The sequence below is a fragment of the Bradyrhizobium sp. genome, from assembly GCF_016219575.1.
GTDB lineage: Bacteria > Pseudomonadota > Alphaproteobacteria > Rhizobiales > Xanthobacteraceae > Bradyrhizobium.
In genome coordinates, this window is record NZ_JACRMG010000035.1 from 115,343 (window position 1) to 169,543 (window position 54,201).

61 protein-coding genes (2 of these 61 only partly in view) are annotated in these 54,201 nt (G+C 65.2%); 37 read left to right on the forward strand and 24 right to left on the reverse strand.

Annotated features, from left to right (window positions below):
- On the forward strand, positions 1-294 hold the end of the coding sequence (locus tag HZB49_RS26510) for a DUF2336 domain-containing protein (RefSeq protein WP_291616792.1). Its footprint begins 834 nt before the window's first position; the window shows 294 of its 1,128 coding nt (coding positions 835-1,128); the start codon falls outside the window, past its left edge; the stop codon is at positions 292-294.
- Here the strand turns inward: HZB49_RS26510 and mtaB are convergent.
- Positions 280-1,542 (reverse strand): tRNA (N(6)-L-threonylcarbamoyladenosine(37)-C(2))-methylthiotransferase MtaB, encoded by a 1,263-nt coding sequence (mtaB, locus tag HZB49_RS26515; RefSeq protein ID WP_291616794.1) that lies wholly within the window; start codon positions 1,540-1,542, stop codon positions 280-282. The genes HZB49_RS26510 and mtaB overlap by 15 nt on opposite strands.
- Before the next feature lie 4 nt (positions 1,543-1,546).
- A complete protein-coding gene (gene dapF / locus HZB49_RS26520) occupies positions 1,547-2,419 on the reverse strand; it encodes a diaminopimelate epimerase (protein ID WP_291616796.1) in 873 nt (290 codons plus the stop codon).
- Positions 2,420-2,603: 184 nt separating this feature from the next.
- Here dapF and HZB49_RS26525 point away from each other — a divergent pair, with 184 nt between their 5' ends.
- On the forward strand, positions 2,604-3,380 hold the full coding sequence (locus tag HZB49_RS26525) for a GyrI-like domain-containing protein (protein WP_291616798.1): 777 nt from the start codon (positions 2,604-2,606) through the stop codon (positions 3,378-3,380).
- Positions 3,377-4,090, forward strand: coding sequence for an SIMPL domain-containing protein (locus HZB49_RS26530; RefSeq protein WP_291616800.1), 714 nt, complete (start codon positions 3,377-3,379; stop codon positions 4,088-4,090). Before HZB49_RS26525 ends, HZB49_RS26530 begins: the two co-directional genes overlap by 4 nt.
- A 143-nt stretch (positions 4,091-4,233) precedes the next feature.
- Here HZB49_RS26530 and HZB49_RS26535 read toward each other — a convergent pair whose 3' ends face one another.
- A complete protein-coding gene (locus tag HZB49_RS26535; protein WP_291616802.1) occupies positions 4,234-5,301 on the reverse strand; it encodes an MBL fold metallo-hydrolase in 1,068 nt (355 codons plus the stop codon).
- Positions 5,302-5,769: 468 nt separating this feature from the next.
- Here HZB49_RS26535 and ffh point away from each other — a divergent pair, with 468 nt between their 5' ends.
- From ffh to HZB49_RS26575, 8 genes are all read left to right on the forward strand, one after another.
- The gene (gene ffh / locus HZB49_RS26540) at positions 5,770-7,314 is read left to right on the forward strand and encodes a signal recognition particle protein (protein ID WP_291616804.1); all 1,545 of its coding nucleotides are present in this window, start codon (positions 5,770-5,772) and stop codon (positions 7,312-7,314) included.
- A 40-nt stretch (positions 7,315-7,354) separates the two neighbouring features.
- Positions 7,355-7,690: a 30S ribosomal protein S16 gene (gene rpsP, locus HZB49_RS26545; RefSeq protein ID WP_291616806.1), complete on the forward strand. Its 336-nt coding sequence runs from the start codon at positions 7,355-7,357 to the stop codon at positions 7,688-7,690.
- 19 nt (positions 7,691-7,709) lie between these two features.
- The gene (rimM, locus tag HZB49_RS26550) at positions 7,710-8,231 is read left to right on the forward strand and encodes a ribosome maturation factor RimM (RefSeq protein ID WP_291616808.1); all 522 of its coding nucleotides are present in this window, start codon (positions 7,710-7,712) and stop codon (positions 8,229-8,231) included.
- A 10-nt stretch (positions 8,232-8,241) separates the two neighbouring features.
- A complete protein-coding gene (trmD, locus tag HZB49_RS26555; RefSeq protein WP_291616810.1) occupies positions 8,242-8,961 on the forward strand; it encodes a tRNA (guanosine(37)-N1)-methyltransferase TrmD in 720 nt (239 codons plus the stop codon).
- 108 nt (positions 8,962-9,069) lie between these two features.
- Positions 9,070-9,450 (forward strand): 50S ribosomal protein L19, encoded by a 381-nt coding sequence (gene rplS, locus HZB49_RS26560; protein WP_291616812.1) that lies wholly within the window; start codon positions 9,070-9,072, stop codon positions 9,448-9,450.
- Positions 9,451-9,677: 227 nt separating this feature from the next.
- A complete protein-coding gene (locus HZB49_RS26565) occupies positions 9,678-9,809 on the forward strand; it encodes a hypothetical protein (RefSeq protein WP_291616814.1) in 132 nt (43 codons plus the stop codon).
- 85 nt (positions 9,810-9,894) lie between these two features.
- Positions 9,895-11,301: a 3-isopropylmalate dehydratase large subunit gene (leuC, locus tag HZB49_RS26570; RefSeq protein WP_291616816.1), complete on the forward strand. Its 1,407-nt coding sequence runs from the start codon at positions 9,895-9,897 to the stop codon at positions 11,299-11,301.
- A gap of 172 nt (positions 11,302-11,473) precedes the next feature.
- Positions 11,474-11,695 (forward strand): hypothetical protein, encoded by a 222-nt coding sequence (locus tag HZB49_RS26575; protein ID WP_291616818.1) that lies wholly within the window; start codon positions 11,474-11,476, stop codon positions 11,693-11,695.
- A 61-nt stretch (positions 11,696-11,756) separates the two neighbouring features.
- On the opposite strand, the gene HZB49_RS26580 is transcribed toward HZB49_RS26575, so the two are convergent.
- From HZB49_RS26580 to HZB49_RS26590, 3 genes are all read right to left on the reverse strand, one after another.
- Positions 11,757-12,305, reverse strand: a complete 549-nt coding sequence (locus tag HZB49_RS26580) for a hypothetical protein (protein WP_291616820.1) — start codon at positions 12,303-12,305, stop codon at positions 11,757-11,759.
- A 158-nt stretch (positions 12,306-12,463) separates the two neighbouring features.
- Positions 12,464-12,766, reverse strand: a complete 303-nt coding sequence (locus tag HZB49_RS26585) for a hypothetical protein (RefSeq protein WP_291616822.1) — start codon at positions 12,764-12,766, stop codon at positions 12,464-12,466.
- An 80-nt stretch (positions 12,767-12,846) separates the two neighbouring features.
- Complete coding sequence (locus HZB49_RS26590) at positions 12,847-13,158, reverse strand: hypothetical protein (RefSeq protein WP_291616823.1); 312 nt, start codon at positions 13,156-13,158, stop codon at positions 12,847-12,849.
- Between the two features lie 173 nt (positions 13,159-13,331).
- On the opposite strand from HZB49_RS26590, the gene HZB49_RS26595 reads away from it, so the two are divergent.
- The 3 genes from HZB49_RS26595 to HZB49_RS26605 all read left to right on the forward strand — a co-directional run bounded on the left by HZB49_RS26595 (position 13,332) and on the right by HZB49_RS26605 (position 15,298).
- Entirely contained in the window at positions 13,332-13,730 is a 399-nt protein-coding gene (locus HZB49_RS26595; protein WP_291616825.1) for a metallopeptidase family protein, read from the forward strand.
- 97 nt (positions 13,731-13,827) lie between these two features.
- Positions 13,828-14,433: a 3-isopropylmalate dehydratase small subunit gene (gene leuD / locus HZB49_RS26600; RefSeq protein ID WP_291616827.1), complete on the forward strand. Its 606-nt coding sequence runs from the start codon at positions 13,828-13,830 to the stop codon at positions 14,431-14,433.
- Between the two features lie 79 nt (positions 14,434-14,512).
- On the forward strand, positions 14,513-15,298 hold the full coding sequence (locus HZB49_RS26605; RefSeq protein ID WP_291616829.1) for a hypothetical protein: 786 nt from the start codon (positions 14,513-14,515) through the stop codon (positions 15,296-15,298).
- Here HZB49_RS26605 and HZB49_RS26610 read toward each other — a convergent pair.
- Positions 15,295-15,882 (reverse strand): NYN domain-containing protein, encoded by a 588-nt coding sequence (locus tag HZB49_RS26610; RefSeq protein ID WP_291616831.1) that lies wholly within the window; start codon positions 15,880-15,882, stop codon positions 15,295-15,297. The genes HZB49_RS26605 and HZB49_RS26610 overlap by 4 nt on opposite strands.
- Before the next feature lie 189 nt (positions 15,883-16,071).
- Between HZB49_RS26610 and HZB49_RS26615 the strand changes: the two genes are divergently transcribed.
- The 3 genes from HZB49_RS26615 (at position 16,072) to HZB49_RS26625 (ending at position 18,049) form a co-directional block, all read left to right on the forward strand.
- On the forward strand, positions 16,072-17,160 hold the full coding sequence (locus HZB49_RS26615; protein ID WP_291616833.1) for an AraC family transcriptional regulator: 1,089 nt from the start codon (positions 16,072-16,074) through the stop codon (positions 17,158-17,160).
- A 106-nt stretch (positions 17,161-17,266) separates the two neighbouring features.
- Positions 17,267-17,680, forward strand: coding sequence for a DUF6455 family protein (locus HZB49_RS26620; protein ID WP_291616835.1), 414 nt, complete (start codon positions 17,267-17,269; stop codon positions 17,678-17,680).
- A gap of 18 nt (positions 17,681-17,698) precedes the next feature.
- Complete coding sequence (locus HZB49_RS26625) at positions 17,699-18,049, forward strand: cytochrome c (RefSeq protein WP_291616837.1); 351 nt, start codon at positions 17,699-17,701, stop codon at positions 18,047-18,049.
- A 3-nt stretch (positions 18,050-18,052) separates the two neighbouring features.
- On the opposite strand, the gene HZB49_RS26630 is transcribed toward HZB49_RS26625, so the two are convergent.
- On the reverse strand, positions 18,053-18,928 hold the full coding sequence (locus HZB49_RS26630; protein ID WP_291616839.1) for a CoA ester lyase: 876 nt from the start codon (positions 18,926-18,928) through the stop codon (positions 18,053-18,055).
- A gap of 100 nt (positions 18,929-19,028) precedes the next feature.
- Here HZB49_RS26630 and HZB49_RS26635 point away from each other — a divergent pair, with 100 nt between their 5' ends.
- A complete protein-coding gene (locus HZB49_RS26635; RefSeq protein ID WP_291616841.1) occupies positions 19,029-19,667 on the forward strand; it encodes a carbonic anhydrase in 639 nt (212 codons plus the stop codon).
- 118 nt (positions 19,668-19,785) lie between these two features.
- On the opposite strand, the gene HZB49_RS26640 is transcribed toward HZB49_RS26635, so the two are convergent.
- Both HZB49_RS26640 and HZB49_RS26645 read right to left on the reverse strand, forming a co-directional pair.
- Complete coding sequence (locus HZB49_RS26640; protein ID WP_291616843.1) at positions 19,786-20,346, reverse strand: TIGR00645 family protein; 561 nt, start codon at positions 20,344-20,346, stop codon at positions 19,786-19,788.
- A 22-nt stretch (positions 20,347-20,368) separates the two neighbouring features.
- Positions 20,369-21,403, reverse strand: a complete 1,035-nt coding sequence (locus tag HZB49_RS26645; protein ID WP_291616845.1) for an aspartate-semialdehyde dehydrogenase — start codon at positions 21,401-21,403, stop codon at positions 20,369-20,371.
- A gap of 117 nt (positions 21,404-21,520) precedes the next feature.
- Here HZB49_RS26645 and HZB49_RS26650 point away from each other — a divergent pair, with 117 nt between their 5' ends.
- Positions 21,521-22,252, forward strand: coding sequence for a hypothetical protein (locus HZB49_RS26650; RefSeq protein WP_291616847.1), 732 nt, complete (start codon positions 21,521-21,523; stop codon positions 22,250-22,252).
- A gap of 187 nt (positions 22,253-22,439) precedes the next feature.
- Positions 22,440-22,805 (forward strand): hypothetical protein, encoded by a 366-nt coding sequence (locus HZB49_RS26655; protein ID WP_291616849.1) that lies wholly within the window; start codon positions 22,440-22,442, stop codon positions 22,803-22,805.
- Positions 22,806-22,858: 53 nt separating this feature from the next.
- Here the strand turns inward: HZB49_RS26655 and leuB are convergent, their stop codons facing one another.
- Positions 22,859-23,968 (reverse strand): 3-isopropylmalate dehydrogenase, encoded by a 1,110-nt coding sequence (gene leuB / locus HZB49_RS26660; protein ID WP_291616851.1) that lies wholly within the window; start codon positions 23,966-23,968, stop codon positions 22,859-22,861.
- Positions 23,969-24,093: 125 nt separating this feature from the next.
- Here leuB and HZB49_RS26665 point away from each other — a divergent pair, with 125 nt between their 5' ends.
- Positions 24,094-24,957 (forward strand): DMT family transporter, encoded by an 864-nt coding sequence (locus HZB49_RS26665; RefSeq protein WP_291616853.1) that lies wholly within the window; start codon positions 24,094-24,096, stop codon positions 24,955-24,957.
- Between the two features lie 93 nt (positions 24,958-25,050).
- On the forward strand, positions 25,051-26,238 hold the full coding sequence (locus HZB49_RS26670; protein WP_291616855.1) for a YbfB/YjiJ family MFS transporter: 1,188 nt from the start codon (positions 25,051-25,053) through the stop codon (positions 26,236-26,238).
- Between the two features lie 98 nt (positions 26,239-26,336).
- Here HZB49_RS26670 and HZB49_RS26675 read toward each other — a convergent pair whose 3' ends face one another.
- The 4 genes from HZB49_RS26675 to HZB49_RS26690 form a co-directional block, all read right to left on the reverse strand.
- Positions 26,337-27,122: a molybdopterin-binding protein gene (locus tag HZB49_RS26675; RefSeq protein WP_291616857.1), complete on the reverse strand. Its 786-nt coding sequence runs from the start codon at positions 27,120-27,122 to the stop codon at positions 26,337-26,339.
- Between the two features lie 17 nt (positions 27,123-27,139).
- Positions 27,140-27,778 carry a cytochrome b/b6 domain-containing protein gene (locus HZB49_RS26680; protein WP_291616859.1) on the reverse strand — a complete coding sequence of 213 codons (639 nt, stop codon included), beginning with the start codon at positions 27,776-27,778 and terminating at the stop codon, positions 27,140-27,142.
- Positions 27,779-27,972: 194 nt separating this feature from the next.
- Positions 27,973-28,527 carry a fasciclin domain-containing protein gene (locus HZB49_RS26685; protein WP_291616861.1) on the reverse strand — a complete coding sequence of 185 codons (555 nt, stop codon included), beginning with the start codon at positions 28,525-28,527 and terminating at the stop codon, positions 27,973-27,975.
- Between the two features lie 306 nt (positions 28,528-28,833).
- On the reverse strand, positions 28,834-29,595 hold the full coding sequence (locus HZB49_RS26690; protein WP_291616863.1) for an SDR family oxidoreductase: 762 nt from the start codon (positions 29,593-29,595) through the stop codon (positions 28,834-28,836).
- Between the two features lie 85 nt (positions 29,596-29,680).
- Between HZB49_RS26690 and HZB49_RS26695 the strand changes: the two genes are divergently transcribed.
- Positions 29,681-31,207 carry a malonyl-CoA synthase gene (locus HZB49_RS26695; RefSeq protein ID WP_291616865.1) on the forward strand — a complete coding sequence of 509 codons (1,527 nt, stop codon included), beginning with the start codon at positions 29,681-29,683 and terminating at the stop codon, positions 31,205-31,207.
- Positions 31,208-31,334: 127 nt separating this feature from the next.
- Positions 31,335-31,823: a DUF3658 domain-containing protein gene (locus tag HZB49_RS26700; RefSeq protein WP_291616867.1), complete on the forward strand. Its 489-nt coding sequence runs from the start codon at positions 31,335-31,337 to the stop codon at positions 31,821-31,823.
- A gap of 155 nt (positions 31,824-31,978) precedes the next feature.
- On the opposite strand, the gene HZB49_RS26705 is transcribed toward HZB49_RS26700, so the two are convergent.
- Positions 31,979-32,842 carry a sulfite exporter TauE/SafE family protein gene (locus tag HZB49_RS26705; RefSeq protein WP_291616868.1) on the reverse strand — a complete coding sequence of 288 codons (864 nt, stop codon included), beginning with the start codon at positions 32,840-32,842 and terminating at the stop codon, positions 31,979-31,981.
- Between the two features lie 248 nt (positions 32,843-33,090).
- Here HZB49_RS26705 and sdhC point away from each other — a divergent pair, with 248 nt between their 5' ends.
- The 8 genes from sdhC to HZB49_RS26745 all read left to right on the forward strand — a co-directional run bounded on the left by sdhC (position 33,091) and on the right by HZB49_RS26745 (position 40,977).
- The gene (sdhC, locus tag HZB49_RS26710; RefSeq protein WP_291616870.1) at positions 33,091-33,489 is read left to right on the forward strand and encodes a succinate dehydrogenase, cytochrome b556 subunit; all 399 of its coding nucleotides are present in this window, start codon (positions 33,091-33,093) and stop codon (positions 33,487-33,489) included.
- On the forward strand, positions 33,486-33,875 hold the full coding sequence (gene sdhD, locus HZB49_RS26715; protein ID WP_291616872.1) for a succinate dehydrogenase, hydrophobic membrane anchor protein: 390 nt from the start codon (positions 33,486-33,488) through the stop codon (positions 33,873-33,875). The genes sdhC and sdhD overlap by 4 nt, the downstream gene beginning before the upstream one ends.
- A 4-nt stretch (positions 33,876-33,879) precedes the next feature.
- Positions 33,880-35,718, forward strand: coding sequence for a succinate dehydrogenase flavoprotein subunit (sdhA, locus tag HZB49_RS26720; RefSeq protein WP_291616874.1), 1,839 nt, complete (start codon positions 33,880-33,882; stop codon positions 35,716-35,718).
- A gap of 103 nt (positions 35,719-35,821) precedes the next feature.
- A complete protein-coding gene (locus tag HZB49_RS26725) occupies positions 35,822-36,607 on the forward strand; it encodes a succinate dehydrogenase iron-sulfur subunit (RefSeq protein ID WP_291616877.1) in 786 nt (261 codons plus the stop codon).
- A 264-nt stretch (positions 36,608-36,871) separates the two neighbouring features.
- On the forward strand, positions 36,872-37,153 hold the full coding sequence (locus HZB49_RS26730) for a PepSY domain-containing protein (RefSeq protein ID WP_291616879.1): 282 nt from the start codon (positions 36,872-36,874) through the stop codon (positions 37,151-37,153).
- A 93-nt stretch (positions 37,154-37,246) separates the two neighbouring features.
- Positions 37,247-37,780, forward strand: coding sequence for a cytochrome b/b6 domain-containing protein (locus tag HZB49_RS26735; protein ID WP_291616938.1), 534 nt, complete (start codon positions 37,247-37,249; stop codon positions 37,778-37,780).
- A 68-nt stretch (positions 37,781-37,848) separates the two neighbouring features.
- Complete coding sequence (locus HZB49_RS26740; RefSeq protein ID WP_291616881.1) at positions 37,849-38,679, forward strand: FkbM family methyltransferase; 831 nt, start codon at positions 37,849-37,851, stop codon at positions 38,677-38,679.
- Positions 38,680-38,904: 225 nt separating this feature from the next.
- On the forward strand, positions 38,905-40,977 hold the full coding sequence (locus tag HZB49_RS26745; protein WP_291616883.1) for an OmpA family protein: 2,073 nt from the start codon (positions 38,905-38,907) through the stop codon (positions 40,975-40,977).
- 85 nt (positions 40,978-41,062) lie between these two features.
- On the opposite strand, the gene argG is transcribed toward HZB49_RS26745, so the two are convergent.
- The 6 genes from argG to HZB49_RS26775 all read right to left on the reverse strand — a co-directional run bounded on the left by argG (position 41,063) and on the right by HZB49_RS26775 (position 47,044).
- Positions 41,063-42,400: an argininosuccinate synthase gene (argG, locus tag HZB49_RS26750; protein ID WP_291616885.1), complete on the reverse strand. Its 1,338-nt coding sequence runs from the start codon at positions 42,398-42,400 to the stop codon at positions 41,063-41,065.
- 103 nt (positions 42,401-42,503) lie between these two features.
- Entirely contained in the window at positions 42,504-43,280 is a 777-nt protein-coding gene (locus HZB49_RS26755; protein WP_291616887.1) for a phosphatase PAP2 family protein, read from the reverse strand.
- Positions 43,281-43,378: 98 nt separating this feature from the next.
- On the reverse strand, positions 43,379-43,870 hold the full coding sequence (locus HZB49_RS26760) for a hypothetical protein (RefSeq protein ID WP_291616889.1): 492 nt from the start codon (positions 43,868-43,870) through the stop codon (positions 43,379-43,381).
- Between the two features lie 169 nt (positions 43,871-44,039).
- Complete coding sequence (gene rlmN / locus HZB49_RS26765) at positions 44,040-45,248, reverse strand: 23S rRNA (adenine(2503)-C(2))-methyltransferase RlmN (RefSeq protein ID WP_291616891.1); 1,209 nt, start codon at positions 45,246-45,248, stop codon at positions 44,040-44,042.
- Positions 45,249-45,426: 178 nt separating this feature from the next.
- Positions 45,427-46,056, reverse strand: a complete 630-nt coding sequence (locus tag HZB49_RS26770; protein WP_291616940.1) for an invasion associated locus B family protein — start codon at positions 46,054-46,056, stop codon at positions 45,427-45,429.
- A gap of 148 nt (positions 46,057-46,204) precedes the next feature.
- On the reverse strand, positions 46,205-47,044 hold the full coding sequence (locus tag HZB49_RS26775) for an SDR family oxidoreductase (protein WP_291616893.1): 840 nt from the start codon (positions 47,042-47,044) through the stop codon (positions 46,205-46,207).
- A 209-nt stretch (positions 47,045-47,253) separates the two neighbouring features.
- Here HZB49_RS26775 and HZB49_RS26780 point away from each other — a divergent pair, with 209 nt between their 5' ends.
- The 3 genes from HZB49_RS26780 (at position 47,254) to HZB49_RS26790 (ending at position 50,919) form a co-directional block, all read left to right on the forward strand.
- Entirely contained in the window at positions 47,254-48,228 is a 975-nt protein-coding gene (locus tag HZB49_RS26780) for an NADPH:quinone oxidoreductase family protein (RefSeq protein WP_291616895.1), read from the forward strand.
- Positions 48,229-48,635: 407 nt separating this feature from the next.
- A complete protein-coding gene (locus HZB49_RS26785; RefSeq protein WP_291616897.1) occupies positions 48,636-49,595 on the forward strand; it encodes a hypothetical protein in 960 nt (319 codons plus the stop codon).
- Positions 49,596-49,728: 133 nt separating this feature from the next.
- On the forward strand, positions 49,729-50,919 hold the full coding sequence (locus tag HZB49_RS26790; RefSeq protein WP_291616899.1) for a TAXI family TRAP transporter solute-binding subunit: 1,191 nt from the start codon (positions 49,729-49,731) through the stop codon (positions 50,917-50,919).
- A gap of 122 nt (positions 50,920-51,041) precedes the next feature.
- Here HZB49_RS26790 and HZB49_RS26795 read toward each other — a convergent pair whose 3' ends face one another.
- Together HZB49_RS26795 and HZB49_RS26800 are read right to left on the reverse strand one after the other, a co-directional pair.
- Positions 51,042-51,428 carry a YkvA family protein gene (locus HZB49_RS26795; RefSeq protein WP_291616901.1) on the reverse strand — a complete coding sequence of 129 codons (387 nt, stop codon included), beginning with the start codon at positions 51,426-51,428 and terminating at the stop codon, positions 51,042-51,044.
- Positions 51,429-51,516: 88 nt separating this feature from the next.
- The gene (locus HZB49_RS26800; RefSeq protein WP_291616902.1) at positions 51,517-51,822 is read right to left on the reverse strand and encodes a 4a-hydroxytetrahydrobiopterin dehydratase; all 306 of its coding nucleotides are present in this window, start codon (positions 51,820-51,822) and stop codon (positions 51,517-51,519) included.
- A 167-nt stretch (positions 51,823-51,989) separates the two neighbouring features.
- Between HZB49_RS26800 and HZB49_RS26805 the strand changes: the two genes are divergently transcribed.
- Complete coding sequence (locus tag HZB49_RS26805) at positions 51,990-53,441, forward strand: TAXI family TRAP transporter solute-binding subunit (protein WP_291616903.1); 1,452 nt, start codon at positions 51,990-51,992, stop codon at positions 53,439-53,441.
- Between the two features lie 166 nt (positions 53,442-53,607).
- A protein-coding gene (locus HZB49_RS26810; protein WP_291616904.1) for an alkaline phosphatase D family protein crosses the window boundary here: on the forward strand, positions 53,608-54,201 show its 5' end (the start). The gene runs 957 nt beyond the window's last position; the window shows 594 of its 1,551 coding nt (coding positions 1-594); it begins with the start codon at positions 53,608-53,610; its stop codon lies beyond the right edge, outside the window.

Here is a 54,201-nt window from a genome sequence, read left to right on the forward strand (position 1 = left end):
AAATACGAGGAGACCGTGGTCGCGCTTGCGGAGCTCGCGCAGTCAAACATCGAGGTGGTCCGCCCGCTGATGCAGAGTCTGCGCGACGACGGGTTGCTGGTTGCGTGCAGGGCCGCCAGGCTCAGCTGGGAGACGACCGCGGCCGTGCTGGACTGCCGCTATTCGACGGGCTCGCTGGGCGCCGCCGAGCTGGCAAGGGCCAAGGGCCACTTTGCCGGCATGACGGTGGAAAATGCGCGACGCATGCTGACGTTCTGGCAGGTGCGCTCGGTCGCGCCGTCACGGACAAACTAACAACCGCGCGCCATCGTGGCCGGTGATCGCGAACCGCTTCACTGCACCCGGAACGTCTCCGCTAACCGCCACCGGAATGAAATGCTCGGTGCGACCGGCCGTCGCGCTCTCAATCAGCACGTCGCGCGTGGCGCCAATCTCGGACTCAAGCCGCCGGTGCAGCGCCGCCTCGCCGGTCGCACGCAGGCGCTTCGCGCGCTCCCTGATCTCGCTGCCTTCGACCTGCGGCATCCGCGCTGCTGGCGTGCCCGGGCGCTTCGAATACGGAAATACATGCAGGAAGGTGAGCCCGCATTCCCCGACCAGGTCCTGCGAACGCGCAAACATCTCTTCCGTCTCGGTCGGGAAGCCCGCGATGATGTCGGCGCCGAACGCGATGTCCGGCCGCAGCCGGCGCACCTGGGCGCAGAAATTGATCGCGTCCCGCCGTGAATGTCGCCGCTTCATCCGCTTCAGGATCATGTCGTCGCCGGACTGCAGAGACAGATGCAGGTGCGGCATCAGCCTGGCGTCATCGGCGATGACGTCGAGCAGGTCGCGGTCGGCCTCGATGGAATCGATCGAGGAGATGCGCAGGCGCTTCAGCTCGGGCACGTGCCGCAGGATCTGCCTTGTGAGCATGCCGAGCTTTGGCGTGCCCGGCAGATCGGCGCCGTAGCTCGTCAGGTCCACGCCGGTCAGCACGATCTCGGCGTGTCCCCGCTCGACCAGCTTGCGCACCTGATCGACCACGGCGCCCATCGGCACCGAGCGCGATTTGCCGCGGCCGTAGGGAATGATGCAGAAGGTGCAGCGATGGTCGCAGCCGTTCTGCACCTGCACGAACACCCGCGGCAGGCCGCGCTGGAAACCGTCGACGAGATGCGGCGCCATTTCCTTCACCGCCATGATGTCGGTGACGGCGATCTTGTCGCTGGCGATGCCGGCGTCGAAGGCGGCGCGCGCGTCGTGCCAGGCATCGCGCCGCATCTTGTCGTCATTGCCGACCACGCGGTCGACCTCGGCCATGTCGGCAAACATCTGCGCCTGCGTCTGCGCCGCGCAGCCGGTGACGACGATGCGCGCATCGGGGCGCTCGCGCCTGAGGCGGCGGATCGATTGCCGCGCCTGCGCCACCGCCTCGTTGGTGACGGCGCAGCTGTTGATGACGATGGTGTCGGAAAGGCCCGCGCCGTCTGCCTCGCGCCGGATCACTTCGGATTCGAATGCGTTCAGCCGGCAGCCGAAGGTGACGATCTCGACCGCCATGGTCTTAAGCGACGCTGGCGAACAGCGCCGGATCGAACTTGCCTTCGTATTCGAAATCCGCCGTGCCGGTCATCAGCACATGATCGTCGCGCTCGCGCCACTCGATCAGGAGATCGCCGCCCGGCAGCGTGATGGTGACGGTGCGGTTGGTGCGCTTCAGCCGCGCTGCGGCAACCGCGGTCGCACACGCGGCCGAGCCGCAGGCCCTGGTCAGCCCGGCGCCGCGCTCCCAGGTGCGGATCGTGATGTGGTCGCGATCGACGACATGGGCGAGCGTGATGTTGGCGCGCTCCGGAAAGATCGGATGGTTTTCCAGCAACGGCCCGAAGCGCTCGAGGTCGTAGGCGTTGACGTCCTCGACCCAGAAGATCGCATGCGGGTTGCCCATGCTCACCACCGAGGGCGAATGCAGGATCGGATTGTCGATCGGCCCGATCTGCAATTCGATGTAGCGGGTATCGCGGAATTCCTCGGCCAGCGGAATGTCCTGCCAGGAAAACTTCGGCGCGCCCATGTCGACGGTATAGAGATCGGGCCGCGGGCCCTGCCAGCAATTGAGCAGCCCCGCCGTGGTCTCGAACGTCGCCGTGGTCTGGCCGGTCTTCTCGAACAGGCGGCGCACCACGCAGCGCATGCCGTTGCCGCAGGCACCGGCCTCGGAGCCGTCATTGTTGTAGATGCGGATGAAGGCTTCGGTGCCGTCGAGCCGGGGCCGCTGCAGCACCATCATCTGGTCGTAATGCACGCCGGCGGGCGAAGCCACCGCGCGCGCCTCCGCGGCCGAGACCGTCGCCCTGGAATCGCGCAGATCCACGACAACGATTTCGTTGCCGACGCCGTTCATCTTGGCAAATGCGTGGTTGGCCAGCGCGCTCATGGAATGACCTGAATTCTGCCTGCCTTATATGGCGAAAGATCAGCGATTGGCCAGTGGGGGCGCGGGGCAGTCATGACGCATCTGTCATGGGACGAAGATGAGCCTTGCGTGTTAGGAATGCTGCACCTTATCGCCGGGCGTGTATCGGGACGCGCCTGCGCTTCAGACCCCGGAGACCGTCGAAATGAACCTTCCCCGCGCCTTCCGCCTGGTCCTGGCCGGCATGATCGCCGCGACCCTTTCGATCGGCGCGGCACTGGCGCAATCCCCGGCTCCCGCAGCCTCTCCGACGGCAATCCCGGCGCCGGCCGCATCTCCCGCCCCGGCTGCCTCACCCGTTCCGGCACCGGCTGCGTCACCGACGCCTCAGGCTTCCGGCTCGCCGGTCCCTGCCCCCTCGGCCAGCCCGACCCCGTCCGCAAGCCCCTCGCCCGCGCCGTCACCTTCGCCGCCCGCTGCGCAAGCCCCGGCCACGCCGCCGCCCGCCGCCGTACAGACCGCCGACCCCTTTGGCGAGCCGGTGACGCTGGAGACGAAGAAGGTCGTGACCGTCAAGGGCAACGCCAACTGGGATGCGGCGTTCGAAACCCTGACCGATTCCTTCAAGGCGCTGACCGCGCTGCTCGACAAGCAGGGCATCAAGGCCACGGGCAACTCGCTGATCGTCTACACCTCGACCGACGACACCGGCTTCACCTTCATCGCCGAAATCCCGGTCGGCCAGGAGGTGAAGAATCTCGGCAAGAACATGAGCATGGGCCAGTCGCCCGAAGGCAAGTCGCTCAAATTCGTCCATCGCGGTTCCTACGACAACATGGACAACACCTATGAGGCGATCACCAACCATCTCGACGAGAAGCGGCTGGAAGCCAAGGACCTGTTCATCGAGGAATACATCACCGATCCCCTCAAGACCGCGGAGGACAAGCTGGTGATCAACGTGTTTGTGCCGCTGAAATGAAGCACCCTTTCCCAATCGCCGCTGCGCTCGCATCGCTCGCGCTCGTTGCCGCGCCGGCATCGGCGCAGAACCCGCCGCCCGCGATCTCCGTCAGCGGCGAAGCGAACGTGTCGGTGGCGCCCGACCTCGCGCAGGTCGACGGCGGCGTGACCTCGGAAGCCAGGACCGCGCGCGAGGCGTCGGAGGCCAACAATGCCGCGATGGGCAAGGTGCTGCTGGCGCTGAAAGGCGCTGGCATCGACGAGAAGGACTACCAGACATCGCGCCTGTCGCTGCAGCCGCAATACGCTCCGACGGGACCGAACCGCACCGGTCCGCAGCAAATCGTCGGCTATCGCGCCGGCAATCGGGTGACCATCAAGGTGCGCGACGTCGGCAAGATCGCCAATGTGATCGACACGCTGGTCGGCGCCGGCGCCAACGAGATCGGCGGCATCAATTTCATCGTGACGCAGGCATCAAAGGCGCTGGACGAAGCGCGCACCAAGGCGGTCGCCGACGCGCGCCGCAAGGCGGAAATCTATGCCAAGGCTGCGGGCGTCACGCTGGGCGAGCCGATCAGCATCAGCGAAGAAGGCTCGGCTTCGCCGCCGGTGTTCCGCAGCAAGATGGCCGCACCGATGGCCGGCGGCGCCCCGACGCCGGTCGCGCCGGGCGAGGAATTGCTGTCGATCACAGTCAACGTGAGCTGGGCGATCAAGGCGCAGTAGCGGCGATCTCCCTCGCCCCGCTCTCGCGGGGAGAGGGTTGGGGTGAGGGGTCGCTCCGCAAACTCGATGGATGACGTGACGCGGTGAGTCCCCCTCACCCGGATTGCTTCGCAATCCGACCTCTCCCCGCAAGCGGAGCGAGGTTAGACAACCTCGAACACCTGGCCCGGCTTCAGCGCGATGAATTTCTCGCGCGGCATCTTCGCTTTATCGAGCGCCGTGCCGAGCGCGATCACCGGCGCGTCGATCGCCTCATCGGTGAGCTGAAACGTGCCCCAGTGATGTCCCAGCGCCTGGGCGGCACCGCAATCGGCCAGCGCCTTCACCGCATCCTCCGGGTTCATGTGCTGGTCGCGCATGAACCAGCGCGGCTCATAGGCGCCGATCGGCAGGATCGCGAGCCGCAGGGGCCCATGCGCTTCGGCGACGCGGCGGAAATGCCTGCCCTCGCCGTAGCCGGAATCGCAGACGATGTAGAGCTTGCCGGCCGGCGTCTCCAGCACGAAGCTCGCCCACAGCGCCTTGTTGCGGTCGAACACGCCGCGCGCCGACCAGTGCCGGGTCGGCACCAGCGTCACCGCCACGCCGTTGCCGAGCTCGACACGATCCTTCCAGTCGAAGCTTTCGGCCTTGATCGCGGCATCCGCATCCAGCATCGTGAGGTCGTTGCCGAGCGGCGTAATGACCCGCGGAGAGAACCTTTCGGCCAGCCTCGACAGTGTCGGCAGGTCGAGATGGTCGTAGTGACCGTGCGAGACCAGCACGATGTCGATGTCGGGCAGCGCCTCGAAGGCAATACCCGGATCGTTGCAGCGCCTCGGCCCGGCCCAGCTCACCGGCGAAACCCGCATCGACCACACGGGATCGACGAGGATGTTGAGCCCCGCGGTCTGGATCAGCCAGCTCGCGTGCCCCACGAATGACAGCCGCACCTTGTCGCCGCTGACGCGCGGCGGCGGCGCATCGGCATAAGGGCTCGGCGCCCAGTCCGGCCAGCTCGCCCGCTGCCTGCTGTTGCCGAACTGCCAGCGCGCCACCGAGGCAAGCGACTTCGGCGGCACGCCGTCAGGATCGTAGAACTGGAAGCCGTCAAAATGATCGGAGATCGGGCCGTCATAGGTCCTGCCGCTGGAAATCCATGCCGCCGGCAAGCCCACGAAGGCGGCGGTGCCGGCGAGCAGTCCAAGGAGGCGGCGGCGGGTGATGGGCACGGGCGGGATGTTTTCCTGGAGTCGTGAGGCGTTATATGGCGCGGCCTCCGGGAGAAGTAACTCGGCAAGCCGTTCAAAATTACGTAGCGGCAAATCGCGCGGGATTACAGCATCTTAGATGCCTTACTAAAATACCACTGGTCATCTTTCCTTGACTTTCCGCGGCCCAGCGGGTTTAACCCCGCCACTTCTCGGAAGGCTCTTCTTTCGATCCGCCCACCGGTTCCCGAAGCCGGAGGCCAACGCCCGACAGCGCGATGCGCCCTCGGGCGCAAAACTGTTTGGACGACCGTCTCGGCGTTGGGTCGAGGCGAACCTGGATCGTCATCACCCGCGAAGGCGGGTGATCCAGTATCCCAGAGCAGCTCGGCATGAGCCGAGAAGCTGCGGCGTACTGGATATCCCGCTTTCGCGGGGTATGACACGGGTGTGTGACGTGAGCGCCTGCAAAGGCAAAGGACAACGGCATTGTTCGACAATCTGTCGGAAAAGCTTGGTGGCATTCTCGATCGCCTGACGGGGCGCGGCGCGCTGTCCGAAAAGGACGTCGATGCCGCGATGCGCGAGGTGCGCCGCGCGCTGCTGGAAGCCGACGTCGCGCTCGACGTCGTCAGAAGCTTCACCGATCGCGTGCGCGAGCAGGCAATCGGCGCCACCGTCGTCAAGTCGGTCACGCCCGGCCAGATGGTGGTCAAGATCGTCCATGACGAGCTGGTCAACACGCTCGGCTCGGAGGCACAGACCGTCGATCTCAACGCGGTCCCGCCGGTTGCGATCATGATGGTCGGCCTGCAGGGCTCCGGCAAGACCACCACCACCGCAAAGCTCGCGCGCCGGCTCGTGCAGCGCGACAAGCGCAAGGTGCTGATGGCGTCGCTCGACGTCTATCGCCCGGCGGCGATGGAGCAGCTCGCCGTGCTCGGCCGCGACCTCGACATCCCGACGTTGCCGATCGTCGAGGGCCAGAAGCCGCCGCAGATTGCCAAGCGCGCGCTGGAAGCGGGCAAGCTCGGCGGCTACGACGTGGTGCTGCTCGATACCGCCGGCCGCACCACGCTCGACGAAGAGATGATGACGGAAGCGGCGGACATCAAAGCCACCGCCAATCCCCATGAAGTGCTGCTGGTCGCGGACTCCCTCACCGGCCAGGACGCCGTCAATCTGGCGCGCTCGTTCGACCAGCGCGTCGGCCTGACCGGCATCGTGCTGACGAGGGTGGACGGCGACGGCCGCGGCGGCGCCGCGCTGTCGATGCGCGCGGTAACCGGCAAGCCGATAAAGCTGATCGGCACCGGCGAAAAGACCGATGCGCTGGAGGATTTTCACCCGAGCCGTATTGCCGGCCGCATCCTCGGCATGGGCGACGTGGTGTCGCTGGTCGAGAAGGCCGCCGCCAACATCGACGCCGAGAAGGCCGCGCGCACCGCCGAGCGCATGCGCAAGGGCCAGTTCGACCTCAACGACATGCGCGAGCAGATGCAGCAGATGGCGAGCATGGGCGGCATCGGCGGGCTGATGGGCATGATGCCCGGCATCGCCAAGATGAAGAACCAGATCGCGGCCGCCGGGATCGACGACACCATCATCAAGCGCCAGGTCGCGATCATCGATTCGATGACGCGGCAGGAGCGCAAGAGCCCCGACATCCTTAAGGCCAGCCGCAAGAAGCGCATCGCCGCCGGCGCCGGCCAGAACGTCGAGCAGGTCAACAAGCTGCTCAAGATGCACCGGAACATGTCCGACATGATGAAGGCCATGGGCTCCGGCAAGCGCGGCCCGCTCGCCGGCATCGCGCAGGCGATGGGCTTTGGCGGCGGCATGAAGCCGCCTTCGCCGGAAGAGATGAAGGCGCTGCAGGAAAAAATGCAGGGCGCGCCGGGCGGCCTGCCTTCGCTGCCGAAGGATCTTCCCACAGGCCTGCGTTCCGGCCTGCCGAATTTGCCGGGGCTCACGGGCCTTTCCGGCAAGCCGACGCTGCCGGGTCTCGGCGGCTTCCCCGGCAAGAAGAAATAACCACCAACCATTCAACCAGCATTCGACTCAGGAGAATAAAATGGCAGTCGTTATCCGCCTCGCACGCGCAGGCACCAAGAAGCGTCCGGTCTATCACATCGTCGCCGCCGACTCGCGCTTTCCGCGCGACGGCCGCTTCATCGAGCGTCTCGGCCACTTCAATCCGCTGCTGCCGAAGGACAACGAGGCCCGCCTCAAGCTCGACCTCGACAAGGTGAAGTCGTGGATGGCCAAGGGCGCGCAGCCGTCGGACCGCGTGATGCGCTTCCTCGACGCCGCCGGCGTTGCCAAGCGCACCCCGCGCAAGAACCCGGAAAAGGCCGTGCCGCGCAAGGAGCGCAAGGCGCAGGCCGAAGCCGCCGCCAAGTCGGCCTAAGGCTTAGCGGCGCATCACGGTGGCAGCACCGGTCTGCGTCGCCCGCATCGGCGCTGCGCATGGCGTGCGCGGCGCCGTCAAGCTGTGGACTTTTACGGAAGACCCGCTGGCCGTGCAGCGTTACGGCCCGCTGATGACAAAGGACGGCGCGCGGCAATTCGAGATCGCCGGTGTCCGCGCCGCGAAAGATCATCTGGTCGCGACCTTCAAGGGGGTTGCGACCCGCAACGATGCCGAGAAACTCAACGGCATCGAGCTCTATGTGCCGCGCGAAAAATTGCCGGCCACGGATGACGGCGAATATTACCACGCCGATTTGATCGGGCTCGCTGCGGTGAATGCCGCAAACGAACCACTCGGCCGCGTCGTCGCCATTCACAATTTCGGCGCCGGCGACATCATCGAGATCGCGCCGCCCAAGGGCGCGACCCTGCTGCTGCCGTTCACCAACGCCGTGGTGCCGACGATCGACATCGCCGGCGGCCGCGTCGTGATCGAGCTGCCGCAGGAAATCGAGGGCGAAGAGCCCACTCTTACCTAAGCAGGTTGAGATGACCTGGCGCGCCACCATCCTCACGCTGTTTCCGGAAATGTTTCCGGGACCGCTCGGCGTCAGCCTCGCGGGCAAAGCGCTCGCCTCCGGCCTGTGGGAGCTGGAAGCGCGCGACATCCGTGCCTCCGCCACCGACAGGCACCGCAGCGTCGACGACACACCGGCCGGCGGCGGGCCCGGCATGGTGCTGCGCGCCGACATCCTGGCCGCCGCGATCGATGCCGCCAGCATCGCCCCGGACCGCCCCCGACTGCTGATGAGCCCCCGCGGTCGGCCATTGACCCAGTCCCGCGTCGTGGAACTCGCGGCCGGGCCGGGCCCCCTGATCGTCTGCGGGCGGTTCGAGGGTATCGACCAGCGGGTGATCGACGCCCGCGGCCTCGAGGAGGTTTCGGTCGGGGATTACGTGCTTTCCGGCGGCGAAATCGCCGCCATGGCCCTGTGTGATGCCTGCGTGCGGCTGCTGCCGGGGGTGATGGGAAAGGAAGCCTCCGGGGCCGAGGAGAGCTTTTCCGAAGGACTACTGGAATACCCCCAATATACCCGGCCGCAGGTCTTCGAGGGCCGTGGAATCCCGGAAATCCTCACCTCCGGCGACCACGCCAAGGTCGCAGCCTGGCGGCGGGCGGAATCGGAGGCCTTGACCCGGTTCCGGCGGCCGGACCTGTGGGAAGCGAAGGGCCAGCAAAAGCCGCCAAAGGACACGACAAGAGGGTGACAAGCGGCGTTTGATGCCTTATACGGGCGCCAAATCCGCACACGCGCAGGATAGATGGACGATTGCGCAGCCCCCGAAAGGCTGGGCGCGCCGCCGATGGAGATTTCAATGAACCTCATTCAGCAGCTCGAAAAAGAGCAGTTCGACAAGCTCGCCGCCAGCAGGGAAATCCCGGAATTCGGGCCCGGCGACACCGTGATCGTCAACGTCAAGGTCATCGAAGGCGAGCGCACCCGCGTGCAGGCCTATGAAGGCGTCTGCATCGGCCGTTCCGGCCGCGGCATCAACGAGAGCTTCACCGTGCGCAAGATCTCCTATGGCGAAGGCGTGGAACGCGTGTTCCCGGTGCTGTCGCCGATGATCGACTCGATCAAGGTGGTCCGCCGCGGCAAGGTGCGCCGCGCCAAGCTGTATTACCTGCGCAACCTGCGCGGCAAGTCGGCCCGCATCGTCGAAAAGACGGACCGCGCCGCCGCCGTCGGCGAGTGAGCCGCACGCAGGACTGTGACCAAAGGCGCGGGCTCACCCCCGCGCTTTTTTGTTGCGGCTTGTCCTGGTGTTAGTCCCTCATCCCCAGGGAGCGCGGAACGCGCGTCTCGAAGGATGCAGGCCCCGGCACTGGCCTCGCCCTTCGAGACGCGCGCCGTCGGCGCGCTCCTCAGGGTGAGGGTTGAAAGCCCTCGCGATTCCAAGTCGGCCTGTTATATACTTGTAGAATGGTTCCAGATTTGACCATCGCCGGACAATTCATCGCGCCGATCGTGATCGACGATCGCTCGCGCCTGCCCGGCCGCTTCTTCGGACGTTTCGCGACCTCGGCAACGTCAGAGCTTGGCGGCGCGCTGTAACCAGCGCGCGCCCATTGCGTTGATCGGCGCGTCCTCGCGCCCACCAGTCACATCAACTTGCACATCAATTCGAAGGCTCAGGCTCATGTCCAAACCAACCACGCTCTACGACAAGATCTGGAACGACCATCTGGTGCACGAAGCCGCCGACGGCACCTGCCTGCTCTATATCGACCGCCACCTCGTGCACGAGGTGACTTCTCCGCAGGCCTTCGAAGGCCTGCGCGCCACGGGCCGCAAGGTGCACGCGCCGGAGAAGACGCTCGCCGTCGTCGACCACAACATCCCGACCACCGATCGCTCGAAGCCCAATCCGGATCCCGAGAGCATCGAGCAGATGCGGGTGATGGCGGAGAACGCCAGGGAATTCGGCATCGAGTATTTCAACGAGTTCGACAAGCGCCAGGGCATCGTCCACGTCATCGGCCCCGAGCAGGGCTTTACCCTGCCCGGCACCACCATCGTCTGCGGCGACAGCCATACCTCCACGCATGGCGCGTTCGGCGCACTGGCGCACGGCATCGGCACCTCCGAAGTCGAGCATGTGCTGGCCACACAGACGCTGATCCAGAAGAAGGCCAAGAACATGCGTGCCGTCGTCGACGGTAAATTGCCGGAAGGCGTCACCGGCAAGGATATCATCCTCGCCATCATCGGCGAGATCGGCACCGCCGGCGGCACCGGCTATGTGCTGGAATATGCCGGCGAAGCGATCCGCAACCTGACGATGGAAGGCCGCATGACGGTCTGCAACATGTCGATCGAGGGCGGTGCGCGCGCCGGCCTCGTCGCGCCCGACCAGAAGGCGTTCGACTTCCTGCGCGGCCGTCCCAAGGCGCCGAAGGGCGCGGACTGGGACGCGGCGATGCGCTACTGGGAGACGCTGCGCTCCGACGACGGCGCGCATTTCGATCACGAGATTCGTCTCGACGCGGCAAAGCTGCCGCCGATCGTGACCTGGGGCACAAGCCCTGAGGACGTCGTCTCGGTGACCGGCGCCGTGCCCGATCCCGACAAGATCGCGGACGAGGCCAAGCGGCTCTCGAAACATCGCGCGCTGAAATATATGGGCCTGACGGCCGGCACGAAGATCACCGACATCAAGCTCGACCGCGTCTTCATCGGCTCCTGCACCAACGGCCGCATCGAGGATCTGCGCGCCGCCGCCAAGATCGCCGAAGGCAAGCACGTCAACGCCAACGTCAACGCCATGATCGTGCCGGGCTCCGGCATCGTGAAGGAGCAGGCGGAGGCCGAGGGCCTCGACAAGATATTCATTGCCGCCGGCTTCGAATGGCGCGAACCCGGCTGCTCGATGTGCCTCGCCATGAACCCCGACAAGCTGAAGCCGGAAGAGCGCTGCGCTTCCACATCGAACCGCAATTTCGAGGGCCGCCAGGGTTTCAAGGGCCGCACCCACCTCGTCTCGCCCGCCATGGCGGCGGCTGCGGCGATCGCAGGGCATTTCGTCGACGTGAGGGAGTGGCGATAGCGTTTTCAAGCGAAAGCCTGCCCCGCACTTGATGCGGGGTAGGCACCGGTTCGCGTGAAGAAAACGCGGCCCCAAGGAGAGGTAAGCCACTCCCTCGACTTCGACCTATTCCGGAAACGCTCCGTTAAAGGTCCGGGCGCAGACTGGCCCTTCGCACCAGAAGGAGCCGGCCATGGCCGACAAACCGGAATATGTCGACTTAATCAGCGAAGCGACGCGGCAGAACCGCCGTCGCGCCATGTCGGTCGACGTCGATCCGATGCCCAGCAGCAGCGACCCCCGGAAGCGCTCGCGCATGGCGCATACGCCGCCGCGCATGGAGCGCTGGCGGATGGAAACGCTGACGCCGTGGAAGATAAAGCTGAAGTCCTGGAAGTTCGTGGACTGGGACTGACGGGAACCCCACCTCGGCAATGAAAACAGGCGCCCGATCGGGCGCCTGTTTCGCTTTCTGCCTACCAGTAGCGGACGCGCCAGTAGTGGCGACGGTGCCAGTAAGGCGGACGGCAGATCCGGCGCGGCCCCCAATAGGTCCAGACGACGCGGCAGACGCGGTAGGGACGGTAGTAGCGCGGATAGCCGTAATAGGCGGGCGCGATGTAGCGCCTGTGGTGGAAGTGCCGCCGGTGCAGATAGGGCCTGTGATAGGCGTAGCGATGGACGCGGTAGCCGCCGAAGCGATATCCGCCGCCGCGATAGACATGCGCCGCACGATAACCGCCACCGCGAAACGCCATGCCGCCGCCGCGGAAGCCGCTACCATGGAAGCCGCCGCGGAAACCGCCACCGCCGCCACGGAAACCTCCGCCGCCGCCGCGGTGGCCGCCGCGAATTTCAATCGTCAGACCTTCGCTGGCGTATTTCGCCGACGGCGCCGCGGCCGGACTGGCGAGCGAGAGCGCTTCCGCGCGGTCATGAGAAATCGCCGTCACCGCGATTGCGGCAACAGCCGCCAGTCCCGCGCGACGGACAAGGCCGCGCGCGGCTTCCGAGATCGTGTTCATTGCCCGAAATCTCCCCGGCTGATGCCGTCGACGAACAACGCCACGGCACGGTTCCCTGTCGCTCCCATGGGGAGGCTAGCGACAGCGAGGTGAATGCGTCATGAATGAGTTGATCGCAAAGATGAACGCGCTGCCACAAATCGCCGGCCGCGTTTGCCTCAGTAGTACGGCAGATATCCGAAGCCGAGGAAGAACGGCACCGGCACCGTGTACGGATAGGGCCGGTAGTAATGCGGCCGCGCGTAGTAGGCCGGATAGGAGGGATAACGGGCGTAAGAGGGATAGCGGGCGTAGGCGGGATAAGCGGGGTAGCGGCGATGGACGCGGCGCGCGCTGAAATCGGTTGCCTGCGATATCGCGGCCGGCTCCGCCTGCGGCGCAGTGCCGGTTCCCGCAATCGCCGGCGGCGCGCCGAACGCCAATGCTGCCGCGACCAGAGCTACGCCAACCCAAGCCTGCATGACTTCATCCTCAAACAAGGCGGTTGTTGTTTGAGCATGATCTTCTCGGAAAACCGCTTCACACTTTTCCGGATCATGCTCTAGCCGGGCCGCCAGTAGCAGTTCATGCGCGGAGTGATCACCGTGCCGCTCGGCCGGGCCTCCTGCACGTAATAGGCATTGCATTCCCGCACGGCGTTCGGGCCCGGATTGTAGCGCGGCCAGACGTCGGGATCGTAATGCTCGCGCGGATAGACCGGCACGCGGCGGATGATCCGGCGCCGCGGCACGTAGTCGGGCGCGGCCTGCGCGACGCGCACGCCGGGCGCCGCGGTCTGCGCCGGCGCGCTTTCGGTCTGCAGGAAAACCCCAGCGCAACCGGCCAGAAGGCCCGCCACAAGAATCCGCTTCATCACGCCCATCCGAACTTCATTGCCGGCCGTAAGGTCTCCGATTGGCTCTCCAAGGTCAACCGCCGCCCGCGCCAGGACCGGCATGGACTTGCGCGGAACTGACGTTGTTTGAGCATGATCTTTCCGAAAACCGGTTCCCACTTTTCGGGATATTGCTTTAAACAGAGGGGGTCATGCTGCCCGAGACCAGAGCCCCCTCTCTCGCCGAAATGGAGGCGATGGCGCACGAGATTTTCGCGCGCCTGCCCAACACCTTCCGCAAGCTCTGCGAGGGGGTGATCATCCGTGTCGACGATTTCCCCACCGACGAGGTGCTGGACGAGATGCAGGCGCAAAGCGAGTTCGACCTGCTCGGCCTGTTCCAAGGGGTCGGGCTGCCGCATCAGAGCCATGGTGACATCGCGCGCCTGCCCAACATGATCTGGCTCTACCGGAGGCCGATCCTGGACTACTGGGCCGAGCATGAGGAGACGCTCGGCCATATCGTCCGCCACGTGCTGATCCACGAGATCGGCCACCATTTCGGCCTGTCCGACGCCGATATGGAGGCGATTGAGGCGTCCGCCGGATAGCCCTGCGCATTTTGGGCCTTTGAAGGCGGCCCCGTTTCCGATAAACCAGCCGCCCTAAACGGCCTTTTTCCGTTAATTCCGACCGGGAAGTGCAGAGATGGACAAGTTCACCACGCTGGAAGGCGTCGCGGCGCCGCTGAAGATCATCAATGTCGACACCGACATGATCATTCCCAAGCAGTACCTGAAGACCATCAAGCGCACCGGCCTCGGCAAGGGCCTCTTCTCCGAGCAGCGCTACAAGGACGACGGCAGCGAGAACCCCGACTTCATCCTCAACAAGCCGGCCTATCGCAATTCCAAGGTGCTGGTCGCCGGCGACAATTTCGGCTGCGGCTCGAGCCGCGAGCACGCGCCCTGGGCGCTGCTCGATTTCGGCATCCGCTGCGTGATCTCGACCTCGTTCGGCGACATCTTCTACAACAACTGCTTCAAGAACGGCATTCTGCCGATCCGCGTGTCGCAGGAAGACCTCGACAAGCTGTTCGACGATGCCGAGCGCGGCGCCAACGCCACGCTGACCATCGATCTCGCCAACCAGGAGATCCGCGGTCCCGACGGCGGCAAGGTGAAGTTCGAGATCGATCCGTTCAGGAAGCATTGCCTGATGAACGGTCTCGACGACATCGGACTCACGATGGAGAAGAAGGCCTCGATCGATTCCTATGAGGCCAAGCTCAAGAAAGAGCGCGCCTGGGCCTGACTCTATTGTTTGACGCGTTTTCTTCACGCGAACCGATTCCCACTTCGCTTGAAAACGCTATGGCTCGCCGGAAGGTACGATGCGTCCTGACATCGTAACCTTCTGGCACGGCCCGCTCGACCGGCTGCGAACGCTCTGCCTGCGCTCGCAGGTCGCCGCCGGCCACAAGGTCACCGTCTACAGTTTCGATCCGCTGCCGGGCCTGCCGGAAGGCGTTGCCAACGCCGAGGCGGAAGCCGTGCTGCCGCACGCCTTCTCCGAGAAGCTGCGGCCGCCGCAGCCGGACGGTTCCTGGCGCGACTGGACCACGCTGCAATTCTCGGATTTTTTCCGCATGCGCCTGATGGCGCAGAACGCGGGACTCTGGCTCGACGCCGACGTGCTGCTGCTCAGGCCGGTCGAGATCGATCCGGCAAAGCCCTACTTCGCCTGGGAGCGGCCGCGCCAGCTCGGCAATTCCGTGCTCTATCTGCCTGCGGACGATTCCATCGTGACGGCCTTTGCCGACCTGATGGCGCAGGACGAGCTGACGCCGAACTGGCTGTCGCTCAGGCATCGCATGGTGTTTGCGATGCGCCGCCTGCGCGGCGGCTCGCAGCGTCTCTCCGACATCCGCGTCGCGATCTACGGCCCGGCCTCGCTGACCGCGCTTGCCCGCCGTGGCGGCCAGATCGGGCACGCGCTGCCGAAGCAGTCGTTCTATGCCGTGCATGCCGAACCAAAGCTGTTCTTTGATCCGTCGGATTTTTCGGGACTGATTGCCGATCCCGACGTGATCGGCCTGCACATCTCGCCAAAGGGCCGCGGCAATCAGGCGCCTCTGCCCGGCAGCCTCCATGCATGGGCAGCCGAACGCTTCGCCTAGGTGCAGGCCGTTCCCGGCAATACGCGACCACGCACATCGCGCGGCGCCGGCCGTTCGGCGGGATCGCGGCCGACCCTGGCGCGCAATTCCTGGAGATCGATGAAGCTGTCGGCCTGACGGCGCAGCTCGTCGGCGATCATCGGCGGCTGGCAGGCGATGGTGGAGACCACCGTCACCCGCACGCCGCGGCGCTGCAGCGCTTCCACCAGCGAGCGGAAATCGCCGTCGCCCGAGAACAGGAATATCTCGTCGACGAAAGGGGCGATCTCCATCGCATCGACGGCCAGCTCGATGTCCATATCCGACTTCACCTTGCGGCGGCCGGACGCGTCGGTGTATTCCTTGCTTGCCTTGGTGACGGCCGTGTAACCGTTGTAGTCGAGCCAGTCGACGAGCGGGCGGATCGAGGAATACTCCTGGTCCTCGAAGATCGCGGTGTAATAGAACGCGCGCAGCATGTTGCCGCGGCTCTGCAGCTCCTTCAGCAGCTTCTTGTAGTCGATGTCGAAGCCAAGCGCCTTGGCGGTGGCGTAGAGGTTGGCGCCGTCGATGAATACGGCAATCTTGGTCTGCAGGTTCAGCATGAATTCATTCAATCTGTTTCGGCAATGGGTGCGATCGGCAGGCCGCAAATGCCTGATTCCGTATCGGATGCGACGAAACGGATAGGAGACGGGCCGCAGCAAATCTTGTTATTTCGTGCCATTGAATTGACGTCCGCCGCCAACGCGCTGCGGACGGATCGCAAACCAAGTAGTTTTCCGGAGACGCTTTTGGCCGCTTCGCGCAAGGTCCGCCTCGATTCGCTGCCGAGTGCTTCCGGCGGCATATCCCGGCTCCTCACGGCTCGGCTGCGCGCTGCGGGAATCGCGCCGGCGCCGCTGCTCGCCCAGGCCGGATTGACGATGGCGCAGATCGAGGATCGCAAGGCGCGCGTCACGGTGCACAGCCAGATCAGCTATCTCGAGCTTGGCGCAGCGGCGCTCGGCGACGACCTGCTCGGCTTTCATCTCGGGCGCGACTGCGAGCTGCGCGAGCTCGGGTTGCTCTACTACGTGCTGGCATCCTCCGAGACGCTGGCCGATGCGCTCAACAAGGCCGTGCGGTACAGCGGCATCGTCAACGAGGGCGTGCGCCTGCGCTGGCGCGACGGCCGGGAAGCCGGCATCGGATTCCACTATGTCAATGTGGAGCGGCGCGGCGACCGGCAGCACATCGAGTGCTGGCTCACCATCATCGTCCGTCTCGCCCGCCAGCTCACCAACCGCCGGCTGATCCCGGGCCATGTCAGGGTAATCCACCACGGAAAAAAAACGCCGGCCGAACTGCGCTCGTTTCTCGGCTGCGAAATCGAATTCGATGCGGGCGTCGACGAGGCGGTGTTTTCCGGGGACGTCCTGCAGATGCCGGTGGTCGGCGCCGACATGTATCTCAACGACCTGCTGACCCGCTATTGCGACGAAGCGCTGACCCATCGCCGCGATGAGCGCGTCGTCACGCTGCGGCGGGAGATCGAGAATGCGGTGGTGCCACTGCTGCCGCACGGCAAGGCAAGCGCCGTCGAGATCGCCCGCCGGCTCGGGCTCAGCCACCGCACGCTGGCGCGCCGGCTGGCCGGTGAGGGCCTGAGCTTCTCGCGGATTCTGCATGAGCTGAAGCTCGATCTCGCGACACGCTATCTGCGCGAGGGCTTTTCCGTCTCCAGCATTGCCTGGCTGCTCGGCTATCAGGAGGTCAGCGCCTTTACCCATGCGTTCAAGCGCTGGACCGGAAAGAGTCCGAAGCAGCTGCGGCTGCACGAGGAAACCGGCGAGATCGATATCCGCCGCGAGCGGCGGAAGCGCAAGGGTCAGCGCCGCTGAAAGCTTAACCGCCGGGATGGCTCCCGGCATTGTTTGATCTGCCGCAACACCCCTTGCCGGTACTCCGGTCATATAGTGCAAGTTACGCAACTACCGGAAGACCGCCATGACCGCCCAGCAAGAGAGCTATCCCACCGTCGAGTTTCTGATCGGCAGGTTCGTCGATTGGCTGAAGCATCGCCGGGAACTGAGCGAAATTCGCCGCATGAACCGCACCGATTTCGACCTGATCGCACAGGACCTTCGGGTCTTGCCGGAAGAGCTCGATCGGCTGGTCGAGGCGGGACCGCACAGCGCCGACGAAATGCCGAAAATGCTGGAGGCGCTCGGTATCGACCTGGAGAATCTGGAGCGTACCCAACCATTGCTGGTGCGTGACATGCAGCGGGTCTGCTCGCTGTGCCGGGACAAGGCGCATTGCCACGGCGACCTGTCCGCCGGTACGGCCGCCGAGCACTATCAGGAGTATTGTCCCAACGCGCCGGCCTTCGAGGTGCTCGACAAGCCCATCAAGCACTGAGAAGGGCTCGAGGCCGTCATGTCGCGCCGCACCTGGATTCGCATTCTCATCGGGCTGGCGATCGCGCTGGCAGCGCTGCTGCTGGTCCGCCTGCACAATGCCGGCGGCGCCACGCCGGAGCAGGACGGCGTTTCCGCCGGGCGGCGACTGGCGGAAGCGTGGTGCAGGGAATGTCACGCTTTCGAGTTGAGCGACGGCTCCGGCCGAGCGCCCGATCTCGTGCGGATTGCCAACCGGACCTCGACCACGGAACTGTCGCTGAAGGTCTTCCTGCGCACCAATCACCGCAGCATGCCGAATCTCATCATCGCGCCGGACCAGGCCGATATCCTCGCGCAATTCATTCTCAGCCTGAAGCAGGACCGTTAACGGTCAAGCCATCGCCGCGATCGCATCCGCAATCGCAATCGTGCGCCTGGCCATCTCGGCGTGCAGGCGCTCCACCATGCGGCCATCGAGTTGGATCGCGCCGCGCGAGGCGTTCTCCGGCTGCTGGAACGCCGCGATGATCTTGCGGGCCATCGCCACCTCTTCCGCCGGCGGCGTGAAGATAGCGTTGCATGCCCCGATATGGCTCGGATGGATCAGCGTCTTGCCGTCGAAACCGAGGTCGCGGCCCTGGGCGCATTCGGCGGCAAAGCCGTCGATATTGGCGATGTCGCCGTAGGGACCGTCGAGGATCTCCAGCCCGTGCGCGCGGGTGGCGAGGACGCAATGGGTGATCATCGGAATCATTTCGGCGCGGCCCGGCTTCATGCGGATGCGCGTCTCCCGCGAAATGTCGTACGGACCGAACACGAAGCCGGCGAGCCGCGTCTCGGAATCGCGCGAGGCGGCCGCGATCTTGTCCGCATCGAGCACCGCGCGCGCAGTCTCGATCATGGCCCAGACCCGGATCGACTGATCGGCGTTGATGTCGCTGAGCCGGTCGGCAATCGCAGTGAGATCGGCGACGCTGGAAATCTTCGGCACCAGGATGCCGTCGGGCCTGGCCTTGCCGGCCATGTTGAGATCGTCGATCCACCAGGGCGAATCGAGCGCGTTGATGCGGATCAGCACCTCGCGCTTGCCGAACCCCCTGGCCGCCACGGCCTGTGCGATCTGGTCGCGCGCCAGCGCCTTGGCATCGGGGGCGACGGCGTCCTCGAGGTCGAGGATCAGGCCGTCGACCGGCAGGGTGCGCGCCTTTTCCAGCGCCCGGGCATTCGATCCCGGCATGAACAGGAGGCTGCGGCGCGGACGGATCATGGCGGTTCCCTCGGGAAATATTTGAACCGCAGCCGATAGCACCCCGTTTCCTTTCCCGGAAGCCTTGTTCCAGTCATTGGCATATGGTTAGGCAAGGGCCATGGCACCCTTCCCGCAGCACCTCCTCGACGGCTACCGCACCTTCACCACGCAGCGACTGCCAACCGAGCAGACGCGCTACCGCGAGCTGTCCGAGCGCGGCCAGTCGCCCGCCGTGATGGTGGTCGGCTGCTGCGATTCACGCGTCTCGCCGGAAGTGATCTTCGACGCCGGCCCGGGCGAACTGTTCGTGGTGCGCAACGTCGCCAATCTGGTGCCGGTCTATGCACCCGACAGCGGCACCCATGGCGTCTCGGCGGCGCTGGAATATGCCGTCAACGTGCTTCAGGTGAAGCACATCGTCGTGCTCGGCCACGCCCAATGCGGCGGCATCCGCGCCTTCATCGACAAGATCAAGCCGCTGTCGCCGGGCGACTTCATCGGCCGCTGGATGTCGATGTTCATCAAGCCGGGCGAAGTGGTCGAGCAGCGCGACCACGAGACGATGCTGGATTTCACGGTCCGCATCGAAAAGGCCGCGATCTTCCGCAGCCTGGAGAACCTGCTGACCTTCCCCTTCATCCGCGAGCGCGTGGAAAAGGGAGCGATGGACCTGCACGGCGCTTATTTCGGCGTCGCCGAGGGCTCGCTGTTCGTGCTCGATCAGGAAGCCAAGGAATTCCACAGCGCGCAGGAGTGAGTGACCCTCATCCTGAGGTCTGTAGGGTGGGCAAAGCGCAAGCGTGCCCACCTGTCTAGCACCGGCGCAAGTGAAGGTGGGCACGGCGCAAGCGCGCCTTTGCCCACCCTACAATCTGCTACTCCCCGCCGTGACTGTCGCCGCCCCAGCGGTCGGAGATCGCGAGCATGAAGGCCGAGAACACGAAGGCCAGGTGAACGCCGACCAGCCAGGCAAGCTTGGTCGAATCGAAATTGGTGTCGATGTTCATGAAGGCCTTGAGCACCTGGATTGCCGAGATGGCGACGATCGAAGCCAGCAGCTTCTGCTTCAGCCCGCCGAAATTGACCTTGGTCATCCATTCCGGCCAGTCGGGATGGCCGCCCGGATCGATCTTGGAGACGAAGTTCTCGTAGCCCGAGAACACCACGATCAGGATCAGATTGCCGGTGAGCGAAATGTCGATCAGGCCGAGCACGCCGAGGATGATGTCGCTTTCCTTCGAGCCCGGCGCATGTACGATGAATTCGTACAGCACCATGCAGAACTTCAGCAGCAGCACGGCGAGGCTGACGACGAGGCCGAAATAGAACGGCGCCATCAGCCAGCGGCTGTTGAAGATCAGGCCTTCGAAGCCTTTCTCAACGCGCTTGGCCGTCGGGTTCGGCCGGTAGGAAGCGGAAGCCGGCTGCTCGGTCATTGGCGACTCTCCGGCTCCCGCGCTACGCCGCCTTCTTCTTGGCGCTGATCAGCTTGCGGTTGATCAGGCACTCCGCGATCTGGATCGCGTTCAGCGCCGCGCCCTTGCGCAGATTGTCGGAGACGCACCACAGCACGAGCCCGTTCTCCACCGTCGCGTCCTCGCGGATGCGGCTGATATAGGTGGCGTCCTCGCCGGCGGCTTCATAGGGCGTGACGTAGCCGCCCGGCTCGTGCTTGTCGATGACGAGACAGCCCGGCGCGCGGCGCAGGATGTCGCGCGCCTCGTCCGCCGTGATCGGATTCTCGAATTCGATGTTGACGGCTTCGGAGTGGCCGACGAACACCGGCACGCGCACGCAGGTGGCGGTGAGCTTGATCTTGGGATCAAGAATCTTCTTGGTCTCCGCCATCATCTTCCACTCTTCCTTGGTGTAGCCGTCCTCCATAAAGACGTCGATGTGGGGGATGACGTTGAAGGCGATGCGCTTGGGGAACTTCTTGTTGACCAGTTCGTCGTTGGTGTAGACGGCCTTGGTCTGCGAGAACAATTCGTCCATCGCATCCTTGCCGGCGCCCGACACCGATTGATAGGTCGAGACGACGACGCGCTTGATGGTCGCCTTGTCATGCAAGGGCTTCAGCGCGACCACGAGCTGCGCGGTCGAACAGTTCGGATTGGCGATGATGTTCTTCTTCGTATAGCCGGCCGCTGCATCCGCGTTCACTTCCGGCACGATCAGCGGCACGTCCGGATCCATGCGCCAGGCCGAGGAATTGTCGATCACGACCGCGCCGGCCGCGCCGATCCTGGGCGACCATTCCTTCGACACCGCGCCGCCCGCCGACATCAGGCAAATGTCGACGTCGGAGAAGTCGTAATTCTCGAGGGCTTTGACTTTGAGGGTACGGTCGCCATAGGAGACCTCGACGCCCATGCTGCGGCGCGAGGCAAGAGCCACGACCTCGTCGGCAGGGAATTTCCGCTCATCCAGGATGTTGAGCATCTCGCGCCCGACATTGCCGGTAGCGCCGACCACTGCGACCTTGTAACCCATCGTTCACTCTCCGAAGAAAAATGCCCTCCCTCAGGCTGCGGCTGATAAGGGAAGAGGCAGCGCTTCTATGCGAGAAACGCCCTTAACACAACGTTAGACGTGTTTTTCGGGCGTTTGATGCAGCCGTTTCAAGCCGTTCCGGCCGCTCCTCATTATACCGGCCGGATTCATCCCGTGCTGAAGGGCATGGCGGACGAATTCTGCGCCACGCTGGCGCGGCTGATCGCCTATCTCTGCACGCTGGCGCTGCTGTTCATCGGCGGCGTCTATCTCTGGGACCAACTCCCCGACAAGCCTGCCGAGACCTCCGCACGGCCGGATTGGACCGTGGCCACCCGCTCAGCTCCGGCCTTCGCCAGCAATCAATATGATTTGTCATACAAGACAAAGGCTTATCAAATCCTGAGGCATCCCGAGGGCGGCCGCAGGGACGTGCTGCGCTGGAATGGGGGGAACGGAGGCCCGGTGGCCGAGCTCGAAATCTACCGCCCGGGCGGCGAATTCGAGCCGCCGGCGGCACCCGACCCCGTCGGGATCATCGACAGCAAGTTCGGGCCGGTGACGCTCGTCAAGCCGAGCGGCGACGGCAGCGCGGACCGGGCCTGCCTCGGCTTCCTCAAGATCGTCGAGCAGCCGGCCCTCCGCCTTTCCGGCTTCGTCTGCCAGGGCGAAACGGTCCCTGCCCGGGGAGCGGCGATCGCCTGCATGCTCAACCGGCTGAGCCTGATCGCCGCCGGCAACGATGCCCGGCTCGCCGAATTGTTCGCCCGCGCCGAGCTGAAGCGCTCCGACTGCCGCACGGACTGGGTATCGGGCTCCGACCGGCCCGCGCTGCGCGGCGCGATGTGAGCGCGGCCCTCCCGCCAAGCCGCTGGTTTTCATGCACCTTTTAACGCCGCGGGCGTATTATGGTCCCGGGTGTGGCCCAATTGACCTAGTGGGGGCACTTGGTCGGGGGCTAGGATGGCCCCAAATTGGACACGGGCACCTGCGAGTTCCCAAGGGCGCAATCAAGGGTGCAAGGACGAGGACGCGAATGACCCCGAAAATTCCAGTGCTGTTTGCGGCAATCGCCGTCCTCGCGTTCGGTGCGCTGCCGGCGAGCGCGCAGCAGACCCAGATGAAATACGACAAGAACGGCCGGGCCTATTACGGCCCGGGCGGACCGAACCGCGTCATCCAGCAGGGTCCGAACACCCGCGTCTACATCACGACGCGCTCCTGGCTCGACGCCGGCACCGAGGTGCTGCCGGGCGACCGCAAGTTCCAGGACTACGCCTTCCCGCCGGAGGTCGGCTACCCGAGCTTTGCGCGCGAGAATCGCCAGCGGCCGATCGATCGCCAGCCGCTCAATCCGCCGTCCGACTTGGGCGGCTATCCGCAGCGCTTCCCGCTGTACTGATTTTCTCCCGGCTCTCACGAAAAAGCCCGGCTCGCGCCGGGCTTTTTTTGTCGTCAGTGCAGCTTCTGCAGCTCTTTGAGGATCGCCTCGCCCATCTGCGTAGTGCTGGCCGCCGTCGTGCCTTCCGACTTGATGTCGGCCGTGCGCAGGCCGCTGGCGAGCACCGCCGAAATCGCCTGGTCGACCTTGTCGGCCAGCGCGCCCATGTCGAAGGAATAGCGCAGCGCCATGCCGAACGAGGCGATCATCGCAATCGGGTTGGCGAGACCCTTGCCCGCGATATCGGGCGCCGAACCATGCACCGGCTCAAACAGCGAGCGGCGCTTTTTCGTCTTCGCGTCGATCTCGCCGAGCGAGGCCGAGGGCAGCATGCCGAGCGAACCCGTCAGCATCGCTGCGATGTCGGAGAGCATGTCGCCGAACAGATTGTCGGTGACGATGACGTCGAACTGCTTCGGCCATTTCACCAGCATCATGCCGCCGGAATCGGCGAGCTGGTGCTCCAGCGTGACGTCCTTGTATTCGCGCGCATGCAACTGGGTCATCACCTCGTTCCACAGCACGCCGGACTTCATGACGTTGCGCTTTTCCATCGAGGTGACCTTGTTGCGGCGCTTGCGCGCAAGGTCGAAGGCGACGCGGCCGATGCGCTCGATCTCGTAGGTGTCGTAGACCTGGGTGTCGATGGCGCGCTTCTGGCCGTTGCCGAGATCGGTGATGGTCTTCGGCTCGCCGAAATAGACACCGCCGGTAAGCTCGCGCACGATCATGATGTCGAGCCCTTCAACCGCTTCGCGCTTCAGGCTGGAAGCATCGGCCAGCGCCGGGTAGCACACCGCGGGCCGCAAATTGGCGAACAGGCCGAGATCCTTGCGCAGCCGCAGCAGTCCGGCCTCGGGCCGCGCCTCGTAGGGCACCGCATCCCATTTCGGGCCGCCGACCGCGCCGAAGATCACGGCGTCCGCAGCCTTGGCCTTGTCCATGGTGGCATCCGTGATGCTCTGCTTGCTCGCGTCGTAGGCGGCACCGCCGACCAGCCCTTCCTCGGTTTCGAAGGAAGCAATGCCTTCCTTGTTGAGCCAGCCGATCAGGCGCTTCACCTCGCCCATCACTTCGGGGCCGATGCCGTCGCCGGGGAGAAGCAGCAGTTTGTGGGTCGCCATATCATGTCCTCGTTTTGCCCCAATTTGCGGGAGCGGGCGGAGTGCTAGAACGCCGCGCGGGGATTGGCAAGGCGCTCGCCATGGGCGGGAAAATCGGCTTCAATACCCGTCGCAAGACGGAACGCATGACAGCAGCCATCCTGTTTGCCTTTGCGTCCGCGGCCTTTCTGGGCGCGGCCGTGGTGACCTCCCAACTCGGCCTGCGGACCATGGAGCCGCTGTCGGGCGCTGCCGTCAGCGTACCGGCTTTCACGCTGCTGTTCCTGATGCTGTCGCCCCTGCTTCTCGCGGGCGAACCGGTCGTCTGGCGCGGCCTGCCGATCTTCGCGGCGATCGGGCTGTTCTTCCCGGCGAGCCTGACGCTGCTGGCCTTTGCCTCCAACCGCGCGCTCGGGCCGGTCATCACCTCGACGCTCGGCAATCTCGCGCCGCTGTTCTCGGTGGCGCTCGCGGTGGTGCTGCTGCACGAGCCGCTGCGAGCCGCGCAGCTCGGCGGCCTCGTCATTGCCGTAATCGGTGCGGTCATCATCAGCGTCACCCGCCCGCGCGATCTCGGACATTGGCGCAGCTGGACACTGCTGTTGCCGCTCGCCGCCGCGCTGGTGCGCGGCGTGGTGCCGCCGATCGTCAAGCTCGGCCTTGAAGTGTGGCCGAGCCCGCTCTGGGCCTGCCTGATCGGCTATTTCATGTCGTCGCTGGTGGTGCTGGCGGTGCAGCGGGTGCGCAAGGGCAGCTTCCTTGTCGATGCGCCGGCATCGGGCTGGCTGTGGTTCGGCATCACCGGCATCAGCAATGGCCTCGCCACGCTGTCGATGTTCGCCGCCGTGCGCCACGGCCCGATCACGCTGGTCGCGCCGATCGTCGCGGTCTATCCGCTGGTCACCGTGCTGCTCAGTACGGTCATGCTGAAGCACATCGCAATCACCCCGCGCATCGTCGGCGGAACGGCGCTCACCGTCGCCGGCGTCGCGCTGGTGCTGGCGGGCTGACATTGTTGCGCTGAGGGCAAGACACCCTTGCAGACTCCAACCTGTGCAGCCGGGCCGCGGCCTGCCACAGTGACCCGCCTGCCGGAGCGCCTTGTGACTGCCCCCGATCGTCCCAATCCCTACCCGCATCCCGCGCGGTTGATCCTCATCCTGTCGCTGGCGCCGACCATAGGGCTCGGCATCGGCCGCTTTGCCTATGCGCTGGTGCTGCCAGACATGCGCGACTCGCTGTCGTGGTCCTATTCGGCGGCGGGCTTCATGAACACGGTCAACGCGGTCGGCTATCTCGCCGGCGCCCTGACCGCCTCACCCCTGATCAAGCGCTTCGGCCTCGCGCGAAGCGTGGTCTGGGGCACTGCCGCCTGCGTGGCGTCGCTGGCGCTCTGCGCCCTCACGGGCAATTTCGTTGCGCTGAGCTTTGCGCGGCTGCTGGCGGGCGTTGCGGCGGCTGCCGGCTTTGTCGGCGGCGGCGCCCTGGCGGCGACGATCGCGCAAACGCGGCCGGCGCGCGCCAACTTCCTGCTCAGCCTGTTCTACGCAGGGCCCGGCATCGGCATCCTCGCTTCCGGATTGATTGCGCCCTATACGCTCGAGGCCTTCGGGCCGGGCTCGTGGTGGATCGTATGGTGGGCACTGACGGCGCTCTCGCTCGTCATGCTCGCGCCGCTGTGGCTGGCGCCGCTCGGCGGCAACGGCGAATTCGATTCGGCCGTGCGTGTGAAATTCTCCGTCCGTCCCGTGCTGATTTATCTGGCGGCCTATTTCCTGTTCGGCGCGGGCTACATCGCCTACATGACCTTCATGATCGCCTATGTGCGCGACGGCGGCGGAGGCGCATCGGCGCAGGCGACGTTCTGGGGCCTGATCGGCGTGTCCGCGTTCGTCACGCCCTGGGTATGGCGGCGGGTGCTGGCGCTCCACCGCGGCGGGCTCGCCACCACCATCATCCTCGGCACCAACGCGATCGGCGCTGCGATACCGATCTTCGGCCACTCCCCGATCCTGCTCGCCATTTCCGCGCTGGTGTTCGGCGTCGCCTTCTTCGCGGTGGTGGGATCGACCACCGCGTTCGTGCGCCTCAACTATCCGCCCGCCGAATGGCCCGCCGGCATCGCGGCGATGACGATCGCGTTCGGCATCGGCCAGACGCTGGGCCCGATCGCGGTCGGCGCCATCACCGATGCGGTCGGGAGCCTTTCATCGGCACTCAATGTGTCGGCGGCGCTGCTTGCGCTCGGCGCGATTCTGTCGGCCTTCCAGCGCAAACTGACGAAAATTTAGTAGGGTGGGCAAAGGCGCTTGCGCCGTGCCCACCTCAACCAGCAAGCTCGCAAAGGTGGGCACGCTGCGCTTTGCCCACCCTACGCGAATTCTGTACGTCAGCTGCCGCTGAACGAATTGTAGCCCTGGTCTTCCCAGAAGCCGCCCTTGTAGTCGTTGGTGACTTCCATCGAGATCACGTATTTCGGGTTCTTGAAGCCGAGTTTTGTCGGCACGCGGATCTTCATCGGGAAGCCGTAGGCGCGCGGCAGTATCTCGTCGGCGAATTTGAACGTCATCTGGGTCTGCGGATGCAGCGCCGTCATCATGTCGAGCGGCGAATTGTAGCCGTCCTTGTCGGCGCACTGGAACCAGACGTATTTCGCGCGCGTATCGGCGCCGACCAGTTTCAGGAAATCGCGCAGCGGCGTGCCGGTCCAGCTGCCGATCGCGCTCCAGCCTTCGACGCAGATGTGGCGGGTGACCTGCTTGATCTGCGGCAGCGCGTATAGCTCGTCCAGCGTCCAGGACTTCTTGTTTTCGACGAGACCACGGACTTCCAGCTTCCACGTCTTGCCGTCGACGGTCGGCGCCTCGTCGAGGTCGTAATAGGCGTTGAACGGGAACGGCTTCGTAATCATGCTTTCCGGGAAGGTCGGCGCCAGCGCGTTCGGATTGAACATGGCGGCCTGCACGGCATCGTTGAACTTCGACACCTGCTTCAGCATTTCCTCGGCGGAAAAACTGTCGACGACGTCGCAGCCGGTCAAGAGCGTCAGCGCGCCGAGGCTAGCTCCGCCCGTGATGAAGCGGCGGCGGGTGAGGTCGGGCATCGCCTTGGCGGCGTCGCGCACCAGCAATTGCTTGTCGACGCCGGGGATGATGAGGGAGCGCTTGCGGGCCATAAAATCCTCCCGGGGGTTCAGCGGCCGATGATCATGGCGCGCAGGCTCTTCGGCACGATCAGCGCAAGGGCCACGTGCACCAGCATGAAGGCGACGATCGCCGCCATGCAGAAGAAATGGACGTAGCGGGCGATCGGGTAACCGCCGAACAAGGCGGTCAGCCATTGCAGCTGCACCGGCTTCCAGATCGCCAGGCCCGACAGCACGACCAGCACGCCGACGACGATGACGCCGGCATACAGCAGCTTCTGCACGGAATTGTACTTCGTGAGATCGTCGTGCGAGAGCTTGCCGGTCAGCGCGGCCCTGGTGTCGGAGATCACGCCCTCCGGCGTGATCGGCAGCAGCTTCTTGCGGAAGCGGCCCGTGGCGAAACCGAGCGCGAGATAGATCAGCCCGTTCACCATCAGGATCCACATCGCGGCGAAGTGCCACAGCAGCGCGCCGCCGAGCCAGCCGCCGAGCGTGATGGACTTGGAGAAGGTGAAGGCGAACAGGGGCGAGGCGTTGTAGATCTGCCAGCCCGACATGATCATCAGGACCATGGCAAAGGCGTTGACCCAATGCAGGATCCGCACCCAGGCCGGCTGAATGGCCTTGGCCTTGCCCGATGCGGCTGAGGTAGCTTGCTCGTTGCTGACGGTCAGGCTCGACATGGTTCGGGTTCCCAGCTCAAATCGTTCCGAGGCCGATCACCGGTTTATACGCCGGAAACCGCCGTTCCGTTACAACCCCGTGCCTATTGGTTTCATGCACGGGGCCTATCGCAATCACAAGAAAGCGAGCCGGGTCGCCCCGGCTCGCCTCCCGTCACGCATCCTGTTTTGGGGCTGGCCAGGACGCGGGGTTATCAGGACGCCGGCATCAGCACGGTGTCGACCACATGGATCACGCCGTTGGACTGATTGACGTTCGAGATCGTGACCATCGACTGGCCGCCCTTGGCGTCGATGATCCAGACCTTGTCGCCCTGGTGCTTGACGGTGAGCTCTTCACCCTCGGCAGTCTTCAGCTTCATGCCGTCCTTGAGGTCGGAAGCAGCCAGCTTGCCGGGCACCACATGGTAGGTGAGGATCTTGGTGAGGGTCGCCTTGTTCTCGGGCTTCACCAGCGTGTCGACCGTGCCGGCCGGCAGCTTGCCGAAGGCGGCGTTGGTCGGCGCGAACACCGTGAACGGGCCCTTGCTTTCGAGGGTCTCGACCAGGCCGGCGGCCTTCACCGCGGCGACCAGGGTGGTGTGGTCCTTCGAGTTGACGGCGTTCTGGACGATGTTCTTGGAGGGGAACATCGCCGCACCGCCGACCATCACGGTCTTCTCCTGCGCGGAAACCGGCGCAGCAACGGTCGCAGTGAGGGCGAGCGCCGCAAACGCAGCGGCGGACAGCAGGGCAATACGCTTCGACATTGGATAGTCTCCCGATGATTGAGCTGGCCGGCGGGTCATCCACCGGCGATGGAACAACGGCGTCGTCAGGGTGGGGTGAGACAGCGTCGTCGTTGGCCGAATTACGGGAGGTTCTGGCCGGGGTTTCGGATGAAAATTTTTCGTGATTCTTGAAACTAACGGTTGGCGTGATCGTGAGGCGCTGTCGTCCCGGCCAAGCAAGGTCTTGTAGGGTGGGCAAAGGCGCAACGCGCTGTGCCCTCCCTCACGGTCCGTGCTCTCGAAGGTGGGCACGCTTCGCTTTGCCCACCCTACAAGAGTCCTTTCTCAATCATTGCTCTTCGGCGTGGCGATGAAGCCGCGGTTATGCGTCGGGCTGATCAGGATCTCGTTGATGCAGACCCGCGGCGGCAGGCTGGCGACGAAGGCGATGGTGCGGCCGCAATCCTCGGGCTGCAGCATTTTGGCCTGCTCGGCCGCGCTCGGCGGCACCGGGCGCGACTTGAGGATGGGCGTGGCCACCTCGCCCGGCGACAGGCAGCAGGCGCGCAAGCCGTTGACGCACTCGTCCATGTTGAAGGAATGGGTCAGCGCCAGCACCGCATGCTTGGTCGTGGTGTAGGCAGGGCCCGTCATCTTCGAGACATGGCGGCCGGCCCAGGACGCGACATTGATGATGCTGCCGTCCTTCTGCTTGCGCATGATGGGCAACACTGCGCGCATGCAATAGAGCACGCCGTTGAGGTTGATATCGACGACCTTGTTCCAGCCGTCGAGGTCGAAATCCTCCCAGCTCCGCTTCGGCACGTTGACGCCGGCGCTGTTGACGAGGAGGTCGATGCGGCCGTGTTTGGCGACGATCGCCCCGGCCGCCTTGTTGACCTCGTCCTTGTTGCTGACATCGAGGGCGATCGCCTCGGCCTGGCCGCCCTTGGCCACAATCTTGGCCACGACGCGATCTAGCTCCTGCTTGCGGCGGCCCGAAACCACCACGATCCAGCCGTCTGCCGCCAGAAATTCCGCCCCGGACTCGCCGATACCCGAGCCTCCGCCGGTCACCCAGGCCACGCGTTTCCCGCTATTTGTCATGCAAACTGTCTCCGTTGCTTTTTGAAGGGCGTTTTTGCTAATCCAGCCCGGAATTTGCCGGCCAGCGCCCCTCAGGGAATGTTGCATGAACACGACCGCCAACGCCAACCTGTTTTCCCGCCTGTTCGATCACCTCGACGATCCCGCGCGGCTTGCGATCGAGGAGCTCGACGGCACGCGCATCAGCTACGCCGACCTGATCGCCCGCGCAGGGCAAATGGCGAATGTGCTGGTTTCGCGCGGGGTCAAGGTCGGCGACCGCGTTGCGGCGCAGACCGAGAAGTCCGTGCCGGCGCTGGTGCTGTATCTGGCGACGGTGCGCGCCGGCGCAGTCTACCTGCCGCTCAACACGGCCTATACGCTGAACGAGCTCGAATATTTCATCGGCGATGCCGAGCCGTCGCTGGTGGTGTGCGATCCTGCGAAGGCCGAAGGCATCGGCAAGATCGCGGCGAAGGTGGGCGCCAAGGTCGAGACGCTCGGCGCCGACGGCAAGGGCTCGCTGACTGAAGCAGCAAGCAAGGCCAGCCCCGACTTCAAGACGGCACCGCGTGAAAATGACGATCTCGCCGCGATCCTCTACACCTCGGGCACGACCGGCCGTTCCAAGGGCGCGATGCTCTCTCACGACAATCTCGCATCGAACTCGCTGTCTCTGGTCGGTTACTGGCGCTTTGGCAAGGACGACATCCTGATCCACGCGCTGCCGATCTACCACACCCACGGCCTGTTCGTGGCGAGCAACGTCACGCTGTTCGCCCGCGCCTCGATGATCTTCCTGCCGAAGTTCGATCCCGAGCTGATCCTGAAGCTGATGGCGCGCGCCACCGTGCTGATGGGCGTGCCGACCTTCTACACGCGGCTTCTTCAACACCCGGGCCTGTCGAAGGAGTCGACAAAGCACATGCGGTTGTTCGTTTCCGGCTCGGCGCCGCTGCTGGCCGACACCCATCGCGAATGGTCGGCGCGTACGGGCCATGCCGTGCTCGAGCGTTACGGCATGACCGAGACCAACATGAACACGTCGAACCCCTATGACGGCGACCGCGTGCCCGGCGCCGTCGGCTTTCCGCTGCCCGGCGTCTCCGTGCGCGTCACCGATCCCGACACCGGCAGGGAAGTCGCGCGCGAGGAAATCGGCATGATCGAGGTCAAGGGGCCGAACGTGTTCAAGGGTTACTGGCGCATGCCGGAGAAGACGAAGTCCGAATTCCGCGACGACGGCTTCTTCATCACCGGCGACCTCGGCAAGATCGACGGCAAGGGCTATGTGCACATCGTCGGCCGCGGCAAGGATCTGGTGATCTCCGGCGGCTTCAACGTGTACCCGAAGGAAATCGAAAGCGAGATCGACGCCATGCCCGGCGTGGTCGAGTCCGCCGTGATCGGCGTGCCGCATGCCGATTTCGGCGAGGGCGTCACCGCAGTCGTGGTCTGCAACAAGGGCGCCGCCGTCACGGAAGCCTCCGTGCTGAAGGCGCTCGACGGCCGGCTGGCGAAATTCAAGATGCCGAAGCGGGTGTTCATCGTGGACGACCTGCCGCGCAATGCCATGGGCAAGGTGCAGAAGAATATTCTGCGGGACAGTTACGCGAAGATTTATTCGAAGTGACGGTGTAAGGCCTTTGAACCGGCGCTCGAGCCCCTCGCCCCGTCATTCAAGGGCGGGCGCCCCCCGCCTTCCCGCTATCGTCCTGGCCAACGACGGGTTACCCTGCCCGGCCCTGGGGAGCGACAGCATGGACCGGAACCGGGCCGCGGAAATCCAGAAGCATCTGCTCGAAGCCTCCGACGCGCTGGATCGCGTGACCGAGGCGATGTTCAGGCTCGACAAGGACGAGCGAAAGGCTTTTTCGGAAGTCCTGTTTGAAGTACATGACGCGCTGCACTTCGGCTTGTTGCGGGCGCTCTACGCGGAGCACCCGGAACTAAGGCCCCCGGACGAGCCGCCGCACATCAGCAGCACTCTGCGCTGGAAGGATGTGACGCTGCCGGATTCGATTTCCGAGGCCGACATCGACACGGCGATCCTTGCGGCCCTTACCCCGAGATTGCAGAAGACCGCGACGGTGATCACAAAGGCCTTCCACCACTGCCACGAGCGCGCCATGGCGATCAGTTACGAAATGCTGGGCGCCCGCATCGTCGCGCTGGCGAAAGCGGGCCGCATCGAAGGCGCCGGCGACCTGCGCATGTGGCGCCACAGCGAGGTGCGGCTGCGGCCCTAGGAGTTACTGCCTGCTCAGCTGGCTCACGACGAACCGCCCACCGACGATGAAGGGTAGCAGCGCGGTAGGATGGGTTGAGCCCTTGCGAAACCCATTATGGTCGCCGCGAAAAGATCGATGGGTTTCGCTTGCGCTCTACCCATCCTACGAATCCGTCATTGTCCGCTCAGCAAGCTTATCACAAAGCGGCCGCCGACGAGGAAGAGGTAGCAGGCGAACGCTGTTTCCAGTTTCCGTTTCGACAGCGCGTGCGCGGCGCGCACGCCGAGCGGCGCGGTGAGAAGCGTGGTCGGCATCACCACCAGCGCGCCGATCAGCGAGACATAGCCGAGCGAAAACGGCAGCTGCAACGCGGCGACATCGGGGAAGCGCGCCGCCGCAGGCCAGCCGGCATAGACATAGCCGAGCGCGCCGGGGATCGAGATCAGCACCGCCAGCGCCGAGGAGGTGGCGACCGCCTGGTGGATCGGCCGGCCGTAGAAGGTCATCAGCAGGTTGGCGAACAGCCCGCCGCCGACGCCCATCAGGGTCGAGAGGATGCCGATGAAGAAGCCGTAGATGCGCATCAGCGGACCTGTCGGCACCTCATCGCCGAACTTCCAGTTATCGCGCGCCAGGAACAGCCGGACGGCAGCCGACCAGGCGACGCAGACGAACACGATCTTGAACAGCCGCTCCGGTGCTACGCGCGCGGTGATGCTGCCGGCGATGACGCCGATCACCACGGGCAGCCACCACAGCTTCAAGATCGCCATGTCGACCGCACCGCGCCGGTAGTGGGCGCGGAACGAGGCGATCGAGGTCGGAATGATGATGGCAAGCGAGGTGCCGATGCAGAGCGGCATGCGCACTTCCAGCGGCACGCCGGCCAGCCGAAAGCACTCATAGAACACGGGCACCAGCACCGCGCCGCCGCCGATGCCGAAAATCCCGGCCAGGAAGCCCGACACCGCGCCGACGAAAACCAGCAGCAACGCCAGCTCGACAAGCTCGACGGGACTGAGCCCTGCGATCGCCATCTGCGGTTTCCTTGGGGGCGAACGCTGCCATCGCAAACGTTCATGAATCGTGCTTCAGGTATACCAGCCATCGAGCGTCGCTTGATCGATGTCAACGCCCGCAAATGCAAGGCTCATACGTAGGTATGAACGGGAGTTCGCATTTGATGGTTTTCTTGATTGCGCTGTCTTGTTCGACTCCGTAAATAGAATTTCTCTACGCGCTCGCGTCGGGCCGCCAGCGGTCCCCGCCAACTTTCAAAGCCGCCATGACCGCCAGGATCGAACGACCGCTCTCGCCGCATTTGCAGACCTATCGCGTGACGCTGACGATGGCGCTTTCCATCATCCATCGCGCCACCGGGGTTGCGCTGTATTTCGGCACGCTGCTGCTGGCCTGGTGGCTGGTCGCAGTCGCCACCGGCCCGGGCGCCTATTCCTACGTGCAGGCCTTCACTTCCAGCCTGATCGGCAAGCTAATCGTGTTCGGTTACACGTGGGCGCTGCTGCATCACCTCGTCAGCGGCATCCGCTATTTCTTCTGGGACCTCGGTTACGGCTTCAAGGCCAACGAGCGCGAGGCGCTGACCTGGGGCGCGCTGATCGCAGGCATCTCGCTGACCCTGCTGGTCTGGATCATCGCCTATGCCATCGGAGCCGGCCGATGAGCGGTCCTTCTCTCCGCACGCCGCTGGCCCGCGTCCGTTCGCTCGGCTCCTCGCATTCCGGCACCAAGGATTTCTGGCGCCAGCGCCTCACCGCGGTGGCGATGGCGCTCCTGATCGTGCCGGTCATCGTCATCGTGCTGATGCTGCTCGGCCGCAACCAGGCCGGTGCCAAGCAAATCCTCGCCCAGCTGCCGATCGCGATCATCCTGCTGCTCTTCATAATTGCCAGCGCATGGCACATGAAGATCGGGATGCAGATCGTCATCGAGGACTACATCCATGGCGAGAAGACCAAGCTCGCGCTGGTCATGGCGAACAATTTCTTCTGCATCGCGGTGGCGCTGGCTTCGATCTACGCCATCCTGAAACTTTCTTCCGGAGTTTAGCCCCATGGCCGACGGCAACGGCAAGGCCGCAAATGGCAATGGGCCGGCCACCAACGGCAAGGCCTATCCAATCGAGGACCACACCTACGACGTGGTGGTGGTCGGCGCCGGCGGCGCGGGCCTGCGCGCGGTGGTCGGCTGCAGCGAAGCGGGCCTGCGCACCGCCTGCATCACCAAGGTTTTCCCGACCCGCTCGCACACGGTGGCGGCACAAGGCGGCATCTCGGCCTCGCTCGGCAACATGCATCCCGACGACTGGCGCTGGCACATGTACGACACCGTCAAGGGGTCGGACTGGCTCGGCGACCAGGACGCCATCGAATACATGGTGCGCCAGGCGCCGGAGGCCGTCTACGAACTCGAGCACTGGGGCGTGCCGTTCTCGCGCACCGAGGACGGCAAGATCTATCAGCGGCCGTTCGGCGGCATGACGGTAGACTACGGCAAGGGCCAGGCGCAGCGCACCTGCGCCGCCGCCGACCGCACCGGCCATGCCATGCTGCATACGATGTACGGCCAGGCGCTGCGCCACTCAGCCGAGTTCTACATCGAGTTCTTCGCCATCGACCTGATCATGGACGACCAGGGCGCCTGCCGTGGCGTCATCGCACTCAAGCTCGATGACGGCACCATCCATCGCTTCCGGGCGCAGACCACGATCCTCGCCACCGGCGGCTATGGCCGCATCTACTATTCCTGCACCGGCGCCCACACCCAGACCGGGGACGGCAGCGCGATGGCGTTGCGCGCCGGGCTTCCGCTGCAGGACATGGAATTCGTCCAGTTCCACCCGACCGGCATCTACGGCGCCGGCTGCCTGGTCACCGAAGGTGCGCGCGGCGAAGGCGGATATCTGGTCAACTCGGAAGGCGAGCGTTTCATGGAACGCTATGCGCCGTCCGCCAAGGATCTCGCCTCCCGCGACGTCGTCTCGCGCGCGATGACGATGGAAATCCGGGAAGGCCGCGGCGTGGGCAAGAAGCGCGACCACATCTACCTGCACCTCGACCATCTCGATCCCAAGGTGCTGCACGAACGCCTGCCGGGCATTTCCGAATCGTCGCGCATCTTCGCCAATGTCGACGTTACCCGCGAACCGATCCCGATCGTTCCGACCGCCCACTACAACATGGGCGGCATCCCCACCAATTACCATGGCGAGGTTCTGACCAAGAAGAACGGCGACGAAAATGCCGTGGTGCCCGGACTGATGGCGATCGGCGAGGCGGCTTGCGTCTCCGTGCACGGCGCCAACCGCCTCGGCTCCAACTCGCTGATCGACCTCGTCGTGTTCGGCCGCTCGGCGGCGCTGCGCCTTGCCGAAAAGCTGACGCCAAACGGCAAGCAACCGGAGCTGCCGAAGGATTCGTCCGATCTCGCGCTCGGCCGGCTCGACCATTACCGCAACGCCTCCGGCGGCACGCCGACCGCCAAGCTGCGCGATTCCATGCAGCATGTGATGCAGAACAATTGCGCGGTGTTCCGTACCGGTGACGTGCTGAATGAGGGCCATAACCTCATTCACAAGGTGCATGCCGGGATCAGCGACGTCGGCACCTCCGACCGTTCGCTGGTGTGGAATTCCGACCTGATCGAGACGCTGGAATTCGACAATCTGATCGTGCAGGCGGTGGTGACGATGGATTCGGCTGCCAACCGCACCGAGAGCCGCGGCGCCCATGCGCGCGAAGATTTCCCGGACCGCGACGACAAGAACTGGATGAAGCATACGCTGGCGTGGATCGGCCAGGACGGCAAGACCACGATCGACTACCGCCAGGTGCACAACTACACCATGACCAACGACGTGCAGTACATCCCGCCGAAGGCGCGCGTGTACTGAACTCACCTGTCATGCGCGGGCTTGACCCGCGCATCCATCTTGCGAAGAGGATGGATTGCCGGGTCAAGCCCGGCAATGACGAAGGAAACCGCAGAGGCAAGAGATGGTTGAATTCGCGCTTCCCAAGAATTCGAAGATCACCGGCGGCAAGACCTGGCCGAAGCCGGCCGGCGCCACCGCGACGCGCGAGTTCCGGGTCTATCGCTGGAATCCGGACGACGGCAAGAATCCGAGCGTCGACACCTATCACGTCGACATCAACGATTGCGGGCCGATGGTGCTGGACGGCCTGATCTGGATCAAGAACCACATCGACCCGACGCTGACCTTCCGCCGCTCCTGCCGCGAGGGCGTGTGCGGCTCCTGCGCCATGAACATCGACGGCCAGAACACGCTGGCCTGTACCAAGTCGATGCATGACGTCGGCTCCGGCGGCGCGGTCAAGGTCAACCCGCTGCCGCACCAGCCGGTCGTGAAGGACCTGGTGCCCGATCTCACCAACTTCTACGCGCAATATGCCTCGATCGAGCCGTGGCTGCAGACGACCACGCCGACGCCGCAGAAGGAATGGAAGCAGAGCCACCAGGACCGCGAGAAGCTCGACGGGCTCTACGAATGCATCCTGTGCGCCTGCTGCTCGACCTCCTGCCCGAGCTATTGGTGGAACAGCGACCGCTTCCTCGGCCCGGCCGCGCTGTTGCAGGCGACGCGCTGGGTCAAGGATTCGCGCGACGAGGCGACCGGCGAGCGGCTCGACAATCTCGAGGATCCGTTCCGCCTCTACCGCTGCCACACCATCATGAACTGCGCCAAGGCATGCCCGAAGGGTCTCAATCCCTCGGAAGCGATCGCCGAGCTCAAGCTGAAGATGGTCGAGCGGCAGGTCTGATTTCAACCGATGGACTGACTTCCGTCATGGCCGGGCTTGTCCCGGCCATCCACGTTCTTGGCTCCCAATCGAAAAGAAAGACGTGGATGCCCGGCACAAGGCCGGGCATGACGAGCCAAAACGCTAACACCTGAGTTGTGGCGAGAATTCAGATTTCCTGGAATCGCTCTAAGAGGGATTCCAAACTTCTCCCGGCGGCCGCAATGCTAAGGCTCCCCGCATCCGGCACGGCTCGTGCCGCAGCTGTCCATGTGGGGAGAATTCATGAAAGCGTTGAACAAGGTTTCGGCCGTGCTGGCGGTGTCGCTGTTTGCCGCAGCGCCTGCGCTGGCCGACGGTTTCAAGGACTGCACCAAGCTCGACAAGGCCTCATGGAAGCCGGCGAGCGAAGCCGAGGCCAAGGCCAGGGAAGCAGGCTACGAAGTGCGCCGCTCCAAGGTCGAAGGCTCGTGTTACGAGGTCTACGGCGTCAAGGGCGGCAAGCTCTTTGAGCTGTTCTACAGCCCCGAAGACCTCAGCCTGAAGAAGACCATCGCCAAGAACTGAGACGGCCAGCGAGCAGGATCAGCCGTGCAGCAGCCCGTTTCAGCGTCGCACGACGCCGCCAAACCCACGCCAGTGCATTCCGACGCGCCGGACATGGTGAAGGTGTGGGACTGGCCGCTGCGCGCGTTCCACTGGTCGCTCGCCTTCTTCGTAGCTTTGGCGTGGTTCACGCCTGGCACCCATGACAGCCTGCATCGTTTCGCGGGCTATGCCGTCATCGTGCTGATTGCGTTCCGCATCGGCTGGGGCGTGTTCGGCACCCGCTATTCGCGCTTCCGCGCGTTTGGCCGCAGGCTCGGCGCCGCGCCGGCCTATCTCCTCAAACTCCATCGCGGCAGGACCGGGCGGTATCGCGGACTCAACCCGGCCGGAACCGCGATGCTGGCCGCGATGCTGCTCCTGCTTTCGGTCTCCACCGTCACCGGATGGATGTCGACCACGGTGCGCTTCTTCGGCGTGCCCTGGGTGGAGGACACGCATGGCTACGTATCCCATGCCGTCATCGCGCTGGCCGCGGTGCACGTGCTCGGCGTGGTCCTGATGTGCGTGCTGCAGAAGGAAAACCTGATCCGCGCGATGGTCACGGGCTGGAAGCGGCGGGTTGCCGTCCCGGCCAGGCGCGTCTGACGAACGATTGGAGTCGCCGGCAAAACCGGCTAAGCAGGCGCCGGTTTTACCGTCTCCGGGGACCTCGCTTGAAAGCCAACAACGATCCTTCGCCCGCGCCGTTCGGCCGGCTTGCCCCGAATGCGGCGCAGGCGGCGATCATCGCCCTTGCGCAGCGCACCGGGCTGAAGCGTGGCGCGTTCCGTCCCTGGCTGTCGCGGCTGCTGAACTTGCTGCGCACGGGTCCGCTCGACGTGGACTACCAGGGCGCCTCGTTCCGCTTCTATCATCAGGGCAGCGCCACCGAGCGCGGTGCGCTGCTCAATCCCGACTACAACATCGAGGAGCTTCAGTTCCTGCGCGCGCATGTGCGCAACGGCGGCGTGTTCGTCGATGTCGGCGCCAATGTCGGCACCTATGCGCTGGCGATGGCGCGTAACGTCGGCGCTGATGGCAAGGTGATCGCGATCGAGCCGCATCCGGTGACCCATGCGCGGCTCGCGTTCAACCATGCGGCCTCCGGCTACAGCCAGGTGAAACTGGTGCAGGCCGCGGCGGGCGCCGACGACGGCGAGCTCCTGATCGAGACCGACGGCGACAATCTCGGCGCCAGCCACATCGTCTCGGGCGACGCCTCGGGCAAGGCGATCCGGGTGCCGTCGCTGCGGCTGCAGCGCATTCTCGAACAAGCAGGCGTCACGCGCGTCGATGCGCTGAAGATCGACGTCGAAGGCTACGAGGATCGTGTGCTGACCGGCTTCTTCAGGGAGGCGCCGCAGACGCTGTGGCCACGCGCGGTCGTCATCGAGCATCTTTCCAGGGACGAATGGCAGGACGACTGCATCGCCGACATGCTCGCGCGCGGCTATGCCGCCGCGGGCAGGACGCGCAGCAACACCATGCTCCTTCTCGGCGCCTGACCTGCAAGGCGAGCGGAACCTTGCAGCGCGCCCGCCGTTGTGCAGCTTGCGGTTCGAAAGTACCGGCTGAATGGACCATGAACGACGGCGCGTGTAAGTCGTTGCGATGCTAAAATAAATTGCTTCAGGCGATTCGGGGTCGCCACAATCCGGCCCAATGGCTGGCTGTTGATCGCCAATGCCGAACCGTTCGGCGCACAGAACCTTCCGGGGAACCAGACCGTCATGACAAACCTTCGCCTCGCGCTGCTTGCCACCACCGCCCTCACGGCGATGCAATTCGCAAGCCTGCCATCCCAGGCGCAAACCGCTCCGATCGTCCTCGCGCAAGCACAAGGACAGGAACTCGGCCCTGACGGAAGGCCGAAGCAGCCGCCGCAGAAGGGAGCACCGCCGCCGGCGGCTCGCCCCGGACCTTCCGCACCGCCGCCACCTCCGCCGCCGCCGCAGATCCGGCAGGCGCCGCCACCGCCGCCGCCTCCGCCGCCGCAGATCCGGCAGGCACCTCCGCCTCCGCCGCCGCCACAGATTCGCCAGACGCCGCCCCCCCCACCGCCGCCGAAGCCGACCACGCTGCCGCCACCTCCTCCGGCGGCGCCGAAGGCTGTTTCGCCGCCGTCACCCCCGCCACCGCCGCCTCCTCCCAGGGTGACGCCGCCGGCTTCGGCTGCGCCAACGCTTACGCCGCCTCCGACGTCTGCGCCGCCGCCGCGCACGCCGCCGACCTCGGTGCCCACCACCACGCCGACCGCGACGCCGACGACGACCCCGCCTGCCCTGCAGAAGGGACCGCCCGGCGGTCCGTCTCCCGGTGGCATGAAGGCGCCTCCGACCGCGACGCCGACCCCGGCGCCGCAGGGCACATCCACGCCGCCACCGCCGCCCGCCAGCGGCGCCACGACCTTGCCGCCCGCCGGCACCCCGCCGACCGGCGCACCGGCGCCGCGCAGCGGTCCGCCCCCCGGCGTACCGGGATCGACACCGGGTGCTCCGGCCACGACGACGGCACCGGGGACGCCTCCGGCTGCGGGAACGCCGCCTGCCGCTGGTACCCCTCCGGCCGCGGGAACGCCTCCGGCTGCGGGTGGCGCGCCCACGCCGCTGCCCGGCCAGCAGGGTCGCCCGGCGCTTCCGCCGGGAGCGACACCGCCGCCTCCCGCCGGCGCCGCGGCACCGAGTGTCGTCCCCGGCACGGCGGCCGCAACGCCGCCGCCCGGCAGGTTCCAGAATGCACCTCCGACCATCTCGCCGGCCTTCCGGTCCGCGCCGACGGTCACAACACAATTGCCGCCACCGCCGCCGCCGCGGCGCGAGAACCTGACGCCGCTCGCCATCGGCGCAGGCGTGGTGGCCGGTGCCGTGGTCGGCGCGACCATCGCCAACATGCACAGCCAGCGGCGGGAGGTCGTGGAAGGCGGCCGCACCGTCTATTACGAGCCGGATCGCATCATCATCCGCGACCCGAGCGGACAGCAATACGTTCGAGGTAACGACTTCCAGCGATTCCGCTACGGAGCCCGCGACATCCGCACCGAGACGATCGGCGGCGAAACCCGCACCGTTGTGATCCGTCCCGACGGCACCCAGATCGTCACCGTGGTCGCCGCCGACGGGCGGCTGCTCCGCCGCATCCGGCGCGACAGCTTCGGCCGCGAGGTCATCATCATCGACAACAGCTATCGCGACCCGCGCGGGATCGGCGGCTTCTATGTCGACCTGCCGCCGCCGGTGGTCCGCATTCCCTACGATCGCTACATCGTCGACGCCCAGGAGGCGCCGCCGGAGGTGATCTACGAGACGATGGTGGCGCCGCCGGTGCAACGGATCGACCGTCGCTACTCGCTCGACGAGATCCGCTTCAGTCCCAATGTGCGCATGCAGATGCCGAGCATCGACCTCAACACAATCGTCTTCGAAACCGGTTCGTGGGAGATCCCGCCGGACCAGGCGGCGAAGTTGCAGACGATCGCCGACGGCCTCAACCGCGCGATCCAGGCCAACCCGCGCGAGGTGTTCCTGATCGAAGGCCATACCGACAAGGTCGGATCCGACGTCGACAATCTCTCGCTGTCGGACCGCCGCGCCGAATCGGCCGCCACGCTGCTGACGCAGCAGTTCGGCGTTCCCGCGGAGAACCTGACCTCGCAGGGTTATGGCGAGCAGTATCCGAAGGAGCAGACCGACGGGCCGAGCCTGATCAACCGGCGCGTCACCGTCCGCCGCATCACGCCGCTGCTCAACGGCGGCCAGGCTGCGCTGCCGCCCCCGCCGCCCGGCGTCGGCCCCGGCGGCCGGTAAGGCGACACGAAAAACGAAAATGGCCGGGATCGCTCCCGGCCATTTTTGTTTGCGTCTATCTCACCGCACGTCGCCCCCGCGCAGCTCAACCCTTGTCGCTGTCGAGCCTGGGGATGTAGGAGCCTTCTCCCGCCGAGAGCAGGCCCGTTTCGGTGTAGAGCTTCAGCTTCGCCCTGGTGTCGGCGATGTCGAGATTGCGCATCGTCAGTTGTCCGATGCGGTCGGCGGGCGTGAAGGCGGCATCCTCCACCTTCTCCATGCTCAGCCGTTCCGGCTGGTAGGTCAGGTTCGGGCTCTCGGTGTTGAGCAGCGAATAGTCGTTGCCGCGGCGCAGCTCCAGCGTCACCTCGCCGGTGACGGCGCGCGCCACCCAGCGCTGCGCGGTCTCGCGCAGCATCAGCGCCTGCGAGTCGAACCAGCGGCCCTGGTAGAGCAAGCGGCCGAGCTTCATGCCGCTGATGCGGTACTGCTCGATGGTGTCCTCGTTATGGATGCCGGTGACGAGGCGCTCATAGGCGATGTGCAAGAGTGCCATGCCCGGCGCCTCGTAGATGCCGCGGCTCTTGGCCTCGATGATGCGGTTCTCGATCTGGTCGCTCATGCCGAGCCCGTGGCGGCCGCCGATGACGTTGGCCTCGAGGAACAGCGCGACGGGATCGGCAAAGGTCTTTCCGTTGAGCGCGACCGGCTGGCCTTCCTCGAAACGCACGACGACCTTTTCGGCCTTCACCGTGCAGTCGTCGCGCCAGAACGGCACGCCCATGATGGGATTGACGATCTTGATACCGCTGTCGAGATGTTCGAGATCCTTGGCTTCGTGGGTGGCGCCCAGCAGGTTGCTGTCGGTCGAATAGGCCTTCTCGGCGCTCATCTTGTAGGCGAAGCCGTGCGCGGTCATGAACGCCGACATTTCGGCGCGGCCGCCGAGCTCGTCGATGAACTGCTGGTCGAGCCAGGGCTTGTAGATGCGCAAGGCCGGATTGGTCATCAGGCCGTAGCGATAGAAGCGCTCGATGTCGTTGCCCTTGTAGGTGGAGCCGTCGCCCCAGATGTTGACGCCGTCCTCCTGCATGGCGGCGACCAGCATGGTGCCGGTCACGGCGCGGCCGAGCGGCGTGGTGTTGAAGTAGGAGAGGCCGCCGGTCGAGACATGAAAGGCGCCGGACTGGATGGCGGCGATGCCTTCGTGGACGAGCTGCGTGCGGCAATCCACCAGCCGGGCCTTTTCGGCGCCGAACTCCATCGCCTTGCGGGGGATCTCGTCGTAGTCGGCTTCATCGGGCTGGCCGAGATTGGCCGTATAGGCAAAGACGCGCGCGCCCTTCTGCTTCATCCACAGCAGCGCGGCGCTGGTGTCGAGCCCGCCCGAAAAGGCGATGCCGACTTTTTCGCCCGTGGGCAGGCTCTTCAGGATCGTAGTCATCGAACTTCCAATCGGTCGAAAGTGCTGAATTTCATCGGTAGCTGGCTGCGCGGATAACAAATTTCGCTGATCTCGGCACGCGATTAATGCCTGCCGGCCGCGCTCACGCCGACGGCGCCGGGCCGGTTTCCTGCCCCCGCCAGCGCCGGGTCAGCCGGTAGCCCGGCCAGAACAGCCGCGTCAGCGCGGCGTCGATCCGCTCGTCCGACAGGCGGCTGCGCGGCCAGCGGTAGATCACGGCAAAGGCGAGCCAGATCACCAGGAAGGTGACGAGGCCGGCAATGGCGACGTCGGTGAAGAAATGCCCGCCGAAGGCCATGCGCAGGCCCGAGGTGACGACGCCGAACACGGTGGCGGCCGTATAGGCCAGCGGCCGCCATGCCGGCGGCGCCAGTGCTGCCGGCGCATAGGTCCAGAAGGCGGTGGCGCCCTCGCCGGAGAAGAAAGAGCAGTTGCGCCCGCAGCTGCCGCGCGGATCCCACCACGGCACGAATTGCTGGGGGCCGTTGAACTCCGTCACCACCACCGGGCGCGGCCGGCCCCAATAGGTCTTGAAGGTGAGATTGGTGAGCACGCCCGCCGACAGCGTCAGCGTCGCCAGCAGGAAGATGATGCTGCGGCCCTTCACCAGCAGCGGCCGGTCGGGGCGGATCGCCTTCCAGATCAGCGCCGCGAATGACGGCAGCACGAACGCCCAGGCGATCCACATCGCCGCATCGCGCAGGAAACCCGCACCCCCGTTGAGCCTCAGCGGGAAGGTCTTGCTGGCGGCATCGTAGAAAGCAGCCGAAAGCTTCAGGTCGAGCTCGGGATAGAGCCCGAACAGGAGGCCGACGACGAGGAAGAGCCCCAGCGCGATGAAAAGTCCGGTCCGGTTCATGGCGCGGGGTTTAGCCGAGGGAGGTGAAGTTGAAAACCCTGCCCCGTCATTCCGGGATGGTCCGAAGGACCAGACCCGGAATGACGTACCATCTCAACTCACCGCGACGGCGGGCGCAAATTCGACGGCACGGGCGGCGGCGGGCGCCGCGCAGGCGGCGGCAGGCGCCAGGCGCCGGCGTTGCGGCCGGCGATCATCCAGTAGACGAGGCCGGCGACGATGCCCGCGCCGGTCATGATTTCGAGATGACGACGCACGATGCCGTCGAAGCGCATGGTATCGGGATCGAACGGGACCAACCCGAGATAGCAGGCCGCGCCGACCAGCGCGCCGCCAATGGCATAGGCCAGCACGCTGCGGATGTAGAAGGCTTCGGTAATCGCGGCCACGAGCATTGCCGGCAGCAACGCAAAGCCGGAGATGAAGATGAAGCCGATGCCGATGATGACATTGATCGCCGGATCGATGTTGCCGATGCCGAGATCGGTGAATTCGGGAAACAGCACCGCCCCGAGCACGACGATCCCCGCCACGAGGCACGCGGCGAGGAAGGCGAAGAGGATGACGATGAGGCGGCCGATCAGGGCCATGCGCACACTCCATTCCCTCCCCCTGAAAGGGGGAGGGTCAGGGTGGGGGTTGGGCGCGGCATCGGGATTCGCGGAGAGAGAGACCCCCACCCGCCGCGCGCACGCGCGCGTCGACCTCCCCCTTTCAGGGGGAGGTGATGTTCAAACGATGCCGCAAGACCATGCACCATCAATCCGTCATCGCCATGGCGCGCAGCGCCTGGCGCTCGCGGACGCTGAGCTTTTCGGTTTCCGACTTGAGCTGGCCGCAGGCGGCGAGGATGTCGCGGCCGCGCGGGGTGCGCACCGGCGAGGAATAGCCGGCGTTGAAGATGTACTCGGAGAATTTCTCGATTCTATCCCAGTCCGAGCATTCGTAGGCCGTGCCCGGCCACGGGTTGAACGGGATCAGATTGATTTTTGCCGGAATGCCCTTGAGCATCTTCACCAGCAGTTTTGCGTCATCCAGGGAATCGTTGACGCCCTTGAGCATCACGTATTCGAAAGTGATGCGGCGCGCATTGGAGGCGCCGGGATAATCGCGGCAGGCCTGCAACAGTTCGGCGATCGGGTATTTGCGGTTGAGCGGCACCAGCTCGTTGCGCAGTTCGTCGCGAACGGCATGCAGCGAGATCGCCAGCATCACGCCGATCTCCTCGCCGGCGCGCACGATGTTCGGCACCACGCCCGAGGTCGAGAGCGTGATGCGGCGGCGGGAGATGCCGATGCCTTCGTTGTCTGCCACGATCAGCAGCGCATCGCGTACCGCGTCGAAATTGTAGAGCGGCTCGCCCATGCCCATCATGACGATGTTGGTGACGAGGCGGCTGCCGTTCTCGCGGTCGGACCAGTCGTTGAGGCGATCGCGCGCTACCATGACCTGGCCGACGATCTCGCCGGCGGTGAGGTTGCGCACCAGCCGCTGCGTGCCTGTGTGGCAGAACGAACAGTTGAGCGTGCAGCCGACCTGCGAGGAGACGCACAGCGTGCCGCGGTCGGTCTCGGGAATGTAGACGCACTCGACCTCGTGCGGCCTCTCGATATTGTCGCCGCTCGGCAGCCGCAGCAGCCATTTGCGGGTGCCGTCAGAGGAGATCTGCTCGGCGATCACTTCGGGACGGTCGACGGTGAAATGTTTCTCAAGCTCGGCGCGCATGTCCTTCGAGACGTTGGTCATCTCTGCAAAGGACTTGGCGCCGCGGAAATACATCCAGTGCCAGAGCTGCTGCGTGCGCATCTTGCGCTGTGCGGGGGCAACGCCGATCTCGCCGAGGCGATCGGCGATCTCGGCGCGCGACAGCCCGATCAGCGACGGTTTCGCCGGCGGCACATAGGTCTCGAGCGGCTGCTTTTCCAATGGCGCGCTGGCCGCGGTGGTTTCGGTCGATGTGGCAGTCATGTTCGTTCTTGCGAGAGGTTTCCCCTCATGGTGAGGAGGCGCGCGAGCGCCGTCTCGAACCATGAGGCCCGGGCCTTCATCCTTCGAGACGCGGCGCAAGCGCCGCTCCTCAGGATGAGGGGCAACAGTCATCAAATAGGCCTTCTGCGGCCCCCAAACAACGCCGTTTTGCGGGAATTCAGCGCCTGCAGTCCTGCGCGATGCGGTCGAGCGCCTGCGCCAGGCCCTTCAGCGAAAACGTGTCGGTGGTCTCGGTGCCCTTGGCGGACATGCCCTTGACCGTGACGTCGGCGGCCTTGCGCATGGCGTCCACCATGCGCTCCTCCTCGGCGGCGTTCTTGATCCAGAGGCCGTCGCCCTGGGTGTACATGGCGTAGCTGGCGCCGCCGACTTCCAGGCTCGACTCCGAACCCGGCTTCAGCTGGTAGCCGATCATGATCGAGACTTCGTTGATGACCTTCTCGGCGGGCCGCGTGGAGACGAAGGCGTAGGCGGGATCGCGCGGACGGTTCGGCGGATTGGTCTTCGAGGAAGACGGCTTTGCCAGCGCAAAGCACACCCGCTTGCCGCCGGGCGTTGCGCTATAGGCGCCCCAGGTGCCGTATTGGCCGAGCAAGGCCGGTTCCGCGCCGCCGGCAGCGGCCGGCGCTGCCTCGGGCTTGATGGCGGCCGGCGGCTTGGCCGTGTCCTTTTTCGCAGGAGCCTTGGGGGCCGCAGGCGGCGCAGCGCCTTGCGCCAGCGCGAGGCTTGAAGCCGCGCACAGGATGGTGCTCGCCAACAGCGATGTGAGAATTTGCCGCGCCATGATCCGGTCTGGTTCCCCCATCATTGTGACCTGAAGATGGCCCGCCCCGACCTCATCAGAGGCGAAATGGATAGCCGGGAAACGCGTGTTTGGGAAGGCAGTTAGCGGATCGCGCGCGACGTTGCCGGCACCGCACCGCCAAACGGCGGCCTCAGTTTTTCGCGCGCGCGGCGCGCTGCTTTTCCCATTGCGCATCGGTCCATTGCAGCAGGTCCTCGGCGCCGGAACTGCGCAAATGCGAGCCGCCGTCCTGCACCACCATCTCGCCATTGATGAAGCCGGCCTGGTCGGAAATCAGGTAGCTGGCGAGATTGGCCAATTCAGCGTGGTCGCCATGGCGGCCGAGCGGATTGCGATGGGACCAGCCCTCCTCGCGGCCCTCCGGGCGGAGCTGGCCGCTGGCCCCCGGTGTCGGAAACGCGCCGGGCGCGATCGCCACGGTGCGGATGCCCTTCGGGCCCCATTCCACCGCGAGACTCTTGGTCATCGCCAGCACGGCCGACTTCGCCATCGCAGATGGCACGGTGAAGGCGCGGCCGGTGATGGTCGAGGTCGAGAGGATGCTCAGCACAACGCCCTTGTGCTTGCGCTCGATCCAGCGTTTTCCCGCCGCCAGCGTGCAGTACATCGTGCCGTGCAGGGTCGGGCCGAGGATCGCATCCGCCGCGCGGAACGACAGATGCTCGGTCTGCGCGAGGAAGGTTGCCGCGGCATTGTTGACCAGCACGTCGATCGGCGCCTCCGCAAACACGCGATCCATCATGACCTCGACCGCGGCGCCGTCGCGGATATCGCATCTGGCGACGCTGACGCCGGCGCCGAAATCGCTGCGCATGGCGGACGCCGTCTGCTCCAGCAATTCCAGCCTGCGGCCGCAGATGACGAGCGCCGCGCCGAGCTCGGCGAAGCGCCGGCCCATCGCCGCGCCGAGCCCCGAGCCGCCGCCCGTGATGAGGATGCGCTTGCCCCTGAGCAGGTTCTTTTCAAACATTGTTTTATCCCCTTCAAGCTTGACCCACCTCATCCTGAGGAGGCCGCAAAGCGCGCCGTCTCGAAGGATGGGGTGGCCTCATGGTTCGAGACGGCGCAAGTGCGCCTCCTCACCATGAGGGTCATGCATCCTTTGCGGATTGTAGCCCGGCTGCAAATCCGGCATGAAGCAGGCAAAGCCGTCAAATCCAGAAAAGATCAGGGGTACCCATGAAAGCCATTCTCTGCTCGCAATACTGCCAGCCCGACGATCTCGTGCTGGCGGATGTGCCGGATCCCGTGGCCGGGCCCGGCGAGGCCGTGATTGCGATCAAGGCGGCGGCGCTGAACTTCTTCGACATCCTGATGATCCAGGGCAAGTACCAGATCAAGCCGCCCTTCCCGTTCTCACCGGCCGCGGAAGTCGCCGGCGTGATCGAAAGCGTCGGCGCAGGGGTGACCGACCTCAAGGTCGGCGACCGCGTCGTCGCCTCCTGCGGCCACAACGGCGCGCGCGAGAAGATCGCGCTGCCGGCCGCCTCCATCGTGAAGATTCCCGACAATCTCGACTATGACCGCGCGGCCGGCATCATCATCATCTACGGCACCGCGCTGCATGCGCTGGAAGACCGCGCAAGCCCGAAACCGGGCGAGACGCTCGCGGTGCTGGGCGCAGCCGGCGGCACGGGTCTCGCCGCCTGCGAGCTCGGCAAGCTGATGGGACTGAAGGTGATCGCCTGCGCTTCGTCGGACGAGAAGCTGGAGTTCGCCAAACAGCATGGCGCCGAGCTGACGCTGAACTATTCCAAGGAAGACCTGAAGGAAGGCCTGCGCAAGCTGACCAACGGCAAGGGCGTCGACATCATCTTCGATCCCGTCGGCGGCGCCTATGCCGAGGCGGCGCTGCGCGCGATCGCCTGGGAAGGCCGCTTCCTGGTGATCGGCTTCGCCGCCGGCGACATTCCGAAGATGCCGCTGAACCTGGCGCTGCTGAAGGGCTGCGACATCCGCGGCGTGTTCTGGGGCGCGTGGACGCGCGTCAACCCGCAGAAGAACCGCGCCAACCTGGAGAAGCTGGTGAAGTGGACGGCGGAAGGAAAAATCTCCTCGCATGTCGATCGCACCTACCCGCTCTCGCAAACCGCCGACGCGCTGAAGGTGCTCGCCGGACGTCAGGCGATGGGCAAGGTCATCCTGCATCCCTAGTTTCTGCCTCGAGCATGATCTTAGCGGCCCTCAGGCCGGGATCATGCTCGCGGTTCCGGCTGTATCCGTAGTGTAACGGGTGCAGCGCGGATTCCGCCGGATTTGAAACGCGCTGGTTGGTTAATCGCCCGCGTGTTCGATCATTGCGAACACCCGGATTCCACTGGCGTTAAGCGGCGCGATCCCGATCAACCCGACGCTAACGATCGCGTTTTTATTTGTTTGAATTGGGCGAATACGCCTCAATCAAAACAAAATGTTTCCCGATTCGCGCCGACGAACGTCGTTTTTTCAACCTATTCGCGAGCAGATTCATGACCCCAGTAGCGGGCGCTTGGGGCAAGCAACACTACAAAAAATAGATGCCCCGCGTTCCCGTCGTTGCGTATCAGTTGCGGGGAAGCATCATGGCGGAGAGTACCAGGCAGGTTCGGACAAGTGATCCGTTTGACCGCTTTGACGAAGCCATCAACGATCCAGGCCTTTATCCAAGCTATCAGTACGAGCGTCCCGAATCGAGACAGCTGGAACCGCTGCCGCAGGACCGGGTGCCGCTGTTCCTCTCGGACTACGAGCAGCAATACGAGCAGGAGCGCTACGAGGACGACGCGCCCGAATACACATTCGGCAGCAAGCAGGACAGGCCGCGCACATCGCGCATCGTGACCGGCGTGGTCGCCGCCACCGCGGTGGCCGCCGCCGTCGGGTTCTTCTCGATCGATGCCACGCGCTCGGCTTTCGTCAACGCCAAGGCGTCGCTTGCAAGCGTCGCGCCGGCCTCGATCGGCGGCGCAACGCAACCCGAGCCGGCAGCGCCGCCGCCGCGGATCGTCCAGACGGCCGCGCCCGAGCCGCGCATCGCCGCACCGGAAGCGCAAGCCGTCTATCGTGCCAGGCCCGCGGAGACCGCCGCCGCTCCTGCCGCAGCGGCCGCGGTGAGCGGCAAGCCGATGGACGCCTTCGCTTCAATGCCCTCGCGCCAGGAAATCACGGCGGCCTATCAATCCGCAATGAAGGGCGGCCAGATCGCCGCGGTCGCGCCGGCGGCACCGTTGCCGCCGCAATCCGCCGCACCGGCATCGCGGCGCATGGATCCGGATGAAGTTGCCGGCCTGCTCAAGCGCGCCAAGGGCATGCTCGCGGTCGGCGACATCGCCGCCGCGCGGCTGCTGCTCGAACGCGCCGCCGACGCGCAGGAAGCGGAAGCCGCGCTGATGCTGGGCACCACCTACGATCCGCTGGTGATCGGCAATCAGGACATGCGCAGCATCACGCCCGACCCGGCGCTGGCGCGGCAATGGTACCAGAAAGCCGCCGCGCTGGGCTCGGCCGATGCGAGACGGCGACTGTCGGAACTCAGGAACTAACAGAGGCGCAAACGCGGGCGGAAGAATTCCGCCCGCACAAACTTTGGCGCGAGCCGGCGGGCGGATGACGCCGTCTTGCTCCGGCAGTCACCCGAAACCAACCCGACACCAGGGAACCAGCAGGGGATTTTAGATGCGACGTTTGTTTGCGATGGCACTCGTTGCCATGACCATGACATGCGGCCTTTCGGCTCGCGCAGCCGACGAAGCCGACGCGGAATCGGTCAAGGTCAGCGACAGTCTCAAGGCAATCTTTCAGTTCGGTTCGGCCGCCACCAAGCAGGCGCTGAACGCGAACACGGTGACCGTGATCTCGGGAACGATCGGCGGCACCTATGTGCAGTTCGGCGCCGATCTGGCCTCCGTGCTCGACGACGGAAACAAGTTGCGCGTACTTTCGATCGTCGGGCGCGGTTCGGTCCAGAGCGTCGCCGACATCCTGTTCCTGCAGGGCGTCGATCTCGGCATTGTCCGCTCCGACACGCTCGACTACCTCGAGCGGAGGGGCTTTGCGAAGGACATCAAGAAGCAGTTCACCTATGTGACGAAGCTGTACAATGAGGAGATGACGGTCCTGGCGCCAAAGTCGATCAGGAGCCTGAAGGACCTCAACGGCAAGCGGGTGAGCGTCGACCTGCCCAACGGCGGCACCTTCGTGACCGCGCACACGGTGTTCGAGCGCATCGGGGTCAAGCCCCAGTTCTTCTATATCGAGCAGCGCATCGCGATGGAGAAGCTGATCAAGGGCGAGATCGACGCCGTGATTGTCTGCGGCGGCAAGCCCTACAAGTCGGTCAGCAACTTCAAGAATGACGGCCGCTTCCATCTCGCCAAGGTCGACTATGACAAGCCGTTGCAGAAGGACTACCTGCCTGCAACCTTTACTTCGAAGGACTATCCGAACCTGATCGCCGAGGGCGAGTCGGTGGACACCATTGCGGTGCCGGCGGTGCTGGCGGCCTATAACTGGGCGCCCAACACCGAGCGCTACCGCAAGCTCACCACGTTCGTCGAAGCGTTCTTCACCAAGTTCCCGGCGTTCCAGAACCCGCCGTTCCACCCGAAGTGGAAGGAAGTCTCGCTGTCGGCGCCGCTGGCCGACTGGCAGCGCCTGCCTTATGCCGAGAACTGGCTGAAGACGCACAATATCGAAGCCGTCACCCGCAACCGCTTCGACGAATTCCTGAAGCAGACCCCGTCGGCGGCCGCGACGATCAAGAGCGACGGCGACCGCGAGAGCCTGTTCAAGCAGTTCCAGGCGTGGGATGCGGAGCGCAATGCACGGGCGCAGGTTCGCCCGACGCCTGCGGCAGCGGCAAAATAGATCCAACGTGGCGGCGTGACCGCGGCCTTCGCGCGGTCACGCCCGATCTCAAATTGCGCTTCAGGTTATAGTTTGAGCATGATCTTTTTGGAAAACCGCTTCACATTTTTCCGGATCATGCTCTAGTCTTCGAGATCGGCCGTCTCGACGCCGCGCTTGAGCGCCGTGCGGGCGGCTTCTCGATGTTCCCCGGTGATGTTGCTGGCGACCATGCGGATGGCGGTGGCGAGCACCGCGGCATCGTCGGTGAAGCCGAGGACCGGCAGCACGTCCGGCATGAAGTCGAACGGCAGGATGAAATAGGCCAGCGCCCCCAGCAGCGCCACCTGCACATGCCGCGGCGTCTCGCGGTCGAAGGCGCAGTAATAGGCCGCCAGCAGATCCTCGGCGAAGGGCAGCCTGGCCACCACCTGCTTGAACTTGATCCAGAACCGCCGGCGCACGCCGTCGCGGTCCTGCGCCAGCCTGTCCGCCGGCTCGAACCCTACGCTGTGCTCGCTCGTTGCCATCGCTCTGCCCTCACGGATTACCGCGTCATGCCTCACTTGGGGATCGAAATCCCCCGCTGCAAGCGGTTCAGAAGATCGCAAGGGCGACTTAGAACACGCCAAGCTGCCGGGCGATGCCGTTCATCGCCTTGGCTAGCTCGATATCCAGACGGGTGACGCCGCCGGCATCGTGGGTCGCAAGCACCACCTCCACGGTCTTGTAGACATTGCGCCATTCCGGGTGATGGTCGTGCTTCTCGGCAACCAGGGCCGCGCGCGACATGAAGCCGAACGCCTCGTTGAAATCCCTGAAGATGAAGGTGCGCGCAATCGCCTCGCGGCCCGGCACCTCCTGCCAACCGGCCAGTTCGGCCAACGCCGCGCGCCTCGCCTCCGCCGACAGCCGTTCCGCCATGTGCGCCTCCACTTTTTTCACGGGAACTTTACCCTAACACCGACGGGTGCGCTTGCGATCCATGCCACAATCGGACTTGTTGCGGCGGACCGGTAACCATGACCGGGACGTGCCGCGCGCCGGTAACAAAATTTTGCTAGGATTCGCCGAGTAATTGCGTTGGCAGCATGAAATTGTCCCTGAAACGATTGTTTGCGAGATCCATGACCGGCGGACCTGACCTCGTCGAATCCATCGCGCCATCGCCACGCTCTCCGCGTTCGGCGAAGCGGCAGCTCACCTTCGTTTCACTGGCCGGCTTGATGGCCGTGCTCGGCATTGCCGCGGGCGCCTATTATTTCGCGATGCGCCCGGTGACGCTGAAAGTCGCGGTTGGCCCCGCCAGCAGCGACGATCTCAAGGTGGTGCAGACGCTGGCGCAGGCCTTCAACAACCAGCGCAACAGCCAGATCCGCCTGCGGCCGCTGCCGACAGACGGTGCGGTGGCCAGTGCCCAGGCGCTCGCCGACGGCAAGGCCGACCTCGCCATCATCCGCGGCGATCTCGACGTGCCCAAGAACGCACAGGCGGTCGCCACGCTGCGCAAGAACGTCGCCGTGCTCTGGGTGCCGCCGGCCGCCAAGGCCAAGGGGAAGAAAGCGCCGCCGAAGATCACCAAGATCGCGCAGCTTGCCGGCCGCCGCATCGGCGTGATCGGCCGCACCCAAGCCAACGTCAACCTGCTGAAGGTGATCCTGAAGCAATATGGCGTCGATCCCAACAAGGTGGAGATCATCCAGTTCCCCGCCAACGAGGCGGCGGAGGCGATCCGCAGCCAGCGCGCCGACGCCTATATCGCGGCGGGTCCGGTCAACAGCAAGATCACCACGGATGCGATGCTGGCTTCCAGCCGCGACGGCGGCACGCCGACCATCCTGGCCATCGACCTGGCCGAGGCGATCGCGCAGAACCATCCGGCCTATGAGTCCGCCGACATTCCCGCCGGCTCGTTCGGCTCCGTGCCGGAGGAAGAGGTCAAGACCGTCAGCTTTGCGCATTACATCGTCGCGCGCAAAGGCCTGTCGGAATCGACGGTTGCCGCCTTCACCCGGCAATTGTTCTCGATCCGCCAGGCGTTGAAGAACGAATTCCCGCTCGCCGCCAAGATCGAGACGCCCGACACCGACAAGGACGCCACCATCCCCGCCCATCCGGGAGCCGCCGCCTATGTCGACGGCGAGGAAAAGACCTTCCTCGACCGCTACAGCGACTTCATCTGGTGGGGGCTGATGGCGCTGTCGGCCATGGGTTCGGCCGGCGCCTGGTTTGCCAGCTACCTGAAGAAGGACGAGCGCAACAACAATTCCTCGCTGCGCGAGCGGCTGCTCGCGATGATCGCCGCCGCCCGCAAGAGCGAGGCCAGCGAAGAGCTCGACCTCCTGCAAACCGAGGCCGACGAAATCCTGCGCGAGACGCTGCAATGTTTCGAGCATGGCGCGATCGAGGAAGGCGCGCTGATCGCCTTCAACATCGCACTCGAGCAGTTCCACAATGCCGTCGCCGACCGCCGCGCGCTGCTGACCAGCCTGCCGCAACACCTGCAGCGCACCGCCCAGCTCCGCGCCACCGGAACGCTGTGAGCGGCGGCTTCGCGTTATTGCTCAGTCATATAGTGATCCTATAGCTTCGGGCTGACTATCCCCGTCATTGCGAGCGAAGCGAAGCAATCCAACTATCGACTCTCGGCGTCATGGATTGCTTCGTTGCTTCGCTCCTCGCAATGACGAGCAAACGGCGAGACCGTCCATGACAATTCGCATCTCCCGCCGCCGCTTCGTCTCGACCGCGAGCGCTGCCGCGTTCGGCACGATTGCGATGCCGTATCTCAGCCGCGCCGCCGACCGGCCGCTGCTACCGCAGGGCGTGCAGTCCGGCGACGTCAGCATCGACAGCGGCGTGGTGTGGGCACGCGCCGACCGGCCCTCGCAGATGCTGGTCGAGGTCTCCACCACCGAATCCTTCGCCAGTCTCCGCGCGCTGCCGCCGGTTGCGGCGCTGCCGGAGAGCGACTTCACCGCAAGAATGCTGCTGGAAAATCTCCCGGCCGGCCAGGACATCTTCTACCGCGTGAAATTCCGCGACCTCTCGCATCCCACGATACTGAGCGAGCCCGTGGTCGGCCGCTTCCGCACCGCGCCTGCCGATCGCCGCGACGTCAGCTTCGTCTGGGGCGGCGACGTCGCGGGCCAGGGCTGGGGCATCAATCCCGATGACGGCGGCATGGCGACCTTCGCCACCATGCGCAGGCACCGGCCGGATTTCTTCCTGCATTCCGGCGACACCGTCTATGCCGACGGTCCGATCAAACCGGAGGTGGCGCTCGAAGGCGGCAAGATCTGG

What these genes read in the sequence shown, in the direction of transcription:
- HZB49_RS26590 (WP_291616823.1), bottom strand. Translation starts at nt 13,158, where the DNA reads ATGAAGCGGATTCTTGTGGCGGGCCTTCTGGCCGGTTGCGCTGGGGTT.
- HZB49_RS26620 (WP_291616835.1), top strand. Translation starts at nt 17,267, where the DNA reads ATGACCGCCCAGCAAGAGAGCTATCCCACCGTCGAGTTTCTGATCGGC.
- HZB49_RS26745 (WP_291616883.1), top strand. Translation starts at nt 38,905, where the DNA reads ATGACAAACCTTCGCCTCGCGCTGCTTGCCACCACCGCCCTCACGGCG.
- HZB49_RS26665 (WP_291616853.1), top strand. Translation starts at nt 24,094, where the DNA reads ATGACAGCAGCCATCCTGTTTGCCTTTGCGTCCGCGGCCTTTCTGGGC.
- HZB49_RS26640 (WP_291616843.1), bottom strand. Translation starts at nt 20,346, where the DNA reads ATGACCGAGCAGCCGGCTTCCGCTTCCTACCGGCCGAACCCGACGGCC.
- HZB49_RS26760 (WP_291616889.1), bottom strand. Translation starts at nt 43,870, where the DNA reads ATGGCCCTGATCGGCCGCCTCATCGTCATCCTCTTCGCCTTCCTCGCC.
- HZB49_RS26800 (WP_291616902.1), bottom strand. Translation starts at nt 51,822, where the DNA reads ATGGCGGAACGGCTGTCGGCGGAGGCGAGGCGCGCGGCGTTGGCCGAA.
- HZB49_RS26700 (WP_291616867.1), top strand. Translation starts at nt 31,335, where the DNA reads ATGGACCGGAACCGGGCCGCGGAAATCCAGAAGCATCTGCTCGAAGCC.
- HZB49_RS26790 (WP_291616899.1), top strand. Translation starts at nt 49,729, where the DNA reads ATGCGACGTTTGTTTGCGATGGCACTCGTTGCCATGACCATGACATGC.
- rlmN (WP_291616891.1), bottom strand. Translation starts at nt 45,248, where the DNA reads ATGACTGCCACATCGACCGAAACCACCGCGGCCAGCGCGCCATTGGAA.
- leuB (WP_291616851.1), bottom strand. Translation starts at nt 23,968, where the DNA reads ATGGCGACCCACAAACTGCTGCTTCTCCCCGGCGACGGCATCGGCCCC.
- HZB49_RS26645 (WP_291616845.1), bottom strand. Translation starts at nt 21,403, where the DNA reads ATGGGTTACAAGGTCGCAGTGGTCGGCGCTACCGGCAATGTCGGGCGC.
- rpsP (WP_291616806.1), top strand. Translation starts at nt 7,355, where the DNA reads ATGGCAGTCGTTATCCGCCTCGCACGCGCAGGCACCAAGAAGCGTCCG.
- HZB49_RS26705 (WP_291616868.1), bottom strand. Translation starts at nt 32,842, where the DNA reads ATGGCGATCGCAGGGCTCAGTCCCGTCGAGCTTGTCGAGCTGGCGTTG.
- HZB49_RS26755 (WP_291616887.1), bottom strand. Translation starts at nt 43,280, where the DNA reads ATGAACCGGACCGGACTTTTCATCGCGCTGGGGCTCTTCCTCGTCGTC.
- leuD (WP_291616827.1), top strand. Translation starts at nt 13,828, where the DNA reads ATGGACAAGTTCACCACGCTGGAAGGCGTCGCGGCGCCGCTGAAGATC.
- HZB49_RS26780 (WP_291616895.1), top strand. Translation starts at nt 47,254, where the DNA reads ATGAAAGCCATTCTCTGCTCGCAATACTGCCAGCCCGACGATCTCGTG.
- HZB49_RS26650 (WP_291616847.1), top strand. Translation starts at nt 21,521, where the DNA reads ATGCAGCCGTTTCAAGCCGTTCCGGCCGCTCCTCATTATACCGGCCGG.
- HZB49_RS26655 (WP_291616849.1), top strand. Translation starts at nt 22,440, where the DNA reads ATGACCCCGAAAATTCCAGTGCTGTTTGCGGCAATCGCCGTCCTCGCG.
- HZB49_RS26580 (WP_291616820.1), bottom strand. Translation starts at nt 12,305, where the DNA reads ATGAACACGATCTCGGAAGCCGCGCGCGGCCTTGTCCGTCGCGCGGGA.
- HZB49_RS26775 (WP_291616893.1), bottom strand. Translation starts at nt 47,044, where the DNA reads ATGTTTGAAAAGAACCTGCTCAGGGGCAAGCGCATCCTCATCACGGGC.
- HZB49_RS26605 (WP_291616829.1), top strand. Translation starts at nt 14,513, where the DNA reads ATGCGTCCTGACATCGTAACCTTCTGGCACGGCCCGCTCGACCGGCTG.
- HZB49_RS26685 (WP_291616861.1), bottom strand. Translation starts at nt 28,527, where the DNA reads ATGTCGAAGCGTATTGCCCTGCTGTCCGCCGCTGCGTTTGCGGCGCTC.
- dapF (WP_291616796.1), bottom strand. Translation starts at nt 2,419, where the DNA reads ATGAGCGCGCTGGCCAACCACGCATTTGCCAAGATGAACGGCGTCGGC.
- HZB49_RS26630 (WP_291616839.1), bottom strand. Translation starts at nt 18,928, where the DNA reads ATGATCCGTCCGCGCCGCAGCCTCCTGTTCATGCCGGGATCGAATGCC.
- rplS (WP_291616812.1), top strand. Translation starts at nt 9,070, where the DNA reads ATGAACCTCATTCAGCAGCTCGAAAAAGAGCAGTTCGACAAGCTCGCC.
- trmD (WP_291616810.1), top strand. Translation starts at nt 8,242, where the DNA reads ATGACCTGGCGCGCCACCATCCTCACGCTGTTTCCGGAAATGTTTCCG.
- HZB49_RS26595 (WP_291616825.1), top strand. Translation starts at nt 13,332, where the DNA reads ATGCTGCCCGAGACCAGAGCCCCCTCTCTCGCCGAAATGGAGGCGATG.
- HZB49_RS26785 (WP_291616897.1), top strand. Translation starts at nt 48,636, where the DNA reads ATGGCGGAGAGTACCAGGCAGGTTCGGACAAGTGATCCGTTTGACCGC.
- HZB49_RS26625 (WP_291616837.1), top strand. Translation starts at nt 17,699, where the DNA reads ATGTCGCGCCGCACCTGGATTCGCATTCTCATCGGGCTGGCGATCGCG.
- HZB49_RS26680 (WP_291616859.1), bottom strand. Translation starts at nt 27,778, where the DNA reads ATGTCGAGCCTGACCGTCAGCAACGAGCAAGCTACCTCAGCCGCATCG.
- HZB49_RS26730 (WP_291616879.1), top strand. Translation starts at nt 36,872, where the DNA reads ATGAAAGCGTTGAACAAGGTTTCGGCCGTGCTGGCGGTGTCGCTGTTT.
- HZB49_RS26690 (WP_291616863.1), bottom strand. Translation starts at nt 29,595, where the DNA reads ATGACAAATAGCGGGAAACGCGTGGCCTGGGTGACCGGCGGAGGCTCG.
- sdhC (WP_291616870.1), top strand. Translation starts at nt 33,091, where the DNA reads ATGACCGCCAGGATCGAACGACCGCTCTCGCCGCATTTGCAGACCTAT.
- HZB49_RS26795 (WP_291616901.1), bottom strand. Translation starts at nt 51,428, where the DNA reads ATGGCAACGAGCGAGCACAGCGTAGGGTTCGAGCCGGCGGACAGGCTG.
- sdhA (WP_291616874.1), top strand. Translation starts at nt 33,880, where the DNA reads ATGGCCGACGGCAACGGCAAGGCCGCAAATGGCAATGGGCCGGCCACC.
- HZB49_RS26695 (WP_291616865.1), top strand. Translation starts at nt 29,681, where the DNA reads ATGAACACGACCGCCAACGCCAACCTGTTTTCCCGCCTGTTCGATCAC.
- HZB49_RS26635 (WP_291616841.1), top strand. Translation starts at nt 19,029, where the DNA reads ATGGCACCCTTCCCGCAGCACCTCCTCGACGGCTACCGCACCTTCACC.
- HZB49_RS26530 (WP_291616800.1), top strand. Translation starts at nt 3,377, where the DNA reads ATGAAGCACCCTTTCCCAATCGCCGCTGCGCTCGCATCGCTCGCGCTC.
- argG (WP_291616885.1), bottom strand. Translation starts at nt 42,400, where the DNA reads ATGACTACGATCCTGAAGAGCCTGCCCACGGGCGAAAAAGTCGGCATC.
- HZB49_RS26525 (WP_291616798.1), top strand. Translation starts at nt 2,604, where the DNA reads ATGAACCTTCCCCGCGCCTTCCGCCTGGTCCTGGCCGGCATGATCGCC.
- HZB49_RS26725 (WP_291616877.1), top strand. Translation starts at nt 35,822, where the DNA reads ATGGTTGAATTCGCGCTTCCCAAGAATTCGAAGATCACCGGCGGCAAG.
- HZB49_RS26565 (WP_291616814.1), top strand. Translation starts at nt 9,678, where the DNA reads ATGGTTCCAGATTTGACCATCGCCGGACAATTCATCGCGCCGATCGTG.
- mtaB (WP_291616794.1), bottom strand. Translation starts at nt 1,542, where the DNA reads ATGGCGGTCGAGATCGTCACCTTCGGCTGCCGGCTGAACGCATTCGAA.
- HZB49_RS26610 (WP_291616831.1), bottom strand. Translation starts at nt 15,882, where the DNA reads ATGCTGAACCTGCAGACCAAGATTGCCGTATTCATCGACGGCGCCAAC.
- sdhD (WP_291616872.1), top strand. Translation starts at nt 33,486, where the DNA reads ATGAGCGGTCCTTCTCTCCGCACGCCGCTGGCCCGCGTCCGTTCGCTC.
- HZB49_RS26675 (WP_291616857.1), bottom strand. Translation starts at nt 27,122, where the DNA reads ATGGCCCGCAAGCGCTCCCTCATCATCCCCGGCGTCGACAAGCAATTG.
- leuC (WP_291616816.1), top strand. Translation starts at nt 9,895, where the DNA reads ATGTCCAAACCAACCACGCTCTACGACAAGATCTGGAACGACCATCTG.
- HZB49_RS26585 (WP_291616822.1), bottom strand. Translation starts at nt 12,766, where the DNA reads ATGCAGGCTTGGGTTGGCGTAGCTCTGGTCGCGGCAGCATTGGCGTTC.
- HZB49_RS26575 (WP_291616818.1), top strand. Translation starts at nt 11,474, where the DNA reads ATGGCCGACAAACCGGAATATGTCGACTTAATCAGCGAAGCGACGCGG.
- HZB49_RS26805 (WP_291616903.1), top strand. Translation starts at nt 51,990, where the DNA reads ATGAAATTGTCCCTGAAACGATTGTTTGCGAGATCCATGACCGGCGGA.
- HZB49_RS26735 (WP_291616938.1), top strand. Translation starts at nt 37,247, where the DNA reads ATGGTGAAGGTGTGGGACTGGCCGCTGCGCGCGTTCCACTGGTCGCTC.